We start from the raw sequence: 56,159 nt of genomic DNA on the forward strand, positions 1-56,159 counted from the left end.
CCTTCTCGCGCAGGCGGCGTTCCGGCGCGTCGCCGAGCACCGCGTGCTGGTGGCAGTGCGTCTGGCCCACCACCGGGCGGCCGATCCGGGGTGGTGTCCACTCCGGGGCCAGTTCCTCCAGGGTCTGCGCGAACGTCCGTACTCGGGCAGCCAAATCCCTGGCTCGCTCGTCCCCGGACAGCAGTTCCACCAGGTCCGTCTTGAGCGCCGCCGCGCAGCTCGGTTCGAGGACCATCAGCAGCGCGTCCGAGTCCAGCAGCGGTCCCATCCGGTCCAGGGTCCTCCGCATCACCGTGCGGGCGCGGTCCAGTTGGCCCGTCGAAACGTACGTCAGGCCGCAGCACACGTCCCCCGGCGGCACCACCACCCGCAGGCCCGCGTCTTCAAGGACCCGCACCGCCGCCCGGCCCACCTCCGGTGACAGGTGGTCCGTGAACGTGTCCGGCCAGAGCACGACCGTCGGGCCCGGAGGGGCCTCGCCAGCCCGCCTCTCCCGGAACCACCTGCGGAACGTCTCGCCCGCGAGACGCGGGATCTCCCTCTCCGGTGCGATCCCGCCCAGCTTCTTGGCCAGCGACGCCAGCACCCCCACACGGGCCACCGCGTTGGCCGCCCCCGCCGTCCGCGTCCGTGCGGCCAGGCGCAGCCACAGCGGCAGCCAGCCCATCGCGTAGTGCGCCGCGGGGCGCCGGCGGCCCTCGTAGTGGTGGTGCAGGAACTCCGCCTTGTACGTGGCCATGTCCACGCCCACCGGGCAGTCCGAACGGCAGCCCTTGCAGGACAGGCAGAGGTCCAGCGCGTCCCGTACCTCCTCCGAGCGCCAGCCGTCCGTGACCACGTCGCCCGCGAGCATCTCGTGCAGGAGACGCGCCCGGCCCCGCGTGGAGTGCTCCTCCTCGCCCGTCGCCCGGAAGGACGGGCACATCACCCCGCCCCCCGAACCGGCCGACGTGGTGCGGCACTTGGCGACGCCCACGCACCGCCGCACCGCCGCCGAGAAGTCCCCGCCGTCATGCGGGTAGCCGAAGGCCACGTCCACCGGCTGCCGCGGCAGCGGGTCGAAGCGCAGGTTCGAGTCCAGCGGCGCGGGCCGCACCAGCATCCCCGGATTCAGCAGGTCCGCCGGGTCCCACACCCCTTTCACCCGCTCGAACAGCCGGACGAGGTCAGCCCCGTACATCGTGGGGAGGAGTTCGGCCCGCGCCTGGCCGTCCCCGTGCTCGCCCGACAGCGAGCCCCCGTGCGCGACCACGAGCCGCGCCAGGTCCTCGGAGAAACGCCGGAAGCGCCGCACGCCCACCTCGCTCATCAGGTCGAAGTCGATGCGTACGTGAATGCAGCCGTCCCCGAAGTGCCCGTACGGGGTCCCACGCAGGCCGTGCTCGGCGAGCAGCCCCCTGAAGTCCCGCAGATAAGCGCCCAGTCGGGCCGGAGGCACCGCGCAGTCCTCCCACCCCGGCCACGCCTCGCTGCCGTCCGGCATCCGCGTCGCCGTCCCGCTGGCGTCCTCGCGGACCCGCCACAGCACGCGCTGCCCCGCCGGGTCCGTGACGACCACCGAGTCCACCGTGTCCCCGGCGACCGCCCGCGTGATCGCCTCCGCACGCGCGCGTGCCTCGCCCTCGCTCGCGCCGCCCGTCTCCACGAACAGCCAGGCACCGCCCTTGGGCAGCCCCTCGGACCCCCGTACGAGGTCGGCGGCCATCCCCTCCACCGTCAGCGGCCCGTACGGCAGCAGCCCGGCCGCGGCCTCCGCCGCCGCGCTCTCGTCCGCGTAACCGAGGACCGCGAGGGCACGCGCGCGTGGCGACTCGACGAGGCGTACGACGGCCTCCGTCACCACGCCGAGCGTGCCCTCGGAGCCGCAGAAGGCGCGGGCCAGGTCGACGCCCCGCTCGGGGAGCATGGCGTCGAGCGCATAGCCCGAGATGCGGCGCGGCAGGTCCGGGTAGCCGGTGCGCAGGAGCTCCAACTCGCCGTCCACCAGCGCCCGCAGACCCTCCGGAGCGCCGGACCAGCCCTGCCCCAGCGCGAGCCGCTCGCCCGCGCCGCTGACCACCGAGAGCGAGGCGACGTTGTCGGCGGTGGTGCCCCAGGCGACCGAGTGCGACCCGCAGGAGTTGTTGCCGATCATGCCGCCCAGGGTGCAGCGGTTGTGGGTGGACGGGTCGGGGCCGAAGGTCAGGCCGTACGGGGCCGCCGCACCCCGCAGTCCGTCGCAGATCACGCCTGGCTGGACGACCGCGGTCCGCGACTCGGCGTCCAGGGACACGATCCGGTTCATGTGGCGGGTGAAGTCGAGGACGAGCCCCGTGCCGGTCGCCTGGCCGGCGATGGACGTACCGGCGCCGCGGGCCACGACCGGCACCCCGCGCTCCCGGCACACGGCGAGCGCCGCCGCCACGTCGTCCGCGTCGCGCGGGGCGAGGACGCCGAGCGGCACTCTGCGGTAGTTGGACGCGTCCATGGTGTTCAGGGACCGCGCGGTGACGGAGAAGTCCACTTCCCCCCGCACGGCCGCCCGCAGTTCCTCTTCCACGCCTCCGAGATCACTCATGCCCATATCCATGCCCTCAATATGCATCCGCGAAGGCCCGTACCGAGGGCGGCCGAACGGGTCGGGGTGGAACCCCCCGCGCGTCCACGGACCGTGCGGGGCGGTCTCACCCGACGGACACTCCCGAGACGGGCGAGGCGGAGCCGTTAGGCTCCTCCCGTGGCTGAGATCCAGATTCCCGCTGACATCAAGCCCGCCGACGGACGTTTCGGCGCGGGCCCCTCCAAGGTGCGCACGGAGGCGCTGGACGCGCTCGCCGCCACCGGTACCTCTCTGCTCGGCACCTCCCACCGCCAGGCCCCGGTCAAGAACCTGGTCGGCAAGGTGCGCGAGGGTGTGCGCGACCTCTTCTCCCTCCCCGAGGGGTACGAGGTGATCCTGGGCAACGGCGGCTCCACCGCCTTCTGGGACGTCGCGACGCACGGCCTCATCGAGAACAAGTCGCAGCACCTCACCTTCGGTGAGTTCTCCTCGAAGTTCGCCAAGGCCTCGAAGCTCGCCCCGTGGCTCGCCGAGCCCACGGTGATCTCGAGCGAGCCGGGTACGCACCCGGAGCCGCAGGCCGAGGCGGGCGTGGACGTCTACGCCTTCACGCACAACGAGACCTCGACCGGCGTCGCGGCCCCCGTCAAGCGGGTGGCCGGCGCGGACGAGGGTTCCCTCGTCCTGGTGGACGCCACCTCCGGCGCGGGCGGCCTGCCGGTCGACATCGCCGAGACGGACGTCTACTACTTCGCCCCGCAGAAGTCCTTCGCGTCGGACGGCGGCCTGTGGATCGCCGCGTTCTCCCCGGCGGCCATCGAGCGTGCCGAGCGCGTGCACGCGAGCGGGCGGCACGTCCCGGAGTTCTTCAGCCTTCCCACGGCGATCGACAACTCCCGCAAGAACCAGACGTACAACACCCCGGCGCTCGCCACACTCTTCCTGCTCGGTGAGCAGCTGGACTGGATGAACGGCCAGGGTGGGCTCGACTTCACGACCGGCCGCACGGCCGCGTCCTCGCGCACCCTGTACGGGTGGGCGGAGGAGTCGAAGTACGCGACGCCGTTCGTCACGGACCCGGCCAAGCGTTCGCAGGTCATCGGCACGATCGACTTCGCGGACGAGATCGACGCCGCCGCGGTGGCGAAGGCTCTGCGCGCGAACGGGATCGTGGACACGGAGCCGTACCGCAAGCTCGGCCGCAATCAGCTGCGCGTGGCGATGTTCCCGGCGATTGATCCTTCGGATGTCGAGGCGCTCACGAAGTGCATCGACTACGTCATCGACAAGCTCTAGCAGCTCGTACGCAGATGGGGGCGCCCGGCAGGTGATACCTGCCGAGCGCCCCCCTTCGCGTACGGGGACCAACTACCTGCTCAGCTGCTTGAACTTCCGTACCGCCAGCGGCAGGAACAGGAGTGAGATCGCGAGGGGCCAGAGCACGGCCATCAGGACCGCGTTCTGTTCGACCCAGCTCGCCCCGCCCGCCCCGGGGTTGCCGAACAGTTCGCGTGCCGCCGTGCCCGTGGAGGAGACCGGGTTCCAGGCGGCGACCGGCGCCAGCCAGTCCGGCATCAGCGACGGCGCGACGAAGACGCTGGAGATCATGGTGAGCGGGAAGGCGACCGCGTAGAGCCCGCCCGCCGCTTCCGGGGTCGGCACCACGAGGCCCAGGAACACGCCGACCCAGATCAGGCTGAACCGCAGGAGCAGCAGCAGCCCGAACGCGGCCAGGGTCTCGGGCAGTCCGGCGCTGGACCGCCAGCCGATCGCGAGCGCGGTGAGCGCGAGGATCGTCAGCTCGGCGCACGCCACGATCAGGTCCGCGAGTCCGCGCCCCGCGGCCACCGCCGACGGCGCCATCGGCATCGAGCGGAAACGGTCGATGACGCCCTTGGTGGAGTCCGTGACGACCGCCATCGCGGTGTTCATGAAGCCGAAGGCCATGGTCATCACGAACATGCCGGGCATCAGGAACTGCTTGTAGTCGCCGTCGTCGCCGCCGGGCACCTTCATCGCCTCGCCGAAGACGAAGCCGTACAGGAGCACGGAGATGATCGGGAAGCCCAGTTGCCAGGCGATGTTGACGGGCTGGCGCTGGAAGTGGGTGAGGTAGCGGCGGGTGACGTTCCAGGTGTCGGCGAGCGCCCAGTAGAGGCGTCCGCGCGAGGTGTCGGCGGCCAGTGGTTCCGGTGTCAGTACGGCGCTCATGCCGCGGCTCCCGTCTTCTCGTCGATGCGGGCGGCGGCTTTGGCGGGAGCGGCCGCGCCGGTCTCGTGCTCCGTGCGGTGTCCCGTCAGGCGCAGGAACACGTCGTCGAGGCTCGGCCTGCGCAGGCCGATGTCCTCCACGGCGACGCCCTGGTCCTGGAGGGTCCGCGCCACGTCCGTCAGGGCGGCGACCCGGTCGGTGACGGCCGCCTGGACGCGGCGTTCCAGGTCGACTGCCTCGGGGACGCCCTCGGCGACGCGGGCGACTGCCTTCAGCGCCGCGGGCAGGTCGGCGCTGTCGCGGACCACGACCTCCAGGTAGCTGCCGCCCACCGTGTTCTTCAGGCCGTCCGGGGTGTCGTCGGCGATGGCGCGGCCCTGGTCGATGACGGTGATCCGGGAGGCCAGCTTGTCGGCCTCCTCCAGATACTGCGTGGTGAGCAGGACCGTCGTGCCGTCCGCGACCAACTTCCTTACGGTGTCCCAGACTTCGAGGCGGCTGCGCGGGTCGAGTCCGGTGGTCGGCTCGTCCAGGAAGAGGACGGCGGGCGCGAGGATCATCGACGCCGCGAGGTCGAGCCTGCGCCGCATGCCGCCGCTGTACTGGCCGGCTCCCTTGCCCGCCGCGTCCACCAGGTCGAACTGTTCGAGGAGTTCCTGGGCGCGCCGCGCCGCCCGCTTGCCGCCGAGGTGGAAGAGGCGGCCGAACATCTCCAGGTTCTGCCGCCCGGTCAGGACCTCGTCGACGGCCGCGTACTGGCCGGTCAGACCGATGCGGCCGCGTACGACGTCGGGCTGTCGCACCACGTCGGCCCCCGCGACCTCGGCCCGGCCGCCGTCGAGGCGCACCAGCGTCGAGAGGATGCGTACGGCGGTGGTCTTGCCCGCGCCGTTCGGGCCGAGCAGTCCGTGCACCGTGCCGCGCGCCACGCGCAGATCGAAGGCGTCCAGGGCCTTCTTCTCCCCGTAGCGCTTGTCGAGCCCCTCGGCCCGTACCGCGTAGTCGTTCGTCGTCTCGCTCACTGCCCCTCCAGACCTTCCCGCGCCAGCCATCCGAGCCCCCTCTGGGTACGCCGTACTCAATAGAGAGTACACCGTACCCAGTTTTTCGGGTACACCGTACCCAATTACTGGTCCGGCGATTAGGCTGAGCGTCATGACGAGCACGAACGGCGGTTCCGGCGACAGCACCCAGCGCACCGGCAGCGACATCGTCCGCAGCCTGGAGCTGCTCTGGGGTGAGGGCGAACGCCCCACGCGCGGCCCCAAGCCCGGACTCACCCTGGACCGGATCGTCACCGAGGCGGTGCGGCTCGCGGACGCCGAGGGGCTCACGGCGGTCTCGATGCGCCGCCTGTCCACGGAACTCGGCACCGGCACGATGTCCCTGTACCGCTACGTCCCGGGCAAGGGCGAGCTGCTCGACCTGATGCTGGACCGGGTCTACATGCCGGCCCCCGACGCCACGCCCCCGAGCGGCGGCTGGCGTGAGGCCGTCGAGACGTACGCCCGCGAGACACTCGTCCTCTACCGCGCGCACCCCTGGCTGCTCCAGGTCAACCAGGCACGCCCGGTGCTCGGCCCCGGCTCGGTCGGCGGCCTCGAACTGACCCTGGCCGGGATCAAGTCGATGGGCCTGACCGACCCCGAGCTGATCGGTGTGGTCGTCATGGTCGAGGGATACGTCACCGGGGTCGCCCGCACCCAGGTGCACGAGATGGAGGCGGTCAGGAAGACCGGCCTGACGGACGAGGCGTTCTGGGAGGCGCAGCACCCGACCCTCGAACGGATCATGACCAGCGGCCGCTATCCCCACCTCGCGGGCCTGTCCGGCGACGCGTTCGGCGCGGACTTCGACCACTTCGAGTTCGGCCTGCAACGCCTGCTGGACGGCCTCGACGTGCTGGTGGCCCGGCGCGAGGCGGGGACGAGCGCCGCCGGGCAGGCGTGAGGTCCGGCCCGCTACTTCCGGCGGAACATCCGCTTCAGGCCGAAGAAGGCCACGAGCACGGCGGCCAGCGCGAGGCCGCCCACCTTGAGGTCGCCGTCGAGCCCGGCGCCGCCCCCTGACTCGCCGGAACTCCCGCCGCCGGACGCGGAGTCGTGGCCGCCGCCCGCTCCCTCGACCTCGACGGGCTCCACCTCGCTCTGCCCGCCCTCGGTGCCGTACAGGATGGTCGTCCCGTCCAGGGTGTACGTCGCGGACTCGCCCTGCCGCTGCAACGGCACGCTCAGCCGCCCCTGGCGCTCGGGCTTCTTGCCCTCGCCCTTCCAGGTGTACGAGACGCCGCCGAGGTATCCGCGCAGGGCGAGCTGCTTGCCGTCGGGCGAGAAGGCGCCGTCCGTGGTCCAGAGTCCGGTGGTGCCCAGGCGCTTGAAGACGTTGACGCCGGACGAGGACATCTGGGCGGGCCCCTCGTACAGCGCGCCGCCCTCCTCCTTCTTGTCGGCGATGTAGATCCGGCCGGTCTTCGGGTGGACCATCAGGGCCTCGGCGTCGCGCGCGCCGTCCTCGTACTTCACCGTGTACTGCGTGGCGCGCACGGTCTGCTCGCCCAGCTTCTTCGGCTCGGGCAGCTTGTAGATCCACACGTGGGACCAGGTGCCGCCGAGGTTGTCGCCGATGTCGCCGACGTAGATGTTGCCGTCGGCGCCGACGGACACCGCCTCCACGTCGCGGGGCTTTCCCACGCCGGTCATGGTGATGGTGGCGACGGTCTCGCCGGTCTTGCCGTCCACCGCGTAGAGCAGCGCGCCGTTCTTGTCCTGGTCGTTGTGCGTCCAGTAGACGCCCGGGTGGGCGCGGGAGGCGGCGAGGCCGCTGGACTCGATGATGCGGGGGTCCTTGATGGTGAACCCGTCGTGGCTGTCGTCGGCGGCGGCGGGGCCGGCGGCACACAGCAGGACCAGGCACCCGGCGGCGGCACCCATCGAAGAACGCAGTGAACGCATGGCCCAAGCCTGCCACCCCCGCGCGGCGGGGCGGGCGTTCGCCGGGTGTTGAGCCTCACATCGGGTGGTCAGCCTCACATCGCATGCCGGGGCCTTGATCCGCGATGATGAGCGGATGCTCAGGTTCATGTTCGTCGGCGACTCGATGACGATCGGCAGCGCGGGGGAACACACCTGGCGCTACCGGATGTGGCAGCACCTGCGGCCCTCGCTCGGCGAGGAGGGTTTCGCGGTGGTGGGGCCGCGCAGCGCGCTGCACGACAAGGTCTCCGGCGAACCGGTCTCGTACGCCTACGCCGGCAGCGACCCGGACTTCCCCCGCCACCACTTCGCGGGGTGGGGCGAGGGCTGGCTGCACATGGCGCCGCAGATCGCGGACGCGGTGCGCCAGGACCGCCCCGACGTCCTGCTCATCTCCCTCGGCCTGATCGACCTGGGCTTCTACACGAACGCGGAACAGACGGCGGAGAACGTACGCCGCTTCGTCTCGGCGGCGAGGTCCGCCAACCCGGGTGTCCGCCTCGTCCTGCTCCCCGTGATCCCGAACATCCGGGCCAGGACGGACGCGCCGTTCGCGGCGGAGGTGTCCCGCTTCAACGTGCTTCTCGCGAAGGCCGCGGCGGACCTCGACGAGGGCGCCTCCCCGCTGCTCCTGGCCTCGACGCCACCGTCGTACGACATCGACCGCGACACCTACGACGGCACGCACCCGAACGCGAGCGGCGAGCACAAGCTGGCGGCGGCGTTCGCGGACGCGATGCACCAGGCGTGGGGCCTTGCCGCACCGTACGGCAAGGCAGGAGCGTCACGTGGCCCGCGTCAGCCGGTTCGCCAGGGTTGACATCGTGTAGGTGCCGATGCCGAGGACGACTTCGAGGGCGTTGCGTTTCGTGTAGCCGTGGGCGAGGAACTTCTCCAGGTCGTCGTCCCCCACTCCGCCCGCGGTCGCCAGCACCTCCAGGGTGAACTGCCGTACCGCCTCCAGGCGTTCGTCGGCCAGGGCCTTCCCCTCGCGCAAGGCGGCGATCAGCTCCGTGTCCGCGCCCAGCTTGCGCAGCTTGCCGGTGTGCATGGTCACGCAGATGTGGCAGTCGTTGCGTACGGCGACGGTCATGATGACGACTTCGCGCGCCACCGGCTCCAGCGTCGAGCCCTCGAAGGACGCGCTCAACTCCAGGAAGCCGTTGAGCAGTTCGGGCGACTCGGCGAGCCGCGCCACCGCGTCCGGCGTCTTCCCGAAGGCGGCGGCCGTGCGCTCCATCGCGGCGCGGGAGGCGGCGGGCGCGGTTTCCACGGTGTGCTCGGCGAACAAGAGGTACCCCCTACGATGGACAACGTGGTTGACGATAAGAAGGTAAATCAGGTTGTCGATTCTGGCAAGGGTGTCCCGGCGGACGGCGACGGGCGCGGCTTCGAGCTGCCGCTGCTCCTCTTCGCCGGATTCCGCACGCTGATCGACCGGCTGCACGCCGAACTGGCCCGTCAGGGCCACCCGGACGTACGCCCGGCCCACGGCTTCGCGATGCAGGCGATCGGCGTACGGGGCGCGAGCGCCAGCGAGGTGGGCCGGCGGCTCGGCGTCTCCAAGCAGGCCGCGGGCAAGACCGTCGACCGGCTGCTCACCCTCGGCTACGCGGAACGCACCGACGACCCCGCCGACGCCCGCCGCAAGCTCATCCGCCTCACCCCGCACGGCATCGACGCACTGCGCCGCTCGGCGGCGATCTTCGACGCACTGCACGCGGAGTGGGCCGGGCAGCTCGGCGCGGGGCGCCTGCGCACGCTGGAGGACGATCTGCGCACGGTCGTGCCGCCGGACGCGTTCCGCCTCGACGCGGCGGGCTGGCTCGGCGGCTCGTGACCGCCCGCCGGGCGCGCACCCTTGCATAGAGCGCACTCCAAGTCGTTGGCTTGGCAACCATGGAGTACACGCAGCTGGGACGCACAGGACTCAAGGTCAGTCGACTCGTGCTCGGGACCATGAACTTCGGGCCACTGACCAACGAGCCCGACAGCCACACGATCATGGACGCCGCGCTCGACGCGGGCATCAACTACTTCGACACCGCCAACGTCTACGGGTGGGACGAGAACAAGGGCCGCACCGAGGAGATCCTCGGCACGTGGTTCACGCAGGGCGGCGACCGGCGGGACAAGACCGTCCTCGCCACCAAGATGTACGGGAACATGGCCCTCGACGGAAAGCCCGCGTGGCCCAACCACGACCTGCTCTCGGCGGTCAACATCCGCCGGTCGGTGGAGGCCTCGCTCAAGCGCCTGCAGACCGACTACATCGACATCTACCAGTTCCACCACATCGACCGCCGCACTCCCTTCGAGGAGATCTGGCAGGCGATCGACACCCTCATCACCCAGGGCAAGATCCTCTACGCGGGTTCGTCCAACTTCCCCGGATACAAGATCGCCCAGGCCAACGAGATCGCCGCGCGACGCGGCAGCTACGGCCTCGTCAGCGAGCAGTGCCTCTACAACCTCGCCGAGCGCAGCGCCGAGATGGAGGTGATCCCGGCCGCCCAGGACTACGGCCTCGGCGTCATCCCGTGGTCGCCGCTGCACAGCGGGCTGCTCGGCGGCGTCCTGAAGAAGGAGGGCGAGGGCAAGCGGCGTACCGGCGGACGGGCCGCCCAGGAGCTGGCGAAGCCCGAGGTGCGCGCGCAGGTCCAGGCGTACGAGGACCTGCTCGACAAGCACGGCCTCGCGCCGGGCGAGGTCGCGCTCGCCTGGCTGCTCACCCGGCCCGGCATCACCGGACCGATCGTCGGGCCGCGTACGTCGGAGCAGCTCACCAGCGCACTGCGCGCCGTCGAGCTGGAACTCCCGGCCGAGCTGCTCGACGCCCTGGACGAGATCTTCCCGGGGCCGGGGCCTTCGCCGGAGTCCTTCGCCTGGTGATGATCAGCGGGTGATCACCGCTGGGTGATCAGCGGCTGATCAGAGCGTGCCGCGCGTGCGGCCGCGGTCATCGCCTCACTGGCCGACCGCGGCCGCGACCGCCACGACGACGAACATCAGCACGAGCACACCGGCCATGATCCGGTTCCTGGTTTTGGGGTCCACGCAGTCGAGGTTAACCGCCTCCACCAAACGGCCGTCGACCGACCACCGCACCGGCCGGATATCCGGGCGCGGACCGGGGGAGAGAAAGTCGCATGGACAGCCACATAACCATCCGTCCCGCCGGTCCCGACGACATTCCCACCGTTCTCGCCCTCTTCGACGAGGCCGTCGCCTGGCTCGTCTCGCAGGGGCGTACCGGGCAGTGGGGCGACACGCCCTGGTCGGCCAATCCGAAGACCGTCGCCCTGGTCGAGAAGTATCTGACCACCGGCTCCCCCTGGATCGCGGAGATCGGTGGGCTGCCGGTCGGCACGCTCACGCTGACCGATGGCCCGGGGGCGTACATCGCGCCGGTGGACGAGCCGGAGCGCTACATCCATCTGCTGGCCTCCCGGCACGGGACGGGCGCGGGCGCCGCCCTCCTCGCGCACGCGGCAGAGGAAACCCGGAGACAGGGGGTCTCCCTGCTCCGGGTCGACTGCTACGCGGGCGGTGACGGCAAGCTCGTCGCGTTCTACGAGCGCAACGGCTTCACGCGGACCGAGTCCTTCGTCGAGCAGGACGGCACCTGGCCGGGCCAGATCCTGGCCCGGCGGGTGTGACCCGGCAGGGACCTACGCCGCTGTAGCCAGCTCCCGCGGCACGAACTGCACGTGCTGCTGCCCGCGCCGCAGATCCACCTTGAGCCGCAGGTTCGCGGCGCGGGCCAGCATCAGGCCGACGCCGACCGCGGCCACGGCGCAGATGAGGCCGCCGGCGGCCATGCTCACGCGCACCCCGTACGCGTCGGCGAGCCAGCCGAAGAGCGGGCCGCCAAGGGGCGTGCCGCCGGTGAAGACCATCATGAAGAGGGACATGACGCGGCCCCGCATCTCGGGGTCGGTGGCCATCTGGACCGAGGAGTTGGCGGTGACGTTCACCGTCAGGCCCAGGATGCCGATGGGGACGATCAGCGCGACGAACATCCAGAGGTCAGGCGCGAAGGCCGCCACGATCTGCAGCACTCCGAAGGCGATCGCGGCCCCGGCGAGCAGCCGCAGGCGTGAGGTCCCGCGGCGGGCGGCGAGCAGCGCGCCCGCGAGGGAGCCGATCGCCATCAGGGTGTTGAAAAGGCCGTACATCCCCACGCCGCCGTGGAAGATGTCGTCCGCGAAGGCGCTCAGCCAGATCGGGAAGTTGAACCCGAAGGTGCCGACGAAGCCGACGAGGACGATCGGCCAGATCAGCTCGGGGTGCTTGGAGACGTAGTTCAGGCCCTCCCTCAGCTGTCCCTTTCCGCGCGGCTTGCGCGGGGTGGGGTGCAGCTCGCGGGTGCGCATCAGCATCAGTCCGGTGAGCGGCGCGAGGAAGGACAGGCCGTTGGCGAGGAACGCCCAGCCGGGGCCGACGGCGGCGGTGAGACCGCTCGCCACGGCGGGTCCGATGAGGCGCGCGGACTGGAAGTTCGCCGAGTTCAGCGAGACGGCGTTGCGGACCTGGTCGGGTCCCACCATCTCGGACACGAAGGACTGCCGGGTCGGGTTGTCGACGACCGTGACGAGGCCCGTGAAGAAGGCCGCGAGGTAGACGTGCCAGACCTGGACGTTGCCGCTCAGGGTGAGCGCCGCCAGGAACAGGCCGCTGATGCTCATCGCGCCCTGGGTGCAGAAGAGCAGCTTCCGCTTGGCGAAGCGGTCGGCGATGACTCCGCCGTAGAGGCCGAACAGGAGCATGGGCAGGAACTGCATCGCGGTGGTGATGCCGACCGCGGCGGAGGAGCCGGTGAGGCTCAGGACCAGCCAGTCCTGGGTGATGCGCGCCATCCACGTGCCGGTGTTGGAGACAACGGCGCCGGAGGCGAAGAGCCGGTAGTTGCGGATCTTCAGCGAGCTGAACATCGACTGCTTGGCGGCAGGGGTTTTGTCGAGGGTGGTTGGTGCGGGGGCGGAGTCTGCTCCGGATCCCGTACTCAAAGTGCGTTCGCCTCCTTGGCGTCGTACTGGTCTTACTGCCTGCTGTTCACGGGGTGCCCGCTGCTTACGGGGTGCCCGCTGCTTAGAGGTGCGCGAGCTTCTCCAGGACGGGGGCGGCGGCACGCAGTCGCGCCCACTCGTCCTCGTCGAGGTGCTCGGCCAGGCCGGCCAGCCAGGCGTTCCGCTTGCGGCGGCTCTCCTCGAGCATGGCCTCGGCCGTCTCCGTCTGGGTCACCACCTTCTGGCGGCGGTCCTCGGGGTGCGGCTCCAGCCGGACGAGACCCTTGGCTTCGAGCAGCGCGACGATGCGGGTCATCGACGGCGGCTGCACGTGTTCCTTGCGGGCCAGCTCACCGGGGGTGGCGTGGCCGCAGCGGGCGAGGGTGCCGAGCACCGACATCTCGGTGGGGCTCAGCGACTCGTCGACCCGCTGGTGCTTGAGTCGACGGGACAGGCGCATCACGGCGGAGCGCAGGGAGTTCACGGCGGCGGCGTCGTCACCATGGGAGAGGTCCGGCATGTTCGTTAGAGTAACTCATTACTCTAGCTAAAGACCACCTGGTTTCCCGCGACAAGGGCCACGGAACCCTTTCGTCACCCAAATGAGTGAGGTGGCCGCGGAAAGTGAGACACGGTCCGCGGAACGCCAGGGACCCTGGCACGCATGGGATCGACAGTGCTCAGCCTGCGAATAGACGGTGAGCTGCTCGACCGGCTCAAGCAGCACGCCGCCAAAAGGGGAATGAGCGTCCAGGACTACGTGGTCGGGACGCTCATCAGGGGTGACTTCGACGAGCGCTTCCAGAGCGCCGTCGAGGAGACGGAAAAGTTCTACGGGGCGGCATAGACCCCGCGCCCCAAAGGGGCGCGGGGAACTGCGCGACCAGCCACAACGGCCTGCGGAAAGCGACGCGCCCTACGTAAGCCCGAGCGCCGGCATCAGGTAGTAGAACCCGAACACCGCCGACACCGCGTACATGGCGACCGGCACCTCCCGGCCACGGCCTGCGGCCAGCCTGAGCACGGTGAAGCTGATGAAGCCGATGCCGATGCCGTTCGTGATCGAGTAGGTGAACGGCATCATCACCATCGTCAGGAACGCCGGGATCGCGATGGTGAAGTCCGCCCAGTCGATCTGGCCGATCGAGCCGGACAGGATCAGGAAGCCGACCGCGAGCAGCGCGGGCGTGGCCGCCTGCGACGGGACCATCGTCGCGATGGGCGTGAGGAACAGCGCCACGGTGAAGAGACCGCCGGTGACGATGTTGGCGAAGCCCGTACGCGCGCCCTCGCCGACGCCCGCCGTGGACTCCACGAAGCAGGTGGTGGCCGAGGAGGACGAGGCGCCGCCCGCGGCGACCGCGATGCCGTCGACGAACAGAACCTTGTTCATGCCCGGCATGTTGCCGTTGGCGTCGGTCAGCTTGGCCTCGTCGCCGACGCCCATGATCGTGCCCATGGCGTCGAAGAAGCACGACAGGAGCACGGTGAAGACGAAGAGGATGCCGGTGAGCAGGCCGACCTTCTCGAAGCCGCCGAACAGGCTGACCTGACCGACCAGGCCGAAGTCCGGGGTCGCGACGGGGTTACCGGGCCACTCGGGCGTCGTCAGGCCCCAGGAGGGCACCTTCGCGACGGCGTTGATGATCATCGCGACGATCGTCATGACGACGATGCTGATGAGGATGGCGCCCGGCACCTTGCGCACGATCAGGCAGAGCGTGAGCAGCGCGCCGAGCACGAAGACGAGCACGGGCCAGCCGTTGAGGTGCCCGTCGCCGCCGAGCTGCAGCGGGACCGTGGTGTGCGCGGCGTCCGGGATGCGCGAGACGAAGCCGGAGTCGACGAGGCCGATCAGCATGATGAAGAGGCCGATGCCGATCGCGATGCCCTTGCGCAGGCCCAGCGGCACGGCGCTCATCACGCGCTCCCGCAGTCCGGTCGCCACGAGCAGCATCACGACGAAGCCCGCGAGGACGACCATGCCCATCGCGTCGGGCCACGACATGCGGGGCGCGAGCTGGAGGGCGACCACGGTGTTCACGCCGAGACCGGCGGCGAGCGCGATCGGGACGTTGCCGATGACACCCATGAGCAGCGTGGTGAAGGCGGCCACCACGGCGGTCGCGGTCACCAGCTGGCCGTTGTCGAGCTGGTGCCCGTACATGTCCTTCGCGCTGCCCAGGATGATCGGGTTCAGCACGATGATGTAGGCCATCGCGAAGAAGGTGGCGAAGCCGCCTCGGACCTCACGGACGAGGGTGGAACCCCGTTCGGTGATCTTGAAGAAGCCGTCGATGCCACCCTGCGGGGGCTTCGGCGGCTCTTTGCTGGCGTCGACCGGGGTGGTGGCCGAGGAAGGCATGCGGGACCTCGTGGACTCAGAGAAACGCAGAGAAAGGGGGAAGATCGTTAAGTGGTGGCCATTGATCGATTTGTTTGTTCTTACGAAAACAACCAGCCATTAACGAGCGGTTTCAGTATGAATACATGAAGGAGAATGCGCTATCTCCGCGCGTAGACCCTTGTGGCACCAGGGCGCACCGACCCCCGCGGGGGCCCGTCCCGGCTGCTCGTAAGCTAGGCGCATGGAGAAGTGGACCCCCAAGCACGAGGCGCCCGAGCCCCTGGAGGGCCCCGTCGTCGCCACCATCACGGGCGGCACGATCCTCTGGTTCGTCCTCTTCCTGGTGCAGCTTCCGTTCTACGGCTGGTTCGACGACCGCGACGCCACCTGGTGGGTGTGGACCTGCCTGGCCGGAGCGGGCCTCGGCCTGATCGGCATCTGGTACGTGCGGGGCCGCGACGCGGCGATCAAGCGGGACGCGGCGCGCAAGGCGGCCTCGGACCCGGCGGCCCCCTCGGCCTCCCCGTCCGGCGAGTAGCCGCCGCCCCGCGAGGCCGCCCGTACAACCACGGGACGGTCCGTCTCCTACCGTGGTCGGATCTTTGGGCCACTCAAGGGGTGAAGCCCCCGCCCCGCCCGTACCGTCGATGCCATGACGCATATCGACGCGGGCGCCGAGCTCGACCCGGTCCACCCAGTGGCACCGCCCACCGGACGCGCGACGGGTCTGAGTGCCGCCGAGGTCGCCGAGCGGGTCGCACGCGGCGAGGTCAACGACGTACCCGTCCGCAGCTCCCGGTCCACCACCGAGATCATCCGGGCGAACGTCTTCACCCGCTTCAACGCGATCATCGGCGTGCTCTGGGTGATCATGCTCTTCGTCGCGCCGATCCAGGACTCCCTCTTCGGGTTCGTGATCATCGCCAACACGGGCATCGGCATCATCCAGGAGCTGCGCGCCAAGAAGACCCTGGACGGGCTCGCGGTCATCGGCGAGGCCAAACCGACCGTGCGGCGCGACGGCACCGCGTCCGAGATCTCCACCTCCGAGATCGTCCTCGGCGACCTGGTGGAGCTGGGTCCGGGGGACAAGATCGTCGTGGACGGCGAGGCGGTCGAGACCGAGAGCCTGGAGGTCGACGAGTCACTCCTGACCGGTGAGGCCGACCCGGTCATCAAGAAGCCCGGCGACAAGATGATGTCGGGCTCCTTCGTGGTCGCGGGCGGCGGCGCGTTCACCGCCACGAAGGTCGGCCGCGAGGCGTACGCGGCGCAGCTCGCCGAGGAGGCCAGCCGCTTCACGCTCGTCCACTCCGAGCTGCGCACCGGCATCTCCACGATCCTCAAGTACGTGACGTGGCTGATGGTCCCGACCTCGATCGGCCTCATCATCAGCCAGCTCGTCGTCAAGGACGACAACTTCAAGGAGTCCGTCGCCTACACCGTGGGCGGCATCGTCCCCATGATCCCGGAGGGGCTCGTGCTCCTCACGTCGGTCGCCTTCGCGATCGGCGTCATCCGCCTCGGCCGCAAGCAGTGCCTCGTGCAGGAACTCCCCGCGATCGAGGGGCTGGCCCGCGTCGACACCGTCTGCCTCGACAAGACCGGCACCCTCACCGAGGGCGGCATGGACGTCACCGAACTGCGCCCGCTGAACGGCACGGACGAGGCGTACGTACGGAAAGTCCTCGGCGCCCTGGGGGAATCCGACCCGCGGCCCAACGCCTCGCTCCAGGCGATCATCGACGCCTACCCCGACAGCGAGGAGTGGCGCTGCACGGAGTCGCTGCCCTTCTCCTCGGCACGCAAATACAGCGGCGCCTCCTTCAGCGAGGGCGACGGCGACGACTCGACGTGGCTGCTGGGCGCGCCGGACGTGCTGCTGCCCGACGGCGACCCGTCCCTCGCCGAGATCGAGGACCTCAACCAACAGGGCCTGCGCGTACTGCTGCTCGCCCGCGCCGCCGGTGACCTGGACGACCCGGACGTCGCCGCGGGGGCCCGCGCCACCGCCCTGGTCGTCCTGGAGCAGCGGCTGCGCCCGGACGCCGCCGACACCCTGCGCTACTTCGAGGAGCAGGACGTCAGCGCGAAGGTCATCTCGGGCGACAACGCGGTCTCCGTGGGCGCGGTCGCCGGGAAGCTGAGCCTGCCGGGCGCGGAGAACACCGTGGACGCCCGCAAACTCCCCACGGACCAGGGCGAGATGGCCGAGGCCCTGGACGCCAACTCCGTCTTCGGCCGGGTCACCCCGCAGCAGAAGCGCGACATGGTGGGCGCCCTCCAGTCACGCGGCCACACGGTCGCCATGACGGGCGACGGCGTGAACGACGTCCTGGCCCTCAAGGACGCCGACATCGGCGTCTCGATGGGCTCCGGCTCCGAGGCGACGCGGGCGGTCGCCCAGATCGTGCTGCTGAACAACAGCTTCGCGACGCTGCCCTCGGTGGTCGCGGAAGGCCGCCGGGTCATCGGCAACATCACACGGGTAGCGACGCTGTTCCTGGTCAAGACGGTCTACTCGGTGGTCATCGCCCTGCTGGTGGTCTGCTCCCAGGTGGAGTACCTGTTCCTGCCGAGGCACCTGACCCTCCTGTCCACCCTGACGATCGGCGTCCCGGCCTTCTTCCTCGCCCTGGCGCCCAACAAGGAGCGGGCCAAGCCCCACTTCGTACGAAGGGTCATGCGGTACGCGATCCCGGGCGGGGTCGTCGCGGGGGTGGCGACGTTCTGCACGTACCTCCTCGCCCGAAGCCACTACTCGGGCGCGGGCGCACGGGAAGCCGAGACCAGCGCGGCCACGCTGGCGCTGTTCCTGATCGCCATGTGGGTCCTCGCGATCATCGCCCGCCCCTACACGTGGTGGCGGCTCGGCCTCATCGGCGCGATGGGTCTCGGCTTCCTGCTGGTGCTCACCGTGCCGTGGCTCCAGGACTTCTTCCAGCTGAAGCTGGTCGGCACGACGATGCCGTGGGCGGCGGTCGCCATCGCGGCGGTGGCCTCACTGATCATCGAGGTCATCTTCCGCTGGGTCGGCCGCCGCTTTCCGGCGTGATGTCCCGCGCGGTTACTAGTTGACGTCCACGAAGTCGCTGGTCGACGTCACGGCCGGGGTGGTGGACGTACCGGCGAAGACGTAGCGGTAGTAGCCGTCGGCCGAGGCCGTCACGGTCGTCTTCAGGGCGCCGCCGGTGCCGGACGTGATCGTCTTCAGCGTGCTGTAGGAGGTCGCGCCCTTCTTCTTGTACTGCAGCTTCACGGACTGCTGGGTGTAGCCCGCGTACTTCGAGGTGTCCCAGTTGGCGCGGGTCAGGGCGCCGGTGACCGTGATGGTCTTGCCCTTCTTGACCGGCTCAGGGGAGGCGTTGGTGGTGAGGCGGGAGTTGCGCTGGACGTTGGCGTCCGAGGCCAGCGAGTCCTTGGTGATGGAGTCGCCGTCGTTGCCGGCCGCGGTCGCCCAGACCTTCCACTTGCCGGCCAGGACGTTGCTGTAGAGGTCGGTCGTCGGGTCAGCTATGACGCTGACCGTGCAGGTCGAGGTAGTCGCGTTCAGGACCGTGCAGTTGCCCTCGAGGTCGTCCGGGATGAGGGCGCCGTCGATGCCGTCCTCGCTCTCGAAGTCGGTGCCGTGCCACAGGAACGCGCTGCCGCCCGCGATGCCCTCGGGGTCGGTGGCGGTGACGGCGATGCTGAACTTCTTCTTCTCGGTGGTGCCGACCACGATGTTCTTGCCGCCGTTGACGGTGACCTTCGTGATCTTCGTGTCGCCGACGACCTCGTCGGCCTGCGCGTTGGCGGCGAAGGGCGCGAGCTTCGGGGCGTTCGGCTCGTCGGCCGCCTGGGCGACGGGAACGACGAGAGCGGACAGAGCCAGGGTGCCGGTCAGTGCGGCCACGGTGGCACGGATGCGCATGTGTTTCCCCAGTTGGGAAGGGGCTCCGCGGTGCGTGGGGGCTGTCACGCGGGGCCCGGTGATCTAGGAGTCTGTTGACTCGCAAGATCAGACCCGCGACCTGCCCGTCTGGTTGTACGAGAAGTGAAGATTTCGTGACTGGGATATGGACTACGAGATTCCGCGGCTAGGCCCCGGGTTCCAGGGGGCGCGGGGAACTGCGCGACCAGCCCCCACCCACCCGCGGTCAGCGAACCGCTCAGTCGAACCAGCGGTCCCTCTCCAACTCCTCCGTCCGCGAAGGATCCTCAAGCAACGCCGCCACCTCAAAGCGCCGAGGCCACTGCCCCGCCGCCCAGGCGAGCCCCGCGGCCACGCCCTCAAGCGTGGCGGCATGGACCGTACCGTCCGGCACCCGTCGCCAGTCCAGCTCGACACCCCCGGCGATCAGCTCATCATGCTCGATGTACGTCCCCGGAGTAGCGGGCCCCAGCAGGAGACGTACCGACTCCGGCACCGGATGCTCCACCCCCTCCCCCGAAGGCTCCACCGCCGCCGTCTCGCTCAGCCGACGCACCTGGAACAACTCGGCCAAGTCGCCCGCCCTGCGCGGCTCCACGGGCAGCAGCGCCACGCCCCCGGCCAGCGGCAACAGATCAGGCGCGTCGGCGACGACCGCGTCCGCCACGTCGACGACCACCACCTCACCGTCCACCACGGCCCGCACCTCGTCCGGCAGCGTCACCTGCTCCGGGTCCAGATCGGCCAGAGCCCCGTACAGCGCGTGCAACTGGGCCGCCGAAACGGTCCTCTCCGGGTCCGCGAGCCGTTCGAGCAGCTCGGCGGCGCCGCCCGGCTCCGCGAGAAGCGCGGCGACCGACGTACGGACGCCGAGCGCCCGCAGCACCTGCTCGTCGTCGAAGCCGGACGCATCGGCCGCGTCGTAGAGCCCTTCGAGCAGCGGATCGCCGCCCGACGCCCGCAGACCGGCGGGACGCCGCCCGCCGAGCACGGGATTCCCGCGCAGCCACCACGCCGTGTACGAACGCACGCTCTCCGTCGTGCCGTCCGGCAGCAGGACCCGCAGCGGCTGCGTCAACGCGTCCCGCAGCGGCGGGCGCGACAGCATCGCCAGGGCCTGCGGCCAGCAGTCGTCGTCGACCAGGTCAAGGTCCCGTACGGCGATGATCTCGGTGGCGACCGGCGGCACGGGAGTCTCCGGCAGCCGGTCGAGGGTGTCCTCGCACCACACGTCGACCGCGTCGAGCAGCCCCGCGTCGTCCGGCTCGGCGAAGTCGCCCTCGCGCGGGTCGAGTTCATCGGGGTCGAGCACGACGTCCGTGGCGCGGACGAGCGCGAAGGTGGCGAGCACCCCGCACGCGGCGAGGGGCTGCTCGCCCCAGCGCTCGGCGAGCTCGGAGTCCACCGTGGCGAGTTCGTCCTCGCGCATGACCTGGGCGAAAGGGCTGCCGGGGAAGACGAGTTCACCGGCGGGCGCGAGGTCGCCGTCCTCGTCGTCGGGCAGGGCGAGCGCGCCGAGCCAGGGCTCGTCGCCGGGCGCGAGGTTGGCGTCACGGACGAGCGCGAGCACGATGTCCGCGAGCTCGTCGGCGTCCAGGGCGTCCTCGTCCCACGTGTCGTCGTCGAGTGAGGCGGCGACGGCGGCGCGGACCTGCGGGGTCGTCAGGACGGCGCGGGGCGTGGCGGGCAGGGCCCCGAGCTTCTCCAGGAGGGGGTGCACGGCGTCGGGGTGCGCGACCTTGAGGCCGAGGCGGACGAGAGCGGCCGGGTCGCTGTCGTCGCCGATGACGGGCAGGAGGACCTGGCGCGGCCCGATGGTGGTACGGCCGTCGGCGAGGGGTACGGGAAGCCCGGTGAGCCGGTCGGGATCGACCCCGGCCAACGTCTCGTACAGCCGGTGCCACCAGCCCGGCTCCCGCTCAAGACCCGCGAGGCGGTCGATGGCCTCGGTCAGCGGTACGCGGGCGACACCGAGGGTGCGCAGCTCGGCGCGCCGCTCGAGTCCCGCGGGGAGCAGGCTGGGCAGGACGTCGGCGAGGACGCGTACGGTGTCGGCGCCCGCGCCCTCCACGACCTCCGCGTCACGCGGCCGCAGCGCGACGGGCGCCTGCCACTCGGGTACGTCGGGGTCTTCCTGCGGTACGGCCTCCACCGCGGGCGGCAGGAAAGCCGTGCGGGGCAGCCGGTCGAGGATGGCCTGGCGCAGGGCGCCGTCGAGCTCGCTCTTGCCGAGCGGGCCGGGGACGAGGCTGATGATGCCTTCCCCGACGGGCCGCCATTCGGCGAGGAGTTCGGCGTACGCGTCGGCGGCGCGCTGCACGAGGAAGTCGGTGAGGGGTCCCGGCGCCGCGTGCCGCCGGGTCGTGTCCAGCGGGAACGAGGCGATGAGCAGCGCGGGCACGCCGAGCGGCTCGTCGCTCGGGGTCGGCGCGTGCAGGACGGGGGCGCTGCGGGGGGCCTGCGGGGCGCCTTCTCGGTCGGTGGGGACGGCCCAGGTGACGGACCAGTGGGGGCGCAGGCGCTCCTCGACGGGCCGGTCGGCGAGGAGGTCCTGCTCCAGGCCGCCCTGCCGGCTGACGGTACGCCAGCGGGTGTCGCCGTCACGGGTGTCGGAGATGTCGACGTAGCCGGGCTCGGCAGTGCGGCGGAGGGTGCGGGGGGCGTGGTCGCCGACCTGGACGACCACCTCCGCGAGCCCCGGGAGGGCGAGGAGGAGAGCATCGTCGATGTCGCCGAGCAGCCGCAGGACGAGGTCCTCGGCGGCGGCGTCGCGCAGGGGCAGGATGACGACGGTGTCGTACCCCTCCGGGGCGGACCCCTCGGCGGCGAAGGGCAGCCGCAGCAGGGGTACGTGGCCGTCGCGCCGACGGATCTCGTCCCCCAGGCCCGGGCTGAAGCGGGCGGTGTCGGCGGCGAGTTCGCGCGCCTCGCCCAGGGACCAGCGGACGCCGCCGGTACGGCCCACGAGGGCGGGCTCGTCGGAGACGGCGAGTACGGCGGCGAAGCCGACGCCGAAGCGTCCTACGGCGCCGTTGTTCTGCTCCTCCCGCTTGGCGGAGGCGCGGAGGGTGGAGAGGGATTCGACGCCGGTGGCGTCGAGGGGGGCGCCGTTGTTGGCGGCGGCGAGTACGCCGTCCCGGAGGGTGAGGGCGAGTCGTCCCGGGGCTCCGGCGCGGGCTGCGGCATCAGCAGCGTTCTGGGCGAGTTCGACGATCAGGCGGTCGCGGTAGCCGCCGAGGGCGAGGTCTTCCTCGGCGTTCGCGTCCTCCCGGAAGCGGGCCGGGCTGGCCGCCCAGGCGTCGAGGACGCCCCGGCGGAGCCGTGCCGTGCCGAACGGGTCTGTGCCCTCGGCCGCCGGCCGCACGGTCTTGCTCACGGTGTCGTCTCCCTCGCTCGGTTCGCGGGGCGAACGGTACCGCGTCCTGCGCTTTCCCCAGGCCCAGGGCGTCCCCCTCCCCCTGGCCGGGGGCCTCTTCCCCCCACCCACCCCGCAGCTCCAACCCCTCGCGTGGCGCAAGGAGCCCCGCCCTGCAGCCCGGCGGCCTCCTTCCCGCGCTGCGCGCGGATATCTCCCACCGATGTGCAGGTCGGGACTACGTCCATCTGCGGGCCGGCGCCACTCCATGCCGCGCTTCGCGCGGATATCTCCCACCCACCCACCCGATCACCCCACAGCTCGAACCTGCACGTAGGAACCCTCAGCGGCGCGAGGAGTCCCAACCTGCGGGCCGGTGCGCACCTTCCCGCGCTCCGCGCGGATTTCCCCCGCCCACCCACCCGATTGCCCCACAGCTCGAACCCCTCCGCGGCACGAGGAGTCCCGACCTGCGGGCCGGTGGGCGCCTTCCCGCGCTCCGCGCGGATTTCCCCCGCCCACCCGCCCGATTGCCCCACAGCTCGAACCCCTCCGCGGCACGAGGAGTCCCGACCTGCGGGCCGGTGGGCGCCTTCCCGCGCTTCGCGCGGATTTTCCCCGCCCACCCACCCGTGCACCCCGCAGCGCCAACCCGCGCGGGGACCCGCCCCATAGCCAATCGATGCCGGGCAATCGGGTGGGTGGGCGGGAAGCATCCGCGCGGAGCGCGGCATGGACACCGGCCCGCAGGCGCACATTCCTCCCACGCCACCCCGTGCGCACCACGGGGTATCGGTGGGTGGGTGGGAAAAAATCGCGCGCAGCGCGGCATGCGTCGGGTTGTGTCGAGCCGCAGACTCACGACGCCTACGCCACCCCGCGCACCGCGGGGTAACCGGGTGGGTGGGTGGGAAGCATCCGCGCGGAGCGCGGCAACGAAGGAGCCCGGAAGCCGAAGTCAGACGCGAACCCCGCCGAGAGGCGAAACGCAGCCCTCACGAAACCTCAGCTGTGACCGAGGTCCTCCGACGCCCCCTCCAGAGGGACCGAGCCCGAGTCGGGGGCAGGGCGGAGGGGGAGGACGTCGACGCGGGTCTCGTCGAGGACGGGCGCGGCCGGCCGCGACGGCGTAGGCATCACGGCCGCCTCCGAATGCCCGCCGCACCCGTAAGCGAGAGACACCACATGCCCGTCCGCAGGACCGAACTCATTCGCGCACACCCCGAACGCCTGCCCGAGCGATCCGCCGATCGGGGCAAGGAAGCCACAGCTGACGCAGGACGCGGGCGCCGCCTGCGCCATCGCCGTCTTCGCGCCGTGCGACTCCTCCCAGCGATCGGCCGCGGCATGCAGGCCGTACCGGGACAGGACACGCGCCCGGCGCATGCCGAGCTCGTCCGCGAGCGCCGCGATGGAGCCACGCGCCGGCGCCGCCGGCAGCTCGGCGGGCGAGCCCGCCGTCACCTCCGCGTCCTCCGCGTCGGCAAGCTCCGCCATCTCCTCCGAGAACACGGAGTTCGGCGGCGGCTCCTCCTCGCCCGAGAAGCCGGGCTCAAGGCGCAGGTCCTCGGCGTCGGTCGGGAGGAGGTCGCCCGGGCCCATGTCGCCGGGGCGCAGACGCTCGCTCCACGGCACCCACTCGGGGGCCAGCAGCGCGTCCGGCCCGGGAAGCAGCACCGTCTCGTCGAGCGTGACGACCTTGGCGCGCGAGGCACGGGCCACCGTCACGGCCCAGCGCCAGCCCCGGTAGCCGAATTCCTTGCACTCGAACAGGTGCGTGACGACGCGGTCGCCCTCGACCACGACCTCGACATGCTCACCGACCACACCGGGCGCGGCGGCCTCCTCGGCCGCGTCACGGGCCAGTCCCACCGCCTCGGCGCACAGGCGGTCGGGAGTACGCGGGGTACGCGGGGTACGGCTTCGCGTTGTCGCTGCGCTCACAGGTATCGCTTCTCCATTACGCCGTCTCACGAGTGCGCCACCCATACGCGGGGGTGCGGACGGAGCGGACCAAAGGGCCGCGTCGACGTCCGCGCCCGAACGTCCTCGGGCGCACCTACGTCATCCATTCTGCGGGATGACCGAGAGGCGCGCGGCCAAGAACAACCGCCGCAGGCGCGCTACGCACGCTACCTTCTCCTGGCCCCTGGGCCTACACCGGCGTGCGGCTGCCCTCCCCACCGAGCAGAGCGTTTCGCCGCTTCGCGGCGTTTCTCCCGCCCGCCCACCCGTACAGCGCGCCTTTAGGGGGCACTATGACGAGGTGGCAACCGCAAGGTCGTCGTCCCAGGGATACAGCGGACGAAGCCCGGTGCTGAACCGGGCCGCCCGCTGGATCGGCCGCGCCCTGCACCTGCCCTTCACGGGCACGGCCCGCGGCATCCGCAAGGCCACGCACGCGCACGGCGCGGGCGAGTCGGGCCTCGGCAAGCTCATCGAACTGCACGCCGTGAACGGCGCGGGCGACGTCATGATCACCATCGCGCTCGCCTCGACCGTCTTCTTCTCCGTGCCCACGGACGAGGCCCGCGGCCGTGTCGCCCTCTATCTCGCCATCACCATGGCGCCCTTCACCCTCCTCGCCCCCGTCATCGGCCCCCTCCTGGACCGCCTCCCGCACGGCCGCCGGTACGCGATGGCCGCCGCGATGCTGGCCCGCGCCCTGCTCGCCCTGCTGTTGTCCGAGGCGGTGATCACGGGGAGTCTGGAGCTGTATCCGGCCGCGCTCGGCGTCCTGGTCGCCTCCAAGGCGTACGGGGTCGTGAGAAGTGCTGTGGTGCCACGGCTGCTGCCCAAGGGTTTTTCCCTGGTCAAGGCCAACTCCAGGGTCACGCTCGGCGGGCTTCTCGCGACCGGTATCGCCGCTCCCATCGGCGCGGGGCTACAGGCGCTCGGCCCACGCTGGCCCCTGTACGGCGCCTTCGTGATCTTCATCGTCGGGATGTTCCTCTCCGTCTCGCTGCCGCCCAAGGTCGACTCGGCGAAGGGCGAGCACAAGGCGCTGCTCGCGGCCGACGAGGAGCACCTGCATCTGCACGCGCGCACCGAAGCCGCGTCGGACACGTCCAAGAAGCGGCGCCTTGGGCTGCGTACGGTCGGGCCCGCCGTCACCCACGCCCTCACCGCCAACGCCGCACTGCGGTGCCTGTCCGGCTTCCTCATCTTCTTCCTCGCCTTCCTGCTGCGCGAGGAACCGCTCGGCGGCCAGAGCGCCGCAGTCTCCCTGGGGATAGTGGGTGTCGCGGCCGGAGTCGGCAACGCGCTAGGCACGGCCGTCGGCGCCGGCCTCAGATCGCGGGCGCCGGAGGTCATCATCGTGACCGTCGTCGCCGTCGTCCTCGGCGTGGCCGTCACCGCGGCGGTGTTCTTCGGGGCGGTGGGCGTCGCCTGCCTCGGCGCGGTGGCGGGCTTCGCCCAGGCCATGTCGAAGCTCTCCCTGGACGCCCTTATCCAGCGAGACGTACCGGAAGAAGTGCGGACCTCCGCCTTCGCCCGCTCGGAGACCCTGCTCCAGGTCTCCTGGGTGGTGGGCGGCGGAATCGGCATGGCCCTGCCGCTGAACGGGTCACTGGGGTTCTCGGTGGCCGCGGCGATCGTGGCCGTCGGCTGGTTCTCGACCGTACGGGGTCTGCTCTCGGCGGCCCGGCACGGCGGGAAGCGCCGTCCGCGGGTGGCGTGAGCCCGGCAATGTGACAGGTGCGGCACGCCGCGACCCCCACGTGGCGGGACGGCACGGGGTGCCCGATAGCCTTCGCCCATGACCTCCCTGCTCCGCGGCGGAGCCGCACTCGTTCACAGCTCGGCGCGACGTCGCCGTTCCGTGGCCGCCCTTGGCGCTGTCTCCGCCGGACTCCTCGTCCTGTCGGCCTGCGACAAGCCGACGCCGCTCGCCACCGTCACGGTCGGCAGCGACTCGGTGAACTCCGAGGCCTCCTGCTACAACGACGGCAAGGAGATCGCGGACTCCCAGCTCCAGGACTGCCTCAAGGACACGGACGTCGAGTCCATCAAGGTCGACCCCGACGAGAAGGTCCGCTTCGGCGTCGACCCCGAGGTCGCCGACAAGGGCTGGACACTCCTGATGAACGGTCAGCCGCTCACCGAGGCCAGCAACAAGACCTACGTCGTCATCCCCGGCAGCGTCTTCTTCAACCAGCAGTACGGCGGCGGCAAGAACTCCACCACCGTCAGCCTGCTCGAAGGCGGCAAGGGCTCCGGGGCCAAGGCGACCGGCCTGTGGTCGTTCAAGCTCAAGAAGGACTCCTGACCCCTCCCTTGGCGTCCGCCCCGCACGTCCTGGTGGCCACCGCCGTCCCCGCCGAACGGGACGCGGTGGCCGACCGGCTGCCCCCTCACATGGATGCCGTCGCCGTCGGTGTCGGCCCCGCGGCAGCCGCGGCGCACACGGCGGCCGCCCTCGCGCGCGCCCCGTACGACCTGGTGATCTCCGCCGGGATCGGCGGCGGCTTCCAGCCTGACGCGCCCCTCGGCTCCCTCGTCCTCGCCGACGAGATCACCGCGGCCGATCTGGGTGCCGAGACGCCCGACGGCTTCCTGCCCGTCACCGAACTCGGGTTCGGCGCCGTCACCCACGCGCCGCCGCTGTCCCTCGTACGGGATCTGGCCGCCGCCTGCGGTGGTCTCACCGGCAGCGTCCTGACCGTCTCCACCGTGACCGGCTCCGCCGAGCGCGCCGCCGAGCTGCGCCGACGCCACCCGCGGGCGCTCGCCGAGGCGATGGAGGGTTTCGGCGTCGCCGAGGCGGCCGCCGCGTACGCACTGCCCGTCCTGGAGATACGCGCGATCTCCAACGCCGTCGGGCCACGGGACCGCGCGGCCTGGCGGATCGGCGAGGCGCTCGGCGCGCTGGGAGAGGCGTTCGGGAAATTCGCGCCCGTACTGGAGAGTTGGAAACGGCATGACTGAATCGCCCGCGCAGGACGCACAGGACGCACCCGAGGCACCCGACGCGAACGCCCTGCAGATCGCTTACTCGCCCTGCCCTAACGACACGTTCGTCTTCGACGCCTGGGCGCACGGCCGGGTGCCCGGCGCGCCCGCTCTCGATGTCACCTTCGCCGACATCGACATCACCAACGGCATGGCCGAGCGCGGCGAACTCGACATCCTGAAGGTGTCGTACGCCGTGCTGCCCTACGTCCTCGACGAGTACGCGCTGCTGCCCTGCGGCGGCGCCCTCGGCCGGGGCTGCGGACCGCTGGTCCTCACCCGGGAGGCCGGGGCCGATCTGACCGGCAAGACCGTCGCCGTGCCGAGCGAGAAGTCGACGGCCTACCTGCTGTTCCGGCTCTGGGCGGCCGACACCCTGGCCGACGGCGTGGGCGAGATCGTCGTGCTGCCCTTCGACCAGATCATGCCCGCGGTGCGGGACGGCAAGGTCGACGCCGGGCTCGTCATCCACGAGGCGCGCTTCACCTATCAGAACTACGGGCTCAACTGCCTTGCCGACATGGGCGAGCACTGGGAGCGGACGACGGGCCTGCCCATCCCGCTGGGCGCGATCATCGCCAAGAGGTCGCTCGGTACCGAGCGACTGCGGCAGCTCGCGGACAGCGTGCGCACCTCGGTGCGGATGGCCTGGGACGACCCCGAGGCCTCACGCCCGTACGTGCAGGAGCACGCCCAGGAGATGGACCCGGCTGTCGCCGACCAGCACATCGGCCTGTACGTGAACGAGTTCACGGCCGATCTGGGCGAGAACGGCCACGCGGCGATCCGCGGGCTTCTGACGCGCGCCGCGGCGGAGGGGCTCGTACCGCCCCTCGCGCCGGACGCGCTCGCGTTTCCCTGAGCCCGCTACTGAGCCCGCCGCCTAGACGTCCAGCTGGTCCGCGACCGCGCGGAGCAACCCGGCGATCTTCGCGCCCGACGCCTTGTCGGGGTAGCGGCCCTTCTCCAGCATGGGCGTGATGTTCTCCAGGAGGGTCGTCAAGTCCTGGACGATGGACGCCAGTTCGTCCGGTTTGCGCCGCTGCGCGGCCGCGACGGACGGCGTCGGGTCGAGGATCGTCACCGAAAGGGCCTGGTCACCGCGCTGACCGGCGACGACGCCGAACTCGACGCGCTGGCCGGGCTTGAGTGTGTCGACACCTGCGGGCAGTACGGAGGAGTGCACGAAGACGTCGCCGCCGTCATCGCGGGAGAGAAAGCCGAAGCCCTTCTCGCTGTTGAACCACTTGACCTTGCCGGTAGGCACCTGAAGTCCTCGTCCTCGTACTTTGTCGTCGAACGCGTCTATGCCGCGGAAAACGGCTCTGGATAGCACTACAGCGGGTCGCCCGACCCGCCAGCACCAAGACTATTGGTCCGGGGGCCGGTGACAAGACGTCCCCGGATTCTTCCTTCGCGCTGGGAACTACCCTGGTGGGGTGCGTGACAAAACCCAAGCGAATTCCGCCGGACCGGGTGATGGCCTGGTCCGTACCGGAGCGATCATTTTCTTCGTGGGCGCCGTGGCCACTCTGGTCACGGTGGCCCCACTGTTCCTCGGCACCGAACCCTTCCCGTCCATCGCGTACGCGGTGTGCATGCTGATGGGCGTCGGATTCATCGTCGCCGTGGCAGGAGTGCTGCGCGGAATCGCCGTGCAGCGCCGCCAGGCGAAATCCGCGACTACTTGACGGGTCCCGCGACGTAGGAGTCGAGCCAGGCCGGGAACCCCGTCAGGTCGCTGAGCACGATGTCCGCGCCCGCCGCGCGCAGTTCCGCTGCGTCGCACGGCCCGGTGGCCACCGCGACGGAGAGCGCGCCCGCCGTACGCGCTCCGCGTACATCACCGGTGTGGTCACCGACGTACACCGCCGCGTCGTGCTCGCGCAGCGCCTCCGCCTTCGCCTCGGCCCACAGCCAGCCGATCACCGCGTCCGCCTCGATGCCCAGGTGCGCCAGGTGGAGCTTCGCGTTCGGCTCGTGCTTGGCGGTCACCACGATCGCCCGGCCGCCGTGGGCGCGCACGGCCGCCACCGCCTCGCGGGCGCCGGGCATCGCGAGCGTGGGGGCGATGGCGTATGTGGGATAGATCTCACGGTAGCGGTCGCCCATCTCCTGGATCCGGTCGGCGGGGAACCAGTTGCGCAGCTCCTCCTCCAGCGGCGGTCCGAGCCGGGTGACGGCGAGGTCGGCGTCTATGTACGTCCCGGTCTCGGCGGACAGGACCTTGTAGGCCTCCCTGATGCCGGGGCGGGAGTCGATCAGGGTCATGTCGAGGTCGAAGCCGACGGTCAGAGCGCGTGAGGTCATGAAGCCATTGTGCAGAGGCCCGAGGGCCGGATGACCTGCGCCGCGATGGCCTTACGCTTAGCCGAGCCTTACCGAAGTTCCCCCCTCTCAGTCCCAGCGACCCGAATCGAGCGCAGCCGATGCGTGTGCCAGCCCGACGCGCCGTCGCGATGACGGCAGCCGTCCTGGCCCTGCTGCTCGCGGTCCTGCTCAGCCTCTCCGTCGGCGCCCGCGCCATCGCGCCGTCCGCCGTTCTCGACGCCCTGCTGCACGGCGGGCACAGTGACGCCGCCGACGTCATCCGCGAGATGCGCGTGCCGCGCACGCTCATCGGTCTGATGGTCGGCGCCGCGCTCGCCCTGGCCGGCACGGTCCTCCAGGGCATCACCCGCAACCCCATCGCCGACCCCGGAATCCTCGGCGTCAGCCAGGGCGCCTCGGTGGGCGTGGTCATGGCGATCGCGTTCGCGGGCGTGCACACCCTGACCGGATACGTCTGGTACGCCTTCGCCGGCGCGGGCATCGCGTCCGTCACGGTGTACGCGATCGCCGCCAGCGGACGGGGCGGGGCGACCCCCGTGAAGCTCGCGCTGGGCGGCGCCGCGATCAACGCCCTGCTGGTGTCCGTGACCACCGGAATCCTCACCACCAAGGCCTCGGCCCTGGACGAGTTCCGCTTCTGGCAGGTGGGCTCGCTCTCCGGGCGCGACGCGGAGATCGTCGGGCAGATCTGGCCGTTCCTGCTGGTGGGGCTCGTGCTTGTGCTGTCCGTCGCGCGGGGGCTCGACGCGCTCGCCCTCGGGGAGGACGTGGCCAAGGGGCTCGGGCAGAAGGTCGCGACCGTACGGATCGTCGGGGGGCTCGGGGCGACCGTGCTCACCGGCGCGGGGGTCGCGGCGGCCGGACCCATCGCGTTCATCGGGCTCGCCGTCCCGCACATCGCCCGCGCGATCGTGGGCAGCGGGCATCGCTGGGTGCTTCCCATGGCCGCTGTCCTGGGGCCGGTGATGCTGCTCGTCTCCGACACCGTGGGGCGGGTGATCTTTCCGCCGAGTGAGGTGCCCGCCGGGGTGATGACCGCGCTCATCGGGGTGCCGTTCCTGGTGACACTGGTGCGCCGGAAGGCGGTCGCTGCCTGATGTCCGTTGCTTCTGGTGCTTCTGGTGCTTCTGGTGCTTCTGAGCCGCCGCTTCGCGGCGGATCTCTCCCACCCACCTACCCGGCACCCCGCATCAAACCCGCCGGATACACCGTCGTGCGCATCGGGAGGGCCGCCTTCCTCCTGCACCGGCGCGCTGCCGTGGCGGCCGTCGGTCTGGCCCTGCTCCTGGCCGCCTCCTGCCTCGCCTACCTCTGCGTCGGCGAGTCCTTCGTCGCGCCCGGCGAAGTCCTGAAGGTCCTGACGGGGCAGCCCTCCCCCGACGAGCTGGTCGTGGGAACGCTGCGCGAACCCCGCATGGTCGTCGGCCTCCTCGTCGGCGCCTCCTTCGGCGTCGCGGGCGGGCTCATCCAGACCGTCGCCCGCAACCCCCTCGCCAGCCCCGACATCATCGGCATCAGCCAGGGCGCGAGCGCCCTGACCGTGGGCGCGATGACCTTCGGCGTCACGTCGGCCGCCGTCCTGCCCTACCTCTCGGTGCTCGGCGGCGTCGCCGCGGCCTCCCTCGTGTACGTCTTCGCCTGGCGCGGCGGCCTGCACGCCACCCGCTTCGTGCTCATCGGCATCGGCTTCGCGATCGCCCTGCGCTCCGTCACCACGCTCTTCATGACCAAGGGCGACTATCTCGTCGCCCAGCAGGCGCAGATCTGGATGACGGGCTCCCTCAACGGCCGCGGCTGGACGGAGGCGTCGCCGCTCGCCCTGACCCTGCTCGTCCTGCTCCCGTTCGTGTTCTGGGCCGCCCGCGCCCAGCGCTCGGTGACCATGGACGACGACACGGCGACCGCGCTCGGGGTGCGCCTGGGACACGTACGCCTCGGTCTCGTGCTGCTCGGCGTGATCCTCGCGTCCGTGGCGACCGGCGCCGCCGGGCCCGTCGACTTCGTGGCGCTGCTCGCCCCGCAGATCGCCCGCCGCCTCACCCGCACCGCGCAGATCCCGCTGCTGTGCTCGGCACTGACCGGCGCGCTGATCGTGGTCCTCGCCGACCTCATCGCCCGGCGGCTCTTCTCGCCCACCGAGCTTCCGGTCGGCGTGCTCACGGCGGCCGTCGGTGCCCCGTACCTGATCTGGCTCATCGTGAGAAGCCACGGCGTCCGCAGCCGCTCCGTCCGCTCTGGAGGCACCTCGTGACCGCCCCCGCCGCCCGCCTCAGCGCCCGCGAGCTGACCCTCGCCTACGAGGACCGCGAAGTCGTGCACCAGCTCGAACTCGCGGTGCCCGACGGCAAGGTCACGGTCATCGTCGGCCCCAACGCCTGCGGCAAGTCGACCACCCTGCGCGCACTCGGCCGCCTCCTCAAGCCCCGGAGCGGCGCGGTCCTGCTCGACGGCGAGGCGCTCGCCAAGCTGCCGACCAAGAAGATCGCCCAGCAGATCGGGCTGCTCCCGCAGACGCCCGTCGCACCCGAGGCGATCACCGTCGCCGACCTCGTCGCGCGCGGACGCCAGCCGCACCAGCACTGGTGGCAGCAGTGGTCCGACGAGGACGAGCGGGCCGTGACCGAGGCGATGGAACGCACCGACGTCGCCGCGCTCGCCGAACGGTCCGTCGACGAACTGTCGGGCGGTCAGCGCCAGCGGGTGTGGATCGCGATGGCCATCGCGCAGCAGACGGACATCCTGCTCCTGGACGAGCCGACGACGTATCTCGACATCGCGCACCAGGTCGAGGTGCTCGACCTGGTCCGCCAGCTCGCCGCCGAAACCCCGGAAGGCAGCCGCGGCCGGACCGTGGTCGTCGTGCTGCACGACCTCAACCAGGCCGCCCGGTACGCCGATCACCTCGTCGCCATGAAGCAGGGCCGCATCGTCGCCGAGGGCGCGCCCGCCGATGTCGTCACCGAGGATCTCGTGCGCGAGGTGTTCGGTCTGGACTGTGTGGTGGTACCGGACCCTGTGACGGGGTCGCCCCTGGTCGTCCCCGGGGCCCCGTGGGCCGCCGACGCGCACCCGCACCCCTCGTCCGACCGAAAGGCGGTCCCCGGACCATGACCCCCAAGAACAGCTCCTCGCGCCGCCGCCGCGCCCTCACCGCCGGGGCGCTCGTCCTCGGCGGTGCCCTCGCGCTCTCCGCCTGCGGATCGTCGGACTCCGGCAAGGAGGACGCCCGTTCCGGCGGGACGCGCGTCGTCAGGACCGCCATGGGTGACGTGAAGGTCCCCGTCGCCCCGAAGCGTGTCGTCGTCCTCGACACGGCCGAGCTGGACTCCGCGATCACGCTGGGCGTGAAGCCGGTCGGCTCCACGCACGTCGAGGCGTCGAAGGGCTTCCCGGCCTACCTGCCCAAGGACAAGGTCAGCGGCATCAAGGACGTCGGCGAGATGCTGAACCCGAACATGGAGGCCATCGCGGCCCTCGACCCGGACGTCATCCTCACCAGCAAGATCCGGCACGCGGCGAAGTACGAGCAGCTCAAGCAGATCGCGCCGACGGTGATGACGGAGAACACCGGTTACCCCTGGAAGGAGAACTTCCAGGTGCACGCCGCCGCGCTGGGCAAGAAGGCCGAGGCGAAGAAGGTCGTCGCCGATTACGACGCGCACGCCGAGAAGGTCACCACCGCCGTCGGCGGGCCTGCGAAGGCCAAGGCGACGGAGGTCAACGTCGTGCGCTTCGTCGAGGGCGCCGACATCCGCATCTACGGCGAGCAGACGTACGTCGCCACGCTCCTCAAGGACGTGGGTCTTGGCCGCCCCGCCATCGCCGCCAAGGCCAAGGACGGCTTCTCGTACGACGTGTCGCCCGAGAAGATCGACCTCGCAGACGCGGACGTCATCTTCCGTTCCACGTACGGCGATCCGAAGAAGTCCAAGCAGACGCAGACCGTCGGCAGCAGCCTGTGGAAGAACATGGACGCGGTAAAGCGGGGCAACGTCCACACCGTCGAGGACGAGCTGTGGATCCAGGGCATCGGCTACACGGCGGCGGACAAGATCCTGGACGAGATGCAGGCGGCTCTGACGAAGGAATGACGGCCGGGGGATGACGGCCCAGGGATGACGGCCGAGGGATGAGGGCCGGGGAATGACGAACGAGGCGGCGCACTCCGACGTGGTGTCGGTGTGCGCCGCCTCGATGGTGTACGGACCGCGGTGCCACGGCGGTCACTTGGGGTCGTCGTTGAACCTCGCGGTCGCCCAGAAGTAGCCGAGCAAGGTCAGCCCCAGGCACCAGCCGACGGCGAGCCAGCCGTTGTGGCCGATCTCGGTGCCGAGGAGCAGGCCGCGCAGGGTCTCGATGGCCGGGGTGAAGGGCTGGTACTCGGCGATCGGCCGGAACCAGCCCGGCATCGAGTCGACCGGGATGAACGCGCTGGACAGGAGCGGCAGCAGGATCATCGGCATCGCGTTGTTGCCGGCCGCCTCGGCGTTCGGGCTGACCAGGCCCATGCCGACCGCGACCCAGGTGAGGGCCAGGGAGAAGAGGACGAGCAGTCCGAAGGCGGCCAGCCACTCCAGGGCGGTCGCGTCGGTGGAACGGAACCCGATGGCCACGCCGACGGCGCCGACGAGGACCACGCTCATGACCGTCTGGATCACGCTGCCGACGACGTGCCCGACGAGCACGGACCCGCGGTGGATGGCCATGGTGCGGAAGCGGGCGATGATGCCCTCGGTCATGTCGTTCGAGACGGAGACCGCGGTGCCGATCACGGTGCTGCCGATGGTCATCAGCAGGATGCCGGGGACGATGTAGGCGATGTACTCGGAGCGGTCCGTGCCGCCGATGCCCGCGCTCATCACGTCACCGAAGATGTAGACGAAGAGCAGGAGCAGCATGACCGGCGTGAGCAGCAGGTTCAGGGTGAGCGAGGGGTAGCGCCGGGCGTGCAGGAGGTTGCGGCGCAGCATCGTGGAGGAGTCGCGGACGGCGAGGGCGAGGGAGCTCATCGGACGTTCTCCTTGGGCTGGTTGGGCTGCTGGTCGGACTGCTGGTCGGGCTGGCTGGGGATGGCGTCGGTGCCGGTGAGGGCGAAGAAGACGTCGTCGAGGTCGGGGGTGTGGACGGTCAGCTCGTCGGCCTCGACGCCCGCGGAGTCCAGCCGGTCGAGGACGGCACGCAGGTCGCGCTGGCTTCCGTCGCTGGGGAGTTGAAGTGTCAGGGCCTCGTCGTCGCGGGTTACGTCGTGCAGGGCGAGGGCGGCGGAACGGTAGGCGTCGGGGTCGGTGAATCGCAGGCGTACGTGGCCGCCGGGGATGAGGCGCTTGAGTTCTTCGGCGGTGCCTTCGGCGGCGATCTTGCCGTTGTTCAGGACGGCGATGCGGTCGGCGAGTTCGTCGGCTTCTTCCAGGTACTGGGTGGTGAGGAAGACGGTGACGCCGCCGGTGACGAGTTCGCGGATGATCTGCCACATGTTGTGGCGCGAGCGCGGGTCGAGGCCGGTGGTGGGCTCGTCGAGGAAGATGATGCGCGGGTCGCCGACCAGGGTCATGGCGATGTCGAGGCGCCGCTTCATGCCGCCGGAGTAGGTGGAGGCGGGCTTCTTGGCGGCGTCGGTGAGGTCGAAGCGGGCTAGGAGTTCGGCGGTGACCTTGCGTCCCTCGCTCTTGGAGAGGTGGTGCAGGTCGGCCATGAGGAGCATGTTCTCCTCGCCGGTGATCAGCCCGTCCACGGCGGAGAACTGGCCGGTGACACCGATCGCGGCACGCACGGCCTGGGGTGCGGCGGCCAGGTCGTGGCCGCCGACGCGCAGGTCACCGGCGTCGGCGGTGACGAGGGTGGAGAGGATCTTCACGGCGGTGGTCTTGCCCGCGCCGTTCGGGCCGAGGAGGGAGAAGACCGTTCCTTCCGGGACGGCCAGGTCGATGCCGTCGAGCACGGTCTTGTCGCCGTAGGACTTGCGCAGCCCGTTCGCGGCGATGGCCAGGTTGGTCATGAGGAGCGCTCCTAAAGGGCTGCGGGTGGGTCGGCTGTCGGGGCGGTCAGATGTTGGGTCGTCAGAGGCTGCGGGCGGTGATGTCGCCGTAGGCGGTGGTCGCGTGGATGTTCAGGCCCGCGGCGGCGCCTTCGGCGTTCTGGAGCGTGTTGTGGACGCGGCCGTAGGAGGTGCCGGCGTCCAGGGAGGCGGAGACCCCGCGGGCCGCGCCGACCGAGATCGCGCCGGACTCGGTGCGCAGGGTGACCGTGCCGTGCACGGCCTCGGCGACGGTCAGGTCGCCCTTCTGCGTGCTGATCTCGGCGGGCCCGCCGAGGCGGCCGACCGAGATGTCGCCGGCCTGGAGGGCGAGGCGGGCGCTCGCGGTCTCGTCGAGCTTGACCGTGCTCTGCGCGCCCTCGAAGACGACGTCACCGAGCCGTCCCACTCCGCGGAGGTCGGCGGCGGCGGCTTTCGCCTCGACGTGGGAGCCGGCGGGCAACTGGACGGTCACCTCCACCGATCCGGTGCCGTTGCCGAGGATGCCGTGCTTCGCCGGTGCGGCCTCGATGCGCAGGACTCCGTCGGCGTACTCGACCGTGGTCTGCTCGGCCGCCGCGACGTCACGGCTCTTCGAGGCGCTCGCGGGCCGGACCTCGACCGCGGTGTCGGCCCGGTCGGCGGCGATGAGGCGGATGTGGCCGGCGGGGATGTCGATACGGGCGGAGATCGGGGTGGGGGTGTCGAAGTTCTGCATGGTGTGTTCCTTCGGGTCGTCGTTGTTTCTGACATGGGAAAAGCTACGTTGCGTTCACGGTTCCGGCAACACCTCCGTTGCATTTGAAGGATGTACACGCAGGTCAGAGTAGTTATTTCGTTGCAACTGGCCAGAAGCGAATGCAACAGGCGCGCCGGGCTCGTTGCAATGGACTGGGAGTGAACGCTATGCTGGGGGCATTCGACGGGTACGAAGGAGATCGCGATGCCGGGCGGCAGACTCACTCAGCAGGAACGTCAGCAGATCGCGCTGGGGCTGGCCGACGGCCTCGCCTACGCGGAGATCGCCAGAAGCCTCGACCGGCCGACGTCGACGATCACGCGCGAGGTGATGCGCAACGGCGGCCCCACCGGCTATCGCGCCGACCTGGCCCACCGCGCGACCGAACGCCGCACCCAGCGGCGCAGGCAGGCGGCGCCCCGCGAGCCGGCAGCCGCCCCGCAGGCGCATGGACGCGACGCCGAGGCCGTGCGGGAGTTCGAGGAGACGCTCACCACCGTCTTCATGCAGTCGGGGATGCCCAAGATGATGGCCCGCGTCCATGCCTGCCTGTGCACCACTGACTCGGGCAGCCTCACCGCGGCCGAACTCGTCCAGCGGCTCCAGGTCAGCCCGGCGTCCGTCTCCAAGGCCATCACGTACCTCGACGCGCAGGGGCTCATCCGCCGGGAACGCGACGACCGCCGCCGCGAGCGGTATGCCGTGGACGACGACATCTGGTACCAGTCGATGATGGCGAGCGCCCGCTCCACGGCCCAGGTCGTCCTGACGGCGCGGCAGGGCGTGGGCATCCTCGGCCCCGGCACCCCGGCGGGCACCCGCCTCGAAAACATCGCCCGCTTCCTCGACTTCGTCAGCGAGAGCATCGCCCGCGCGGCGGACCAGGCCCGCGAGGTGCTTCATACGAAGCCGGTGGAGGAGTCGGACGACCGCGGCTGACCGGTACTGCTTACGGCCGTCGGCGCTGCGATCTCCACAGCAGGTAGAGCGCGGAGGCGATGGCGGCGCCGCGTACGACCCACGGCCAGGTCTCGGCCATCGCGTCGCTCATGTGGCCCTCACGGATGGGATCGCCCCAGCGGCCCTCGTTCCTGCCCCACAGCCAGGTGATCCCGGCGGCCACGGACAGACCCGGCAGTCCGAACACGGCCCACTTCGCCTCGGCGCGGCTGAGCCTGCGCGAGGCGTACGCGAGGAGCCAGCCGCCGCCCAGGGCAAGCCAGTTGCCGAGGATGGCGCCGACGGCGAGGAGGGCCGCCGCGAGCAGGAGCAGGGGGTTGGTGAAGCGGGGGCCCGCGGGGGCGACGGCCGCGGTGACGGGGCGCCGGATGCGAAGGCGGCGCCGGGGTTCGGGAGCGGTGTCGTCCGCTTCCTCCCACTCCTCCTCTTCGCCCTCGGCCTCTTCCTCGTCCTCGCCGTCGGCCCCTCGCTTGTCTTCCACGGGGCGCTTCTTCGGCGGGGGCTTGAGGATCTCCGGGATCTCCACGCCGCCGGTGAAGCCCGGGACGCTGTCGGCGAGGCCGAAGGGACTGCTGTCCACCCGCCACCAGTCGGGCTCGGAGCCGGGGGCGCCGAGCTCGTCCGTGCTCGCGAGGTGCGGCGGCGACGGCAGGTCGTCCTGGGGTGGCTCCGGTTCCTCCGCGGCGGGGCGGGGGCGGGGGCGCGGGACGACGCGGCGCAGGCGATTGGGCCGTTCCTTCGGCTGTCCGGTGCGCTGGGTGGGTACGGCGGGGCGGGGGGTGCGGGGCTTGTGGAGCTTGGGGGGCTTGTGGGGCTTGGCGGTCTTGGGCAGGTCATCGCCCCCGGCGTCGACGGTGCCGGTGTCAGTGGGGCCCCTGCCGCCTGAGCCCGCCGCTTCGACCAGTTCCTCGGGGGAGCCGAGGCGGTCCAGGATGCGGCGTATCGCGGCCGGGTTGTCGGAGGCCTTCGCTCTGCTGCGGTCGATCTCGTTCCGCAGATCGGATACGAGGCGCATGCGGGCGGCGGACGGCAGCTGGTGCTGCTGGGCCAGGTCGCCGACGCGGCTCAGATAGTCGAAGACGAGCTGATCGCTCTCGATCCCCACGAAGTCCCCTCCGGGGCGGTGCCGTTGACCGCCCGTTGTGCCCGGTAGGACGACCGTACCTTCTTCTGGCGTGGGCGCCTCTGTGTCCTCCCTCCTTGAGGCGGGCTTCGGGCCCTTGCCCCCGCTTTCCTTGCGAACAAGCCTTCCCGCCCACCCGCCCGATTGCCCCGCGGCTGACCTCTTGACGAACAAGCCTTCCCGCCCGATTGCCCCGCGGCTGACCTCTTGACGAACAAGCCTTCCCGCCCACCCGCCGGTTGCCCCGAAGTCGCCCTCGCCACCCCCGCCACCTGCGCAGCCCCCAGGAACCCCCGGCCTCGCACCGTGACCCGCTACCGTGAGCCTGATGAGCACCGACGAGCAGCCACAGCGCCCAGCGGACACCCCCCGGTCCCTCGCCGAGGCGCTTCGTTTCCGTGACGACGCGTCCCTCGGTGCGCTGCTCCATGCCCGCCCCGACCTGCTCACGCCGGTCCCGAACGACCTCACCCAGCTCGCCACCCGCGCGGCCACCCGCGCCTCCGTGGTCCGCGCCCTGGAGCGCCTCGACCGGTTCGCCCAGCAGGTCGCCGAGGCGCTCGCCGTGGCCCCGGAACCGGCGACGTACGGAGAGCTGCACGCACTCGTGGCCGGGGACGAGGGGAGCGAGGAGAGCGGCGCCGTCGAGGCGGCGCTGGGCCGGGCACTGGCCACGCTCCGCGAGCAGGCCCTCGTCTGGGGCGCCGACGACCGCCTCCGCCTGGTCCGCACCGCACGCGAACTCCTCGCCCCCGCCCCGCAGTACCCCTCCCCCACCGGTCTCGGCCCGACCGTCGCCGAGGCCACCGCGGGCATGTCGCCGAACCGCATGCAGGACATCGTGGCGGCGGCCGGGCTGCCCTCCACGCACGACGCGGTGTCCGCGGTCCGCTCGCTCACCGAACTGTTCACCGACCGCACCCGCATGTCCGCGCTCCTCGACGAAGCCCCCGCCGAGTCGGTGGAGGTGCTCTCGCGGCTCGTCTGGGGGCCGCCGTACGGCCAGGTCACCGCCGATCCGGCGCGCCATCTGCGCTGGCTCCTGGACCGCGGGCTGCTCCTGCCGACCGCGCCCGGCACCGTCGTCCTCCCCCGCGAGGCGGCCCTGCACCTGCGCGCCGGCCGCGCCCACCGGGTGCTCGAACCCGTACCGCCCGCCGTGGAGGCGCTGCGCGAACACCGTCCACAGGCTGTGGACGCGGCGGCGGCCAGCCAGGCGTACATGGCGCTCGACACGGTCGAGGAGCTCCTGAAGGACTGGGACGAGGGCGGCCCGACCGTGCTCCGCGCGGGCGGCCTGAGCGTGCGCGACCTGAAGCGGACCGCGGTCGCCCTGGACCTGCCGGAGCCGGTGGCCGCGTTCTGGGTCGAACTGGCCTACGCGGCAGGCCTCGTGGCGTCGGACGGCGAGGCGGACGAGCGGTACGCGGCGACGCCCGCGTACGACGACTGGCAGGAACTGCCCCCCGCCGAGCGCTGGTCGGTCCTGGCCACGGCGTGGCTGACGGCGACCCGCACGGCGGGCCTGATCGGCGGCCGTGACGGCAAGGACCGCACGCTTTCGGCGCTCGGCCCGCACCTGGACCGCTCGTCGGCGCCGGAGATCCGGCACCGCGTGCTCACCCTGCTCACCACCCTGCCGGACGGCGCGAGCCCGACCCCCGAGTCGCTGCTGGCCCGCCTGCGGTGGGAACGCCCTCCGCGTGGCGGCACGGCCACCTCCGGCAGCACGGCCCCCGGCGCCACTCCCGGCAGCACCGCCCCCCTGGAGCTGCGCGCGCGCATCGCCCAATGGACGCTGAACGAGGCGGAGTTGCTCGGCGTCACGGGACGCGGGGCGCTGTCCGCGCACGGCCGGGCACTGCTCGGCTCCGAGAGCGAGGACGACTCCGTGGGGACGGCGGCCCCCCATCCCTCCCCCGCCGAACTCGCCGCGTCCGGCGCACGGGCCGCCCGGCTCCTCGCACCGCTGCTCCCCGAACCGCTCGACCACGTCCTGCTGCAGGCCGACCTCACCGCCGTAGCCCCCGGCCCGCTGGAGCGGCCGCTCGCCGAGACGCTCTCCGTGCTCGCCGACGTCGAGTCGAAGGGCGGGGCGACCGTGTACCGGTTCACGCCCGGCTCCGTGCGGCGGGCGCTCGACGCGGGCAAGTCCGCCTCCGACCTGCACGCCTTCCTCGCGGCGCACTCGCGTACGCCGGTGCCGCAGCCCCTCGCGTATCTCATCGACGACGTGGCCCGTAAGCACGGCCACCTGCGGATCGGCGCCGCGTCCGCGTACGTGCGCTGCGACGACGAGGCCCTCCTGAACGAGATCCTGGCCGACAAGCGCTCCCAGGGACTGCGCCTGCGCCGCCTCGCGCCGACCGTGCTCGCCGCGCAGGCCGACCCCGGGGCGCTCCTCGAAGGGCTGCGGGGGATGGGCTTCGCGCCCGCCGCGGAGAGCGCCGAGGGCGACGTACTGATCACGCGGGCCCACGCCCACCGCTCGCCGCCCCGCACCGCTCCCGAGCCGGTGCACGACGGGCCGCCGCTGCCGGACTCCACGCTGATCGGCGCGGCCGTGCGCGCCATCCGCGCCGGTGACCTCGCCTCGACCGCCCCTCGCAAGGCGACCCCGGAGAAGGGCGACGCGCTGCCCCGCACCACGGCCGCCGAGACCCTCGCCACGATGCAGGCCGCGGTCCTGACGGGCGAGGCGGTGTGGATCGGGTACGTCAACGCCGAGGGCTCCGCGAGCCAGCGCGTGATCGCCCCGATCCGGGTGGAGGGCGGCTTCGTCACGGCGTACGACCACACGGCGGACGAGGTCAGGACGTACCCGCTGCACCGTGTGACGGGAGTCGCGGAGCTGGCGGACGACTGAGGCGGGAGCTGGGTCCGGAGCTGCGGCGGGAGCTGGGTCGGGAGCTGAGGCAGGACCGTATGCGCGCGCCATGCGGCACACTGGACGTTTGGCTTACCGAAAGGGTGCGCGCGTGAATGGTCCCCTGATCGTCCAGTCGGACAAGACTCTCCTGCTCGAGGTCGACCACGAGCAGGCGGAGGCCTGCCGCCGTGTCATCGCGCCCTTCGCGGAACTGGAGCGTGCTCCCGAGCACATCCACACCTACCGCGTGACGCCGCTCGGCCTGTGGAACGCCCGTGCCGCCGGGCACGACGCCGAGCAGGTCGTGGACGCGTTGGTGGAGTTCTCCCGCTATCCCGTGCCGCACGCGCTGCTCGTGGACATCGCCGAGACGATGGCGCGCTACGGCCGCCTCACGCTCTCGAAGCACCCCACGCACGGTCTCGTCCTGACCACCACCGACCGGCCGGTCCTGGAAGAGATCCTGCGGTCCAAGAAGGTGCAGCCGCTGGTCGGTGAGCGGGTCGACGCGGACACCGTCGTGGTCCACCCCTCCGAGCGCGGACAGATCAAGCAGACCCTCCTGAAGCTGGGCTGGCCCGCCGAGGACCTCGCCGGGTACGTCGACGGCGAGGCGCACCGCATCGACCTCGCGGAGGACGGGTGGGCGCTGCGGCCGTATCAGAAGCAGGCGGTCGAGGGGTTCTGGCACGGCGGCAGTGGTGTGGTCGTGCTGCCCTGTGGTGCGGGAAAGACGCTGGTCGGGGCCGGTGCGATGGCCGAGGCCAAGGCGACGACGCTGATCCTGGTGACCAACACGGTCTCCGCCCGGCAGTGGAAGCACGAGCTGATCAAGCGGACCTCGCTCAGCGAGGAGGAGATCGGCGAGTACAGCGGTACGCGCAAGGAGATCCGGCCGGTCACCATCGCCACGTACCAGGTCCTGACGACGAAGCGGAAGGGTGTCTACCCGCATCTGGAGCTCTTCGACTCCCGGGACTGGGGGCTGATCGTCTACGACGAGGTGCACCTGCTGCCCGCCCCCGTCTTCAAGTTCACCGCCGACCTGCAGGCGCGGCGACGCCTGGGTCTGACGGCGACGCTCGTGAGGGAGGACGGCCGCGAGTCGGACGTCTTCTCGTTGATCGGCCCCAAGCGGTTCGACGCTCCGTGGAAGGAGATCGAGGCGCAGGGGTACATCGCGCCCGCGGACTGTGTCGAGGTGCGGGTGAACCTCACGGACTCGGAGCGGCTCGCGTACGCGACGGCCGAGGCCGAGGAGAAGTACCGCTTCTGCGCCACGACGGCCACGAAGCGGAAGGTGACGGAAGCGCTCGTCAAGAAGCACGCCGGTGAGCAGACCCTGGTCATCGGGCAGTACATCGACCAGCTGGACGAGTTGGGCGAGCATCTGGACGCGCCGGTCATCAAGGGCGAGACGACGAACGCGCAGCGCGAGAAGCTGTTCGGGGCGTTCCGGGAGGGCGAGATCTCCGTTCTCGTCGTCTCGAAGGTCGCGAACTTCTCGATCGACCTGCCCGAGGCTACGGTCGCGATCCAGGTGTCGGGAACGTTCGGCTCCCGGCAGGAGGAGGCACAGCGCCTCGGCCGCGTCCTGCGTCCGAAGGCCGACGGTCATGAGGCCCGCTTCTACTCCGTCGTGGCGCGGGACACCATCGACCAGGACTTCGCCGCGCATCGGCAGCGGTTCCTGGCGGAGCAGGGGTACGCGTACCGGATCGTGGACGCGGACGAGCTGCTGGCAGACAACTGAGCGCCAGGGCGAGGGCCAGCAGGGGGTAGGGCGAGGCGAACGGCTGGTGCCAGTCGGGCAGTCGCAGGTCCGTTGCCCCCTGGTGGGGGACGAGCCACAGGGTGCGGGCCGTGAAGAGGGTCGCCACCGCCGCGGTCAGGCGGGGGCGGCCCTCCGCCATGAGCAGGACCAGGAGCGGTACGCACCAGATCCAGTGGTGGGACCAGCTGATGGGCGAGACGAGGAGCGCGGTGCCGGCCGTGAGGAGGACGGCGCGGGGCTCGTCGGGGGTACGGCGGGCCAGCCACAGCCCGGTGGCGGCGACGAGGAGGGCGGGGACGGCCCACACGATCCCTGGATGCGGGTCGTGCGTCACGCGGGCGATCAGCCCTTGCAGCGACTGGTTGTCGACGATCCACGCCTTGCCGACGCGGCCCGTCTCGAAGAGCCGCTGGGTCCAGAAGTCGACGCTGGCGACGGGCAGCGCGAGCGCGCCGAGCGCGAGGGTGCCGGTGAGGGCGGCGGTGGCGGTGAGCCCTTCGCGTACGCGCCCGGTGAGGAAGAGGTACGCGATGAAGACCGCCGGGGTGAGCTTGATCCCGGCGGCGATCCCGATCGCGGCGCCCTTGCCGGGGGCGCCGGGAGGCCGGGTGAGGTCCCAGAGGACGAGGCAGGCGAGGGCGAGATTGATCTGCCCGAACACGATCGTCTGGAAAACGGGCTCGACCCAGATCCCGAGGGCGGTGGCGGCGAGGAGCGGGCCGGTGCGGGTGGGGAGTCCGGCGAGGCGGCAGGAGAGGTGGACGAGGAGCGCGAGGAGAAGGACGTTCCCGGCGAGGAAGGCGAGCTTGAGGGCGGGGAGGGGGAGCCAGGTGGTGGGTACGAAGAGGAGGGCGGCGAAGGGCGGATAGGTGGCCGGCAGCTCCCACTCGGTGACGGTGAACCCATAAAGATCCCCGCCGCCGGCAACGGCGGCACCCTCGGCCCGATAAACGAGAACATCGGCCATTGGGACGCGCTGGGCAAGGCAAAGGGCAACCAGTCCGATGAGGGAAGCTCCCAGCAGACAGGCACCCCCCGGCACGCCAGTAACAATGCGTACCGCCCTACTCACGCTCAGCACTCTCACCCGGGCGACCTTAGTGGACCACTCCCGCTGCTCACGGCTCTGCTGCCGGCCGCACTGCCGCACTGCCGCATGGCGGGATGCCCCCCGGACTCTCCCGCCCATCCGCCCAGAACCCCGCACCTACCCCTGACCGAACAAGCCTTCGCCCGTTCGGCACGAAGCGAGACCCGGGGCGCCGGGCGGGCGGGTGGGAGACGCCCGTTCGGCACGAGGCAAGATGCCGGGCAACCGCAGCCGCACCCGGGAGGAAAACCCGTGGCCCCGCCCCCGCGCCCCGCATAAGATGCTCCGTCTGCCCGCGTGGAACGCGGTCGCTGGCCGGTCGGCAACCGGGCAGCCCCAACAGCCCGCACCCCCGGCCGGAGGCAACCGTGCACGCCCAGCCCGACCCACTCTCCCGAGAGCGGAACCACCTCGCCGCCTCCCGCTCGGCCCTCCGAGCCATGCGCGAGGACGCCGAAGCGCTCGACATCCGCGACGTCACCGCGAACTGGGTCAACGCCGCCGTGTTGCAGAGCCAGATCGACGAGCGGATCAAGTCCCTGGCCGACCTCTCCCACACCCCGCTCTTCTTCGGGCGGCTCGACTACCTCCACGCCCCCGGCGCCGAGCAGGCGGAAGGCGCCGAGGGCGAGCAGTTCTACATCGGGCGGCGCCACGTCCACGACTGCGACGGTGACCCCATGGTCATCGACTGGCGCGCCCCGGTCTCGCAGCCCTTCTACCGCGCCTCGAAGAAGGCGCCGATGGACATCGCCCTGCGGCGGCGGTTCGGCTACACGGGCGGCGAACTCACCGCGTACGAGGACGAGCACCTCAGCGACGCCGACGAGGCCGAGCGGACCAGCAAGCTGCTCCAGCAGGAGATCGAGCGGCCCCGCGTCGGCCCCATGCGCGACATCGTCGCCACGATCCAGCCCGAGCAGGACGAGATCGTGCGCAGCGGTCTCGGGGGGTCCGTCTGTGTGCAGGGCGGGCCCGGCACCGGCAAGACCGCCGTCGGTCTGCACCGTGTCGCCTATCTGCTCTACGCCCACCGGGAGCGCCTCGCCCGGACCGGCACCCTCGTCATCGGGCCCAACAAGTCCTTCCTGCACTACATCGAGCAAGTGCTGCCCGCTCTCGGCGAGTTGGAGGTCAAGCAGGCCACCGTCGACGACCTCGTCGCCCATGTGGAGGTACGCGGCACGGACGAAGCCGCCGCCGCCGTCGTCAAGGGCGACGCCCGCATGGCCGCCGTACTGCGAAACGCCCTGCGCTCCCACGTGTCCATGCCCGACGAGCCCGTCGTCGTCGTGCGCGGTTCCCGGCGCTGGCGCATCCCCGCGTACGAACTGGAGGAGATCGTGCGCGAGTTGCTCGCGCGCGACATCCGGTACGGGGCCGCCCGCGACGCCCTGCCCCAGCGCATCGCGCACGCCGTGCTCGTCCGGATGGAGCAGTCCGGCGAGGCCCCCGACGACCGGGTCCAGGACGCGGTCGCCCGCAACGCCGCCGTGAAGGCCGCCGTCAAGGCCGTGTGGCCGCCCGTCGATCCGGCCAAGCTCGTGCTGCGGCTGCTCTCCGACGCCGACTTCCTCGCCACGCACGCGGAAGGCATCCTCGATCACGAGGAGCAGAAGCTCATCCTCTGGGAGAAGCCCGCGCGGAGCGTGAAGGCCGCCAAGTGGTCGGCCGCCGATGCCGTGTTGATCGATGAGGCGAGCGATCTCGTCTCTCGGACCCACTCCCTCGGGCACGTCGTCCTCGACGAGGCGCAGGACCTCTCCCCCATGCAGTACCGCGCCGTCGGGCGCCGCTGCACCACCGGTTCCGCCACCGTCCTCGGCGACCTCGCGCAGGGCACCACCCCGTGGGCGACCCGGAGCTGGGAGCAGGCCCTGGGGCATCTGGGGAAGGGGGACGCCGTGGTGGAGGAGCTCACCGCCGGTTTCCGTGTGCCGCGGGAGGTCATCGCGTTCGCCTCCCGGCTGCTTCCCTCCATCGCGCCGGGTCTCGCCGAGGTGAAGTCCGTGCGTGAGTCGCCCGGTTCACTCGTGGTGCGCGAGGTGACAGAGAGGGACGCCGTTTCGGTCGAAGGCTCTGTCGAGGCTTGTGTCGAGGCCTGTGTCGAGTCGCTGCGGCAGGAAGGTTCCATCGGGCTCATCGCCGCCGACGCCCGCATCCCCGCGCTCGCCGAAGCACTCGGCGCCGCGGGCATGACGTACCTCTCGCCCGGCGAGGAGACCACCGCCGAGACCCGGCTCACCCTCGTGCCCGCCTCCCTCGCCAAGGGACTCGAGTACGACTACGTGGTCCTGGACGAGCCCGCGGCCGTCGTCGACGGCGAGCCCGACGAGCGGACGGGCCTGCGGCGCCTGTACGTCGCCCTGACCCGTGCCGTCTCGGGGCTCACCGTCGTGCACTCGGCCGCGCTTCCCGAGCAGCTCGCCGCCCAGGGTCCTGCTGCCGAAGGACGCTAGGCGCGGGTCCCGGAGCCGTCCGCCGCGGTGCCGGCGGACGGCAGGTGCGTGACGACGAGGACGAGGCCCGCGAGCGTCACGATCCGGGTGGCCGCGTCCAGGCCGTTCCAGTCCTCCGACTGCCACATGGCGAACCATTCGCCGCCGATCCCGATGAAGCCCGCCCCGAAGAGCAGGAGCACCATCAGGAGGCCGACCGTCCCCGCTTGGCGGGCCCTGCGCAGCCCCTGGGGACGGCGCAGCGCCCCGGCCCACAGGACCGTCGCGCCGATGAGGACCAGTGCCGCCAGGGTCTCCCAGACGATGATCGCGACGTACGCGATGTCCTGCAGCGTGGTGGACTCCACCGCGCGCCACATCAGGTCGTCGTCCTTGAAGGTGGTGTCCATCGCCAGGACATGGCGCACGAACTGCTGGTTGGTCCCGAAGTCGGTGATGTTCCCGAACGCCACGAGGGCGATGTAGAGCGCCACCGTCCCGGTGAGCAGCGTCGCGGCGACGGGCAGCGCCCCGGCCGCGAGCATCCGCTCCGCGGGACGCGTCTTGCTGGCTGGTGTCGGCATGAAGTCCCCTCCCTGTCCGTCCAGTTGTATCGCGTCCCGCCCGTCAGCCCCACACGCATTTTCCACCGGCGCACGGGGACTGCCTGTCAGGCGTCCAGCGCCTCGCGCCACGTACGGACCGCGTCCGCCGAGACCGGAGCCGACCAGCCGTCGGGGCGTGAGGCGCCGCCGATGTGGAAGCCGTCGACACCCGCGGCCCTGAGCCGCGGCAGATGGTCGAGGCGCAGGCCGCCGCCGATCAGGATCTGCTGCTCGTACCCCGGTTCGCCGGACCGCGCCGCCTCGTCGAGCAGCGTGGTCATGCCCTCGTCCACGCCCGTCGCCGCGCCCGCGGTGAGGTAGGTGTCCAGGCCGGGCAGGTCCGCGAGCTGCTTGCGCAGGGAGTCGCGGTCGGGGGCCCGGTCGATGGCCCGGTGGAACGTCCAGCGGCAGCCGTCGAGCGCGTCCACCACGGCTTCCACCGCGACGAGGTCGGGGCCGCCCGTCTCGTCGAGGAAGCCGAGCACGAACTCGTCGGCGCCCGCGCTCCTGAGCTCGCGCGCACGGCGTACGAGAGCGTCGACGTCGCCCGCGTCGAAGCCGTCCGCGAGGCGCAGCATCACGCGCAGGGAGATGTCCACGGCGGCGCGGATCTCGGCAAAGGTCTCGCGGGACGGGGTCAGGCCGTCCGCGGCCATGTCGGTGACCAGCTCGAGGCGGTCCGCGCCTCCGGCCTGGGCGGCGACGGCGTCCTCGGCATCGAGGGCGATCACCTCCAGGACTGCACGCTTGCTCATGGATGTCTTCCTTCGGGTCCGGGGCCGCGGGGGCGGGCGACGCGGAGGCCTTGAAGCCGCCACACATAGGTCTAGTCCAATTACCCAGCCTACGCGCAGATCACCCCGGCGCGCCCCAAGCGCACCGGGGTGATCGTGGAGACATGTCAGCTCAGCGGCTTGAACCCCCTCAGGCGCAGGCTGTTGCCGACCACGAAGACCGAGGAGAACGCCATCGCGGCGCCCGCGATCATCGGGTTCAGGAGGCCCGCGGCGGCCAGCGGCAGCGCGCCCACGTTGTAGGCGAAGGCCCAGAACAGGTTGGACTTGATCGTGCCGAGCGTGCGGCGGGAGAGGCGGATGGCGTCCGCCGCCGCGCGCAGGTCTCCCCGTACGAGCGTCAGGTCGCCCGCCTCGATCGCGGCGTCCGTGCCCGTGCCCATCGCCAGGCCCAGGTCGGCCTGGGCGAGCGCCGCCGCGTCGTTCACGCCGTCGCCGACCATCGCCACGCTCCGGCCCTCCGCCTGGAGGCGCTTGACCACATCCACCTTGTCCTGCGGCATGACCTCGGCGATCACGTCCTCGGGGGCGATGCCCACCTCGGCGGCCACCGACGCCGCGACCGCCTTGTTGTCCCCGGTGAGGAGGATCGGGGTGAGGCCCAGGGCGCGGAAGCGGCGGATCGCCTCCGGACTCGTCTCCTTCACCGCGTCCGCGACCTCGAGGACCCCACGCGCCTCGCCGTCCCAGGCCACCGCGACGGCCGTACGCCCGGCCGCCTCGGCCGCCGCCTTCGCCCGCTCCAGTTCCACGGGCAGCCGGATCGCCCACTCCTTCAGGAGCGCCTCGCGGCCGACCAGGACCGCGTGGCCCTCGACGATGCCCTGGACGCCCAGACCCGCGACGTTCGCGAAGTCCTCGGGGGCGGGCAGCGGGCCGGCCTTCTCCGCGGCGCCCGTGGCGACGGCCTGGGCGATGGGGTGCTCGGAGGAGTGCTCCAACGCCCCCGCCAAACGCAGGACTTCGGCCTCGGCCGCGTTGTCCGCGACGTGCGTGGCGAGCAGGGTCATCTTGCCGGTGGTGACGGTGCCGGTCTTGTCCAGGACGATCGTGTCGACCTTGCGGGTGGTCTCCAGGACCTCCGGGCCCTTGATCAAAATGCCGAGCTGGGCGCCGCGTCCGGTGCCGACCATGAGGGCGGTCGGCGTCGCGAGCCCCAGGGCGCAGGGGCAGGCGATGATCAGTACGGCGACGGCGGCGGTGAAGGCCGCCGTCAGGCCGGAGCCGTTGCCGAGCCAGAAGCCGAGGGTGGCGACGGCGAGGGCGATGACGACCGGCACGAAGACCGCGGAGATCTTGTCGGCGAGGCGCTGGGCCGCCGCCTTGCCGTTCTGCGCGTCCTCCACCAGCTTGGCCATGCGGGCGAGTTGGGTGTCGGCGCCGACGCGGGTGGCCTCGACGACCAGGCGTCCGCCGACGTTGAGGGTGGCGCCGGTGACGGAGTCGCCCTGGGTGACCTCGACCGGCACGGACTCGCCGGTGAGCATGGAGGCGTCGACGGCGCTGGCCCCCTCGACGACCTTTCCATCGGTGGCGATCTTCTCGCCGGGGCGTACGAGGAAGCGGTCGCCGGCCTTCAATTCGCCCACGGGGATGGTCTCTTCGCGCGTTCCGCCGTCCCGCAGGACGGTGACGTCCTTGGCGCCGAGCTGGAGCAGCGCCTTCAGGGCGGCGCCCGCCTTGCGCTTGGAACGGGCCTCGAAGTAGCGCCCGGCCAGGATGAAGGCGGTGACGCCGGCCGCGGCCTCCAGGTAGATGTTCCCGGCGCCGTCCGTGCGGGCGATGGTCAGCTCGAAGGGGTGCGTCATGCCGGGCGTACCGGCCGTACCGAAGAAGAGCGCCCACAGCGACCAGATGAACGCGGCCGACGTGCCGACCGAGATCAGCGTGTCCATCGTCGCCGCCCCGTGCCGCGCGTTCGTGTACGCGGCCTTGTGGAAGGGCCAGGCCGCGTACGTCACGACGGGCGCCGCGAGCGTCAGGGACAGCCACTGCCAGTACTCGAACTGCAGGGCGGGGATCATCGCCATCGCGACGACGGGCAGGGAGAGCAGCACGGCGGTGACCAACCGGTCGCGCAGCGGCCGCAGTTCGTCGTCGGCCGCCCGCTCCTCGGCGTCCGGGTCCGGCTCCTTGGTACGGGCCGGGGCGGGCTCCTGCGCGGTGTAGCCGGTGGCCTCGACGGTGGCGATCAGGTCCCGCACGGCGACGTCCTGGCCGCGGTAGCTGACCTTGGCCTTCTCGGTGGCGTAGTTGACGGTCGCCTCGACGCCGTCCATGCGGTTGAGCTTCTTCTCGATGCGGGCGGCGCATGAGGCGCAGGTCATGCCACCGATGGCGAGTTCTACTTCTGCCACCTCGGTGGTGCCAGTGCCGGTGCCGGGTGTGGTGGACATGGCTGCGGGCTCCTTGGACGGGGGTGGGGGCTGGGTACCCGGGGTGGGTACCTTCGAGCTGGCTCCCTTTATACCCCTGGGGGGTATAGAACGCAAGGGCCGCTCCAGGCTTGACTTCATACCCCTAGGGGGTATGGTCAGATGGTCAGGACATGAGAGAGCCAGCCTCTTACGGCCACTCCACGCCACTCCATTCGTCCCATGGGAGCCGTCATGAACACCGGACTGAAGATCACCGCTTTCGCCGCGGCCGTCGCCGCGACCTTCGGCACCGCGTACGGCGTGGGCCAGGGCATCGACCCCGTGACCGCGGAGAAGAAGCCCGCGAGCGAGCACGGCGGGCATGCGGGCGAGGGCGAGGGCGGGAAGGAGAAGGAGCCAGGGGGAACGGACGCCGGCGGGGGCCACGCGGAGACCGTGCCCGGCGGCCTGCAGATCTCCGAGCGCGGCTACACCCTGGACCTGGAGACCTCCCGCGTCGACGCCGAGAAGCGCGAGGAGCTGCGGTTCACGGTCGTCAAGGACGGCGCGGGCAAGGACGGCCGGGGCAAGAACGTCACGGCGTACGAGAAGGAGCACGGCAAGGAGCTGCACCTCATCGTCGCCTCACAGGACCTGACGACCTACCGCCACCTGCACCCGGTCCGCGCGGCGGACGGCACCTGGTCGACGCCGGTCGAGCTCCCGGAGGCGGGCGGTTACCGCGTGTTCGCCGACTTCAAGCCCGCGGGCGCGAAGGAGGGGCTGACGCTGGGCGCGGACCTCGCGGTGGCGGGGACGTACGAGCCGCGGTCGCTGCCGAAGCCCGCCATGAAGGCGAGCGTCGACGGCTACGAGGTCAGCCTCAAGGGGGAGTTGAAGCCCGGGAAGGCGGCGGACGTGACCCTGAACGTGGAGAAGAACGGCAAGCCCGTCACCGATCTTCAGCCCTACCTCGGTTCGTACGGCCACCTGGTCGCCCTGCGCTCCGGGGACCTCGCCTACCTCCACGTGCACCCCACCGGCGAGCCCGGCGACGGCCGCACGAAGCCGGGCCCCGGCGTGTCCTTCTCGGCGACGGCTCCGAGCGGGGGCGCTTATCGGCTGTTCCTGGACTTCAAGCATGAGGGGGAGGTGCGGACGGCGGCGTTCACGGTGTACGCGGGTGGGAGCCACGATGCCGGGGGCGGGGAAACCGCCGAGTCGGGCGACTCGGGCCACGCGCACTGACGCCGTCCGTCAGCGGGCCCGCTGTGGCCGGTCGCGCAGTTCCCCGCGCCCCTGAAACCGCCACGAACGCCGTCCGCACCTGCGGGTCCGCTGTGCTCGCTCGCGCAGTTCCCCGCGCCCCTTCGGGCGCCAGTGCCGCGGAAGACGACACGGCCGGCCCCCTCCAGGGGCGCGGGGAACTGCGCGACCAGCCACGGCCGGCCCGCAGAGACATACAACAGGACCCACCCAGGGGCGCGGGGAACTGCGCGACCAGCCACGGCGGGCCCGCAGGCGTACACGGCCGGACTCAGTCGAAGATCGGGAGTTCCGATTCCTTTGCTCCCGCCAGTTCGTAGCGCGTGCCCGCGAGAGGGCGGCCCGTGTAGAGGCGGATCAAGGTAGGCGCGTCGCCGATGTAGCGGGCCGGGGGACGCTTGCCGTCGGGGACGCCCAGGATGAGCGGCTCGTCCATGCCGTCCACATCCGCGTGCAGCGCCAGCGCCGACGTCGCCCTGCTGTACTCCCCGAGCAGGGTCAACGCATCGGGCAGCCCCGCACCGCCGTACGCCCCGGGCAGCCCCCACGCCTCCCGTACGTCCCCCGCGTGCACCCACTCCCCCAGCGCCACGCCGTCAAGGCGTCCCTTGAACTCGACCATGACCGCACCCGCCTCCGTCATGCCGCGCTCCAGCTCGTCCACGACACGGGAGTTGGGCCAGTCGGCGCGCTCGGCGATGTCGCGGTCATTGCTCTCGGGGCTGTAGACGCCCTCCTCGAAGCGGCGGTCGATGACGCGCATCAGTGCGGCGCCGCAGTGTGCGAGGACGTGCCGTACGGTCCAGCCGGGACAACAGGTCCTGACCGCGTACGCGGAGTCGTCGGCTTCCCTCAACAGCGGTATGAGCAGGTCGCGTTCGGTACGCAGCAGCCGGCCGGGCAGCTCGGGGTCGTATGTCTCGTCGCGGTGCGTCACAGAGGTCATGCGAGCAAGCCAATCGCGTGCGGCGGCCTACGGCAACGCACCGGGGTGGAATACATGCGCACACCCGCCACGCATACCCCTCCGGGGTATTTGCCCGGCCGCCCGCTAAAGTCGCCCCATGCCCCACGACGACAAGGACCTCGCCCTCGACCTCCGCGCCCGCTGGCACGCGACGCTGCTGCGGGCGAGCGAGGGCACCCCCGACCCCGGCCCCTACGCGGACAACCTCCTGACGCGCTGGGCCGAGCCGCAGCGGCGGTATCACACCACCGCCCACCTCGCGGCGGTCCTCGATCACATCGACGTACTGGAGGAGCACGCCGAGGAGCCCGATCTCGTACGGCTCGCGGCCTGGTTCCACGACGCGGTGTACGCGCCGGACCGCTCCGAGAACGAGGAGCGCAGCGCCCGTCTCGCCGAACGTGCCCTGGCCGAGGCCGGGTTGACCGAGGCACGGACCGCCGAGGTGGCCCGCCTCGTCCGGCTGACCGTCACCCACGACCCCGCCGACGGCGACCACAACGGCGAGGCGCTGTGCGACGCCGACCTGGCGATCCTGGCCGCGGCCCCGGACGCCTACGCCGCGTACGCCGCCGCCGTCCGCGAGGAGTACGCCTTCGTGCCGGACGAGGACTTCCGCGCGGGCCGGGCCGCGGTGCTCCGGCAGCTCCTCGCGCTGCCGAGGCTGTTCCGTACGCCGTACGGAGCGGCCGAGTGGGAGGGTCCGGCGCGCGCGAACCTGGCGACGGAAATGGAGCTGCTGGACTCCTGAGGCTCCCGTACGCTCGCCGCATGCTTTTCATGGGTGGGGACCAGATCGAGGAAGCCGTGGCGCACGCGGCGAAGGTGCTGCGTGCGGGGGTGGAGCTCGACTGGAGCGTGAAGGCGGGCGGTCTCGAATGGAGCTGCCTGGAGACGGCCGAGCACGTCGCGGGCGATCTCGTCGCGTACGCGGGGCAGTTGACGGGCCGGGCGACCGACAGGTGGGTCCCCTTCGAGATCGCGTTCGACGAGGGCTCGGGTCCCGCGGACGCGATCAGCGTGATCGAGTCGACCGGCGGTCTGCTCTCGGCAGTGGTGCGGACGACGCCTGCGGGGGTGCGGGGCTATCACCCGTACCCGGCCGGGAGCGCGGACGCGACCGGCTTCGCGGCGATGGGCGCGGCGGAGGTGCTCCTGCACACGTACGACATCGCGCAGGCGCTCGGCCTGGATGCGCAGCCTCCGGCCCGGCTGTGCGAAGCGGTGCTCGCCTGGCTGTTCCCGCAGGTCATGCCCGCGCGCACGCCCGACGACCACTGGGCGACGCTGCTCTGGGCCACGGGGCGCGGTGCGCTGGCGGGGCGGCCCCGCCTCGACAAGTGGCGCTGGCACAACGCCTTCTCGATCCCCGCGGGGCGGATCGCGCTGCGGGAGGTCTCCCCCGCGGCGGCGGCGGATCTCGCCGCGGGCGGCACGGGGGGTCTGACGTGGATCGAGGGCGGGCCCTTCGACGGGACGCGGCGGGCGGCGGAGGGGGTCACGAAGGCGTACGCGTCCGGGGTGCACCGGCCCGAGTGGGGGATGTTCGCGCTGGTGCGGGTGGAGGACGAGGTCGCGGTCGGCGGCATGGGCTTCCACGGTCCGCCGGACGAGGAGGGCGTGGCGGAGGTCGGCTACGACCTGGCCGCCGGCGCGCGGGGCCGGGGGTACGCCACGGAGGCCCTCCGCGCGCTCTCCGACTGGGCCCTGGCCCGCCCGGGCCTCACGGCTCTCCTCGCAGTGATCGACCCCGAGAACGAGCCTTCCCAGGCGGTGGTCACAAGGGCGGGCTACACCAGGGCCTCGGACCGGGGCGAGCTCCGGGCGTACTTGCGCCGGGTGCCACCTGGGGCACGGAAACGGACTACCCCGGGGCACGCGTAACCACACCTCACCCCGCGGCACGCCTAGCCACGCCTCGCCCCGCAGCACGCGTAACCGCACCTCGCCCCGCAGCACGGGAACCCTGAACAGCCGCCGCTTCGCGGCGAGGTTTCCCGCCCACCCACCCATCACCCCGCATCCCCGCCCAGCCTGCAGTCGCCCCGCGTTCCGATGCGGGGCAGTCGGGCGGGTGGGCGGGCACGCCCGCGCGGCAGCGCGGGAAAGACACCCGACCCCGGGCAATCGGGTGGGTGGGCGGGGAACACCCGCGCGGCAGCGCGGAAAAAGCCTCGCGACCCGGGGCAATCGGGTGGGTGGGCGGGGAGCATCCGCGCGCCAGCGCGGAAAAGCACCGACCCCGGGCAATCGGGCGGGCGGGAAGCATCCGCGCGAAGCGCGGGAACAGTGCTCCGCACCCCCACGGGAATGTAAGCAGCCACCCCAACGTTCGGCACTGTTATGCCGACACCTGACCCAAAGGCCCCCGCCCCCAAGGCCCCCGAGCCAGGGAAAAGCCGTGACCGTATGCCCGTGGCCGTCTACATCCTCGGGCTCGCCGTCTTCGCGCTCGGCACGAGCGAGTTCATGCTCTCGGGGCTCCTGCCCCCCATCGCGGACGACATGGACGTCTCCATCCCCCGCGCCGGCCTCCTCATCTCCGCCTTCGCCATCGGCATGGTCGTCGGCGCTCCCCTGCTGGCCGTGGCGACCCTCCGCCTCCCCCGCCGTACGACCCTGATCACGCTCATCACCGTCTTCGGGCTCGGCCAGGTCGCCGGTGCCCTCGCGCCCACGTACGAGATCCTCTTCGCGTCCCGCGTCGTCAGCGCCTTCGCCTGCGCCGGGTTCTGGGCGGTCGGCGCGGCCGTCGCCATCGCGATGGTGCCGGTCAACCAGCGGGCCCGCGCCATGGCCGTGATGATCGGCGGCCTCTCCATCGCGAACGTGCTCGGCGTCCCCGCGGGCGCGTTCCTCGGCGACAACTTCGGCTGGCGTTCGGCCTTCTGGGCGGTGGGCGCCGCCTCCGCGATCGCCCTCGTCGGCGTACTGACCCTCACCCCCCGCATCCCGCTCCCGGCCGAGAAACCGCGCCTCAAGCGGGAGTTGGCCATCTACCGCGACCGGCAGGTCTGGCTCTCCGTCACGATCACCGCCCTCGCGGCGGGCGGCGTCTTCTGCGCGTTCTCGTACCTCTCGCCGCTCCTGACGGACGTCGCGGGCCTCGACGAGGGATGGGTGCCAACCGTGCTCGGCCTCTTCGGGCTCGGCGCCCTCATCGGCACGGCGATCGGCGGCCGCGTCGCCGACGCGCACCTCTTCGGCGTCCTGCTCAGCGGCATCATCGCCTCGACCGTCTTCCTCGTCGCCCTCGCGCTCTTCTCCGGCACGACGGCCGTCGCGGTCTCCCTCTCCTTCCTCCTCGGCGTCTCCGCCTTCTACACGGCCCCGGCCCTCAACGCCCGTATGTTCAACGTCGCGGGCGCCGCCCCCACCCTCGCGGGCGCGACCACGACGGCGGCGTTCAACCTGGGCAACACCGGCGGCCCCTGGCTCGGCGGCACAGTCATCGACCTCGAGCTGGGCTACGAGTCCACGGCGTGGGCCGGCGCAGCCATGACGGCCGTAGCGATCGCCGCACTGACTGTCTCC

General features: G+C 71.5%; 47 protein-coding genes and 1 pseudogene (2 of these 48 cut by a window edge). 26 read left to right on the forward strand and 22 right to left on the reverse strand.

The window, feature by feature from the left end; all coding sequences use genetic code 11:
- On the reverse strand, positions 1 to 2,557 hold the 5' portion of the coding sequence (locus ACWFRU_RS21655; protein WP_453689290.1) for an FAD-binding and (Fe-S)-binding domain-containing protein. The gene continues 263 nt to the left of window position 1, outside the view; the window shows 2,557 of its 2,820 coding nt (coding positions 1–2,557); it begins with the start codon at positions 2,555 to 2,557; its stop codon lies off the left edge, out of view.
- Positions 2,558 to 2,716: 159 nt separating this feature from the next.
- Here ACWFRU_RS21655 and serC point away from each other — a divergent pair, with 159 nt between their 5' ends.
- Positions 2,717 to 3,835 (forward strand): phosphoserine transaminase, encoded by a 1,119-nt coding sequence (gene serC / locus ACWFRU_RS21660; RefSeq protein ID WP_453689292.1) that lies wholly within the window; start codon positions 2,717 to 2,719, stop codon positions 3,833 to 3,835.
- A gap of 72 nt (positions 3,836 to 3,907) precedes the next feature.
- Here serC and ACWFRU_RS21665 read toward each other — a convergent pair whose 3' ends face one another.
- Entirely contained in the window at positions 3,908 to 4,750 is an 843-nt protein-coding gene (locus ACWFRU_RS21665) for an ABC transporter permease (protein WP_453689294.1), read from the reverse strand.
- On the reverse strand, positions 4,747 to 5,802 hold the full coding sequence (locus ACWFRU_RS21670) for an ATP-binding cassette domain-containing protein (RefSeq protein WP_453689296.1): 1,056 nt from the start codon (positions 5,800 to 5,802) through the stop codon (positions 4,747 to 4,749). Before ACWFRU_RS21670 ends, ACWFRU_RS21665 begins: the two co-directional genes overlap by 4 nt.
- A 103-nt stretch (positions 5,803 to 5,905) precedes the next feature.
- On the opposite strand from ACWFRU_RS21670, the gene ACWFRU_RS21675 reads away from it, so the two are divergent.
- Positions 5,906 to 6,700, forward strand: a complete 795-nt coding sequence (locus ACWFRU_RS21675; RefSeq protein ID WP_453689298.1) for a TetR/AcrR family transcriptional regulator — start codon at positions 5,906 to 5,908, stop codon at positions 6,698 to 6,700.
- An 11-nt stretch (positions 6,701 to 6,711) separates the two neighbouring features.
- Here ACWFRU_RS21675 and ACWFRU_RS21680 read toward each other — a convergent pair whose 3' ends face one another.
- Entirely contained in the window at positions 6,712 to 7,701 is a 990-nt protein-coding gene (locus ACWFRU_RS21680) for a WD40 repeat domain-containing protein (RefSeq protein ID WP_453689300.1), read from the reverse strand.
- A 115-nt stretch (positions 7,702 to 7,816) separates the two neighbouring features.
- Between ACWFRU_RS21680 and ACWFRU_RS21685 the strand changes: the two genes are divergently transcribed.
- Positions 7,817 to 8,542, forward strand: a complete 726-nt coding sequence (locus ACWFRU_RS21685) for an SGNH/GDSL hydrolase family protein (RefSeq protein ID WP_453689302.1) — start codon at positions 7,817 to 7,819, stop codon at positions 8,540 to 8,542.
- On the opposite strand, the gene ACWFRU_RS21690 is transcribed toward ACWFRU_RS21685, so the two are convergent.
- The gene (locus ACWFRU_RS21690) at positions 8,507 to 8,962 is read right to left on the reverse strand and encodes a carboxymuconolactone decarboxylase family protein (protein WP_453689484.1); all 456 of its coding nucleotides are present in this window, start codon (positions 8,960 to 8,962) and stop codon (positions 8,507 to 8,509) included. The two genes, ACWFRU_RS21685 and ACWFRU_RS21690, sit on opposite strands and share 36 nt — an antisense overlap.
- A gap of 66 nt (positions 8,963 to 9,028) precedes the next feature.
- Here ACWFRU_RS21690 and ACWFRU_RS21695 point away from each other — a divergent pair, with 66 nt between their 5' ends.
- The 3 genes from ACWFRU_RS21695 (at position 9,029) to ACWFRU_RS21705 (ending at position 11,381) form a co-directional block, all read left to right on the forward strand.
- The gene (locus ACWFRU_RS21695; RefSeq protein WP_453689304.1) at positions 9,029 to 9,562 is read left to right on the forward strand and encodes a MarR family winged helix-turn-helix transcriptional regulator; all 534 of its coding nucleotides are present in this window, start codon (positions 9,029 to 9,031) and stop codon (positions 9,560 to 9,562) included.
- Between the two features lie 59 nt (positions 9,563 to 9,621).
- Complete coding sequence (locus ACWFRU_RS21700) at positions 9,622 to 10,614, forward strand: aldo/keto reductase (protein ID WP_453689305.1); 993 nt, start codon at positions 9,622 to 9,624, stop codon at positions 10,612 to 10,614.
- Between the two features lie 257 nt (positions 10,615 to 10,871).
- A complete protein-coding gene (locus ACWFRU_RS21705) occupies positions 10,872 to 11,381 on the forward strand; it encodes a GNAT family N-acetyltransferase (RefSeq protein WP_453689307.1) in 510 nt (169 codons plus the stop codon).
- A 12-nt stretch (positions 11,382 to 11,393) separates the two neighbouring features.
- Here ACWFRU_RS21705 and ACWFRU_RS21710 read toward each other — a convergent pair whose 3' ends face one another.
- Positions 11,394 to 12,731 carry an MFS transporter gene (locus tag ACWFRU_RS21710; protein WP_453689309.1) on the reverse strand — a complete coding sequence of 446 codons (1,338 nt, stop codon included), beginning with the start codon at positions 12,729 to 12,731 and terminating at the stop codon, positions 11,394 to 11,396.
- An 82-nt stretch (positions 12,732 to 12,813) separates the two neighbouring features.
- Positions 12,814 to 13,251, reverse strand: coding sequence for a MarR family winged helix-turn-helix transcriptional regulator (locus tag ACWFRU_RS21715; protein WP_249589249.1), 438 nt, complete (start codon positions 13,249 to 13,251; stop codon positions 12,814 to 12,816).
- A gap of 144 nt (positions 13,252 to 13,395) precedes the next feature.
- On the opposite strand from ACWFRU_RS21715, the gene ACWFRU_RS21720 reads away from it, so the two are divergent.
- Positions 13,396 to 13,578: a ribbon-helix-helix protein, CopG family gene (locus tag ACWFRU_RS21720; RefSeq protein ID WP_363211910.1), complete on the forward strand. Its 183-nt coding sequence runs from the start codon at positions 13,396 to 13,398 to the stop codon at positions 13,576 to 13,578.
- A gap of 69 nt (positions 13,579 to 13,647) precedes the next feature.
- On the opposite strand, the gene ACWFRU_RS21725 is transcribed toward ACWFRU_RS21720, so the two are convergent.
- Complete coding sequence (locus ACWFRU_RS21725) at positions 13,648 to 15,096, reverse strand: NCS2 family permease (RefSeq protein ID WP_453689311.1); 1,449 nt, start codon at positions 15,094 to 15,096, stop codon at positions 13,648 to 13,650.
- 223 nt (positions 15,097 to 15,319) lie between these two features.
- Here ACWFRU_RS21725 and ACWFRU_RS21730 point away from each other — a divergent pair, with 223 nt between their 5' ends.
- On the forward strand, positions 15,320 to 15,616 hold the full coding sequence (locus tag ACWFRU_RS21730; RefSeq protein ID WP_453689313.1) for a DUF2530 domain-containing protein: 297 nt from the start codon (positions 15,320 to 15,322) through the stop codon (positions 15,614 to 15,616).
- Positions 15,617 to 15,730: 114 nt separating this feature from the next.
- On the forward strand, positions 15,731 to 18,133 hold the full coding sequence (locus ACWFRU_RS21735; RefSeq protein WP_453689315.1) for an HAD-IC family P-type ATPase: 2,403 nt from the start codon (positions 15,731 to 15,733) through the stop codon (positions 18,131 to 18,133).
- 15 nt (positions 18,134 to 18,148) lie between these two features.
- On the opposite strand, the gene ACWFRU_RS21740 is transcribed toward ACWFRU_RS21735, so the two are convergent.
- The 3 genes from ACWFRU_RS21740 to ACWFRU_RS21750 all read right to left on the reverse strand — a co-directional run bounded on the left by ACWFRU_RS21740 (position 18,149) and on the right by ACWFRU_RS21750 (position 24,290).
- Entirely contained in the window at positions 18,149 to 18,991 is an 843-nt protein-coding gene (locus ACWFRU_RS21740) for a calcium-binding protein (protein WP_453689317.1), read from the reverse strand.
- Between the two features lie 238 nt (positions 18,992 to 19,229).
- A complete protein-coding gene (locus tag ACWFRU_RS21745) occupies positions 19,230 to 22,367 on the reverse strand; it encodes a sacsin N-terminal ATP-binding-like domain-containing protein (RefSeq protein ID WP_453689319.1) in 3,138 nt (1,045 codons plus the stop codon).
- Positions 22,368 to 23,351: 984 nt separating this feature from the next.
- On the reverse strand, positions 23,352 to 24,290 hold the full coding sequence (locus tag ACWFRU_RS21750) for a DUF3027 domain-containing protein (RefSeq protein ID WP_453689320.1): 939 nt from the start codon (positions 24,288 to 24,290) through the stop codon (positions 23,352 to 23,354).
- A 370-nt stretch (positions 24,291 to 24,660) separates the two neighbouring features.
- Between ACWFRU_RS21750 and ACWFRU_RS21755 the strand changes: the two genes are divergently transcribed.
- The 4 genes from ACWFRU_RS21755 (at position 24,661) to ACWFRU_RS21770 (ending at position 28,161) form a co-directional block, all read left to right on the forward strand.
- Positions 24,661 to 26,028: an MFS transporter gene (locus ACWFRU_RS21755; RefSeq protein ID WP_453689485.1), complete on the forward strand. Its 1,368-nt coding sequence runs from the start codon at positions 24,661 to 24,663 to the stop codon at positions 26,026 to 26,028.
- Positions 26,029 to 26,106: 78 nt separating this feature from the next.
- Entirely contained in the window at positions 26,107 to 26,616 is a 510-nt protein-coding gene (locus ACWFRU_RS21760) for a DUF2771 domain-containing protein (RefSeq protein WP_453689322.1), read from the forward strand.
- Positions 26,586 to 27,275 (forward strand): futalosine hydrolase, encoded by a 690-nt coding sequence (locus tag ACWFRU_RS21765; protein ID WP_453689324.1) that lies wholly within the window; start codon positions 26,586 to 26,588, stop codon positions 27,273 to 27,275. Before ACWFRU_RS21760 ends, ACWFRU_RS21765 begins: the two co-directional genes overlap by 31 nt.
- Positions 27,268 to 28,161, forward strand: coding sequence for a 1,4-dihydroxy-6-naphthoate synthase (locus tag ACWFRU_RS21770; RefSeq protein WP_453689326.1), 894 nt, complete (start codon positions 27,268 to 27,270; stop codon positions 28,159 to 28,161). Before ACWFRU_RS21765 ends, ACWFRU_RS21770 begins: the two co-directional genes overlap by 8 nt.
- 21 nt (positions 28,162 to 28,182) lie before the next feature.
- On the opposite strand, the gene ACWFRU_RS21775 is transcribed toward ACWFRU_RS21770, so the two are convergent.
- Positions 28,183 to 28,566, reverse strand: a complete 384-nt coding sequence (locus ACWFRU_RS21775; protein WP_055701393.1) for a cold-shock protein — start codon at positions 28,564 to 28,566, stop codon at positions 28,183 to 28,185.
- 172 nt (positions 28,567 to 28,738) lie between these two features.
- Here ACWFRU_RS21775 and ACWFRU_RS21780 point away from each other — a divergent pair, with 172 nt between their 5' ends.
- Positions 28,739 to 28,990 carry a hypothetical protein gene (locus tag ACWFRU_RS21780; protein ID WP_453689328.1) on the forward strand — a complete coding sequence of 84 codons (252 nt, stop codon included), beginning with the start codon at positions 28,739 to 28,741 and terminating at the stop codon, positions 28,988 to 28,990.
- Here ACWFRU_RS21780 and ACWFRU_RS21785 read toward each other — a convergent pair.
- Positions 28,983 to 29,609 carry an HAD family hydrolase gene (locus ACWFRU_RS21785; RefSeq protein WP_453689330.1) on the reverse strand — a complete coding sequence of 209 codons (627 nt, stop codon included), beginning with the start codon at positions 29,607 to 29,609 and terminating at the stop codon, positions 28,983 to 28,985. The two genes, ACWFRU_RS21780 and ACWFRU_RS21785, sit on opposite strands and share 8 nt — an antisense overlap.
- A 119-nt stretch (positions 29,610 to 29,728) precedes the next feature.
- Here ACWFRU_RS21785 and ACWFRU_RS21790 point away from each other — a divergent pair, with 119 nt between their 5' ends.
- From ACWFRU_RS21790 to ACWFRU_RS21805, 4 genes are all read left to right on the forward strand, one after another.
- The gene (locus ACWFRU_RS21790) at positions 29,729 to 30,727 is read left to right on the forward strand and encodes a FecCD family ABC transporter permease (RefSeq protein ID WP_453689332.1); all 999 of its coding nucleotides are present in this window, start codon (positions 29,729 to 29,731) and stop codon (positions 30,725 to 30,727) included.
- Positions 30,728 to 30,819: 92 nt separating this feature from the next.
- Positions 30,820 to 31,881, forward strand: a complete 1,062-nt coding sequence (locus tag ACWFRU_RS21795) for a FecCD family ABC transporter permease (RefSeq protein WP_453689487.1) — start codon at positions 30,820 to 30,822, stop codon at positions 31,879 to 31,881.
- Positions 31,878 to 32,741 carry an ABC transporter ATP-binding protein gene (locus ACWFRU_RS21800; protein ID WP_453689334.1) on the forward strand — a complete coding sequence of 288 codons (864 nt, stop codon included), beginning with the start codon at positions 31,878 to 31,880 and terminating at the stop codon, positions 32,739 to 32,741. Before ACWFRU_RS21795 ends, ACWFRU_RS21800 begins: the two co-directional genes overlap by 4 nt.
- A complete protein-coding gene (locus ACWFRU_RS21805; protein WP_453689336.1) occupies positions 32,738 to 33,721 on the forward strand; it encodes an ABC transporter substrate-binding protein in 984 nt (327 codons plus the stop codon). The genes ACWFRU_RS21800 and ACWFRU_RS21805 overlap by 4 nt, the downstream gene beginning before the upstream one ends.
- Before the next feature lie 132 nt (positions 33,722 to 33,853).
- Here ACWFRU_RS21805 and ACWFRU_RS21810 read toward each other — a convergent pair whose 3' ends face one another.
- The 3 genes from ACWFRU_RS21810 to ACWFRU_RS21820 form a co-directional block, all read right to left on the reverse strand.
- Complete coding sequence (locus ACWFRU_RS21810; protein ID WP_453689338.1) at positions 33,854 to 34,639, reverse strand: ABC transporter permease; 786 nt, start codon at positions 34,637 to 34,639, stop codon at positions 33,854 to 33,856.
- Entirely contained in the window at positions 34,636 to 35,625 is a 990-nt protein-coding gene (locus tag ACWFRU_RS21815; protein ID WP_453689340.1) for an ATP-binding cassette domain-containing protein, read from the reverse strand. Before ACWFRU_RS21815 ends, ACWFRU_RS21810 begins: the two co-directional genes overlap by 4 nt.
- 61 nt (positions 35,626 to 35,686) lie before the next feature.
- Positions 35,687 to 36,361, reverse strand: coding sequence for a DUF4097 family beta strand repeat-containing protein (locus ACWFRU_RS21820; protein ID WP_453689342.1), 675 nt, complete (start codon positions 36,359 to 36,361; stop codon positions 35,687 to 35,689).
- 225 nt (positions 36,362 to 36,586) lie between these two features.
- On the opposite strand from ACWFRU_RS21820, the gene ACWFRU_RS21825 reads away from it, so the two are divergent.
- Positions 36,587 to 37,321 carry a helix-turn-helix domain-containing protein gene (locus ACWFRU_RS21825; protein WP_453689344.1) on the forward strand — a complete coding sequence of 245 codons (735 nt, stop codon included), beginning with the start codon at positions 36,587 to 36,589 and terminating at the stop codon, positions 37,319 to 37,321.
- Positions 37,322 to 37,331: 10 nt separating this feature from the next.
- On the opposite strand, the gene ACWFRU_RS21830 is transcribed toward ACWFRU_RS21825, so the two are convergent.
- Complete coding sequence (locus ACWFRU_RS21830) at positions 37,332 to 38,447, reverse strand: hypothetical protein (RefSeq protein ID WP_453689346.1); 1,116 nt, start codon at positions 38,445 to 38,447, stop codon at positions 37,332 to 37,334.
- A 346-nt stretch (positions 38,448 to 38,793) separates the two neighbouring features.
- On the opposite strand from ACWFRU_RS21830, the gene ACWFRU_RS21835 reads away from it, so the two are divergent.
- Complete coding sequence (locus ACWFRU_RS21835) at positions 38,794 to 41,331, forward strand: helicase-associated domain-containing protein (RefSeq protein ID WP_453689348.1); 2,538 nt, start codon at positions 38,794 to 38,796, stop codon at positions 41,329 to 41,331.
- Positions 41,332 to 41,443: 112 nt separating this feature from the next.
- Positions 41,444 to 43,087 carry a DNA repair helicase XPB gene (locus ACWFRU_RS21840; protein ID WP_453689350.1) on the forward strand — a complete coding sequence of 548 codons (1,644 nt, stop codon included), beginning with the start codon at positions 41,444 to 41,446 and terminating at the stop codon, positions 43,085 to 43,087.
- 271 nt (positions 43,088 to 43,358) lie between these two features.
- Here the strand turns inward: ACWFRU_RS21840 and ACWFRU_RS21845 are convergent.
- Positions 43,359 to 44,297, reverse strand: a pseudogene (locus tag ACWFRU_RS21845) (glycosyltransferase 87 family protein); the annotation flags it as partial.
- A 269-nt stretch (positions 44,298 to 44,566) separates the two neighbouring features.
- Here ACWFRU_RS21845 and ACWFRU_RS21850 point away from each other — a divergent pair.
- The gene (locus ACWFRU_RS21850; RefSeq protein WP_453689352.1) at positions 44,567 to 46,657 is read left to right on the forward strand and encodes a HelD family protein; all 2,091 of its coding nucleotides are present in this window, start codon (positions 44,567 to 44,569) and stop codon (positions 46,655 to 46,657) included.
- Here the strand turns inward: ACWFRU_RS21850 and ACWFRU_RS21855 are convergent.
- The 3 genes from ACWFRU_RS21855 to ACWFRU_RS21865 form a co-directional block, all read right to left on the reverse strand.
- Positions 46,654 to 47,220: a DUF2165 domain-containing protein gene (locus tag ACWFRU_RS21855; RefSeq protein ID WP_453689354.1), complete on the reverse strand. Its 567-nt coding sequence runs from the start codon at positions 47,218 to 47,220 to the stop codon at positions 46,654 to 46,656. The genes ACWFRU_RS21850 and ACWFRU_RS21855 overlap by 4 nt on opposite strands.
- Positions 47,221 to 47,306: 86 nt before the next feature.
- Entirely contained in the window at positions 47,307 to 47,996 is a 690-nt protein-coding gene (locus ACWFRU_RS21860; RefSeq protein WP_453689356.1) for a copper homeostasis protein CutC, read from the reverse strand.
- A 146-nt stretch (positions 47,997 to 48,142) separates the two neighbouring features.
- Entirely contained in the window at positions 48,143 to 50,431 is a 2,289-nt protein-coding gene (locus tag ACWFRU_RS21865; RefSeq protein WP_453689358.1) for a heavy metal translocating P-type ATPase, read from the reverse strand.
- 213 nt (positions 50,432 to 50,644) lie between these two features.
- Here ACWFRU_RS21865 and ACWFRU_RS21870 point away from each other — a divergent pair, with 213 nt between their 5' ends.
- Positions 50,645 to 51,640 carry a hypothetical protein gene (locus ACWFRU_RS21870; protein WP_453689360.1) on the forward strand — a complete coding sequence of 332 codons (996 nt, stop codon included), beginning with the start codon at positions 50,645 to 50,647 and terminating at the stop codon, positions 51,638 to 51,640.
- Between the two features lie 289 nt (positions 51,641 to 51,929).
- Here ACWFRU_RS21870 and ACWFRU_RS21875 read toward each other — a convergent pair whose 3' ends face one another.
- Positions 51,930 to 52,604 (reverse strand): maleylpyruvate isomerase family mycothiol-dependent enzyme, encoded by a 675-nt coding sequence (locus ACWFRU_RS21875; protein WP_453689362.1) that lies wholly within the window; start codon positions 52,602 to 52,604, stop codon positions 51,930 to 51,932.
- A 118-nt stretch (positions 52,605 to 52,722) separates the two neighbouring features.
- Here ACWFRU_RS21875 and ACWFRU_RS21880 point away from each other — a divergent pair, with 118 nt between their 5' ends.
- The 3 genes from ACWFRU_RS21880 to ACWFRU_RS21890 all read left to right on the forward strand — a co-directional run.
- The gene (locus tag ACWFRU_RS21880; protein WP_453689363.1) at positions 52,723 to 53,376 is read left to right on the forward strand and encodes an HD domain-containing protein; all 654 of its coding nucleotides are present in this window, start codon (positions 52,723 to 52,725) and stop codon (positions 53,374 to 53,376) included.
- 20 nt (positions 53,377 to 53,396) lie between these two features.
- Positions 53,397 to 54,509 carry a GNAT family N-acetyltransferase gene (locus ACWFRU_RS21885; RefSeq protein ID WP_453689365.1) on the forward strand — a complete coding sequence of 371 codons (1,113 nt, stop codon included), beginning with the start codon at positions 53,397 to 53,399 and terminating at the stop codon, positions 54,507 to 54,509.
- A gap of 525 nt (positions 54,510 to 55,034) precedes the next feature.
- Positions 55,035 to 56,159: the 5' portion of a Cmx/CmrA family chloramphenicol efflux MFS transporter gene (locus ACWFRU_RS21890; RefSeq protein WP_453689367.1), read on the forward strand. 102 nt of this gene lie beyond the right edge of the window; the window shows 1,125 of its 1,227 coding nt (coding positions 1–1,125); the start codon lies at positions 55,035 to 55,037; its stop codon lies beyond the right edge, outside the window.

The sequence above is a fragment of the Streptomyces sp. NPDC055099 genome (genome assembly GCF_053607685.1).

Coding starts and splice junctions, on each gene's coding strand:
- ACWFRU_RS21665 (WP_453689294.1), bottom strand. CDS start 4,750: ATGAGCGCCGTACTGACACCGGAACCACTGGCCGCCGACACCTCGCGC.
- ACWFRU_RS21670 (WP_453689296.1), bottom strand. CDS start 5,802: ATGGCTGGCGCGGGAAGGTCTGGAGGGGCAGTGAGCGAGACGACGAAC.
- ACWFRU_RS21675 (WP_453689298.1), top strand. CDS start 5,906: ATGACGAGCACGAACGGCGGTTCCGGCGACAGCACCCAGCGCACCGGC.
- ACWFRU_RS21680 (WP_453689300.1), bottom strand. CDS start 7,701: ATGCGTTCACTGCGTTCTTCGATGGGTGCCGCCGCCGGGTGCCTGGTC.
- ACWFRU_RS21685 (WP_453689302.1), top strand. CDS start 7,817: ATGCTCAGGTTCATGTTCGTCGGCGACTCGATGACGATCGGCAGCGCG.
- ACWFRU_RS21690 (WP_453689484.1), bottom strand. CDS start 8,962: ATGGAGCGCACGGCCGCCGCCTTCGGGAAGACGCCGGACGCGGTGGCG.
- ACWFRU_RS21695 (WP_453689304.1), top strand. CDS start 9,029: ATGGACAACGTGGTTGACGATAAGAAGGTAAATCAGGTTGTCGATTCT.
- ACWFRU_RS21700 (WP_453689305.1), top strand. CDS start 9,622: ATGGAGTACACGCAGCTGGGACGCACAGGACTCAAGGTCAGTCGACTC.
- ACWFRU_RS21705 (WP_453689307.1), top strand. CDS start 10,872: ATGGACAGCCACATAACCATCCGTCCCGCCGGTCCCGACGACATTCCC.
- ACWFRU_RS21715 (WP_249589249.1), bottom strand. CDS start 13,251: ATGCCGGACCTCTCCCATGGTGACGACGCCGCCGCCGTGAACTCCCTG.
- ACWFRU_RS21720 (WP_363211910.1), top strand. CDS start 13,396: ATGGGATCGACAGTGCTCAGCCTGCGAATAGACGGTGAGCTGCTCGAC.
- ACWFRU_RS21725 (WP_453689311.1), bottom strand. CDS start 15,096: ATGCCTTCCTCGGCCACCACCCCGGTCGACGCCAGCAAAGAGCCGCCG.
- ACWFRU_RS21730 (WP_453689313.1), top strand. CDS start 15,320: ATGGAGAAGTGGACCCCCAAGCACGAGGCGCCCGAGCCCCTGGAGGGC.
- ACWFRU_RS21735 (WP_453689315.1), top strand. CDS start 15,731: ATGACGCATATCGACGCGGGCGCCGAGCTCGACCCGGTCCACCCAGTG.
- ACWFRU_RS21740 (WP_453689317.1), bottom strand. CDS start 18,991: ATGCGCATCCGTGCCACCGTGGCCGCACTGACCGGCACCCTGGCTCTG.
- ACWFRU_RS21760 (WP_453689322.1), top strand. CDS start 26,107: ATGACCTCCCTGCTCCGCGGCGGAGCCGCACTCGTTCACAGCTCGGCG.
- ACWFRU_RS21770 (WP_453689326.1), top strand. CDS start 27,268: ATGACTGAATCGCCCGCGCAGGACGCACAGGACGCACCCGAGGCACCC.
- ACWFRU_RS21785 (WP_453689330.1), bottom strand. CDS start 29,609: ATGACCTCACGCGCTCTGACCGTCGGCTTCGACCTCGACATGACCCTG.
- ACWFRU_RS21790 (WP_453689332.1), top strand. CDS start 29,729: ATGCGTGTGCCAGCCCGACGCGCCGTCGCGATGACGGCAGCCGTCCTG.
- ACWFRU_RS21805 (WP_453689336.1), top strand. CDS start 32,738: ATGACCCCCAAGAACAGCTCCTCGCGCCGCCGCCGCGCCCTCACCGCC.
- ACWFRU_RS21810 (WP_453689338.1), bottom strand. CDS start 34,639: ATGAGCTCCCTCGCCCTCGCCGTCCGCGACTCCTCCACGATGCTGCGC.
- ACWFRU_RS21815 (WP_453689340.1), bottom strand. CDS start 35,625: ATGACCAACCTGGCCATCGCCGCGAACGGGCTGCGCAAGTCCTACGGC.
- ACWFRU_RS21820 (WP_453689342.1), bottom strand. CDS start 36,361: ATGCAGAACTTCGACACCCCCACCCCGATCTCCGCCCGTATCGACATC.
- ACWFRU_RS21825 (WP_453689344.1), top strand. CDS start 36,587: ATGCCGGGCGGCAGACTCACTCAGCAGGAACGTCAGCAGATCGCGCTG.
- ACWFRU_RS21835 (WP_453689348.1), top strand. CDS start 38,794: ATGAGCACCGACGAGCAGCCACAGCGCCCAGCGGACACCCCCCGGTCC.
- ACWFRU_RS21855 (WP_453689354.1), bottom strand. CDS start 47,220: ATGCCGACACCAGCCAGCAAGACGCGTCCCGCGGAGCGGATGCTCGCG.
- ACWFRU_RS21860 (WP_453689356.1), bottom strand. CDS start 47,996: ATGAGCAAGCGTGCAGTCCTGGAGGTGATCGCCCTCGATGCCGAGGAC.
- ACWFRU_RS21865 (WP_453689358.1), bottom strand. CDS start 50,431: ATGTCCACCACACCCGGCACCGGCACTGGCACCACCGAGGTGGCAGAA.
- ACWFRU_RS21870 (WP_453689360.1), top strand. CDS start 50,645: ATGAACACCGGACTGAAGATCACCGCTTTCGCCGCGGCCGTCGCCGCG.
- ACWFRU_RS21875 (WP_453689362.1), bottom strand. CDS start 52,604: ATGACCTCTGTGACGCACCGCGACGAGACATACGACCCCGAGCTGCCC.
- ACWFRU_RS21880 (WP_453689363.1), top strand. CDS start 52,723: ATGCCCCACGACGACAAGGACCTCGCCCTCGACCTCCGCGCCCGCTGG.
- ACWFRU_RS21885 (WP_453689365.1), top strand. CDS start 53,397: ATGCTTTTCATGGGTGGGGACCAGATCGAGGAAGCCGTGGCGCACGCG.